The organism is Niveispirillum sp., from assembly GCF_017996735.1.
Lineage (GTDB): Bacteria > Pseudomonadota > Alphaproteobacteria > Azospirillales > Azospirillaceae > Niveispirillum.
Genome location: NZ_JAGOGJ010000039.1, coordinates 1 through 53,213, shown reverse-complemented (window position 1 = coordinate 53,213; position 53,213 = coordinate 1). Strand labels below are relative to the sequence as shown.

General features: G+C 65.4%; 38 protein-coding genes. 23 read left to right on the top strand and 15 right to left on the bottom strand.

Features of this window, described 5'->3' with window-relative positions:
• Positions 1–704 precede the first annotated feature (704 nt).
• The 4 genes from KBA48_RS14445 (at position 705) to KBA48_RS14430 (ending at position 5,535) form a co-directional block, all read left to right on the top strand.
• Entirely contained in the window at positions 705–2,021 is a 1,317-nt protein-coding gene (locus KBA48_RS14445) for an MFS transporter (RefSeq protein WP_292907508.1), read from the top strand.
• A 17-nt stretch (positions 2,022–2,038) separates the two neighbouring features.
• Positions 2,039–2,626: an ANTAR domain-containing response regulator gene (locus KBA48_RS14440; protein ID WP_292907506.1), complete on the top strand. Its 588-nt coding sequence runs from the start codon at positions 2,039–2,041 to the stop codon at positions 2,624–2,626.
• A gap of 2 nt (positions 2,627–2,628) precedes the next feature.
• Complete coding sequence (locus KBA48_RS14435; RefSeq protein WP_292907504.1) at positions 2,629–3,639, top strand: CmpA/NrtA family ABC transporter substrate-binding protein; 1,011 nt, start codon at positions 2,629–2,631, stop codon at positions 3,637–3,639.
• Positions 3,640–3,843: 204 nt separating this feature from the next.
• Positions 3,844–5,535, top strand: coding sequence for a CHASE3 domain-containing protein (locus KBA48_RS14430; protein WP_292907503.1), 1,692 nt, complete (start codon positions 3,844–3,846; stop codon positions 5,533–5,535).
• Between the two features lie 63 nt (positions 5,536–5,598).
• Here KBA48_RS14430 and KBA48_RS14425 read toward each other — a convergent pair whose 3' ends face one another.
• From KBA48_RS14425 to KBA48_RS14405, 5 genes are all read right to left on the bottom strand, one after another.
• Positions 5,599–6,396: an ABC transporter ATP-binding protein gene (locus KBA48_RS14425; protein WP_292907502.1), complete on the bottom strand. Its 798-nt coding sequence runs from the start codon at positions 6,394–6,396 to the stop codon at positions 5,599–5,601.
• A gap of 16 nt (positions 6,397–6,412) precedes the next feature.
• The gene (ntrB, locus tag KBA48_RS14420; RefSeq protein WP_292907500.1) at positions 6,413–7,285 is read right to left on the bottom strand and encodes a nitrate ABC transporter permease; all 873 of its coding nucleotides are present in this window, start codon (positions 7,283–7,285) and stop codon (positions 6,413–6,415) included.
• A gap of 20 nt (positions 7,286–7,305) precedes the next feature.
• A complete protein-coding gene (locus KBA48_RS14415; RefSeq protein WP_292907498.1) occupies positions 7,306–8,616 on the bottom strand; it encodes a CmpA/NrtA family ABC transporter substrate-binding protein in 1,311 nt (436 codons plus the stop codon).
• Positions 8,617–9,275: 659 nt separating this feature from the next.
• Positions 9,276–10,508, bottom strand: coding sequence for an alginate export family protein (locus KBA48_RS14410; protein WP_292907496.1), 1,233 nt, complete (start codon positions 10,506–10,508; stop codon positions 9,276–9,278).
• Between the two features lie 241 nt (positions 10,509–10,749).
• Entirely contained in the window at positions 10,750–11,757 is a 1,008-nt protein-coding gene (locus KBA48_RS14405) for a substrate-binding domain-containing protein (protein WP_292907494.1), read from the bottom strand.
• A 65-nt stretch (positions 11,758–11,822) separates the two neighbouring features.
• Here KBA48_RS14405 and KBA48_RS14400 point away from each other — a divergent pair, with 65 nt between their 5' ends.
• The 5 genes from KBA48_RS14400 (at position 11,823) to KBA48_RS14380 (ending at position 22,393) form a co-directional block, all read left to right on the top strand.
• Complete coding sequence (locus KBA48_RS14400; protein ID WP_292907492.1) at positions 11,823–13,337, top strand: MFS transporter; 1,515 nt, start codon at positions 11,823–11,825, stop codon at positions 13,335–13,337.
• 317 nt (positions 13,338–13,654) lie between these two features.
• Entirely contained in the window at positions 13,655–17,041 is a 3,387-nt protein-coding gene (locus KBA48_RS14395; protein ID WP_292907490.1) for a TonB-dependent receptor, read from the top strand.
• A gap of 260 nt (positions 17,042–17,301) precedes the next feature.
• A complete protein-coding gene (locus KBA48_RS14390) occupies positions 17,302–18,861 on the top strand; it encodes a tryptophan 7-halogenase (protein WP_292907488.1) in 1,560 nt (519 codons plus the stop codon).
• Entirely contained in the window at positions 18,858–20,321 is a 1,464-nt protein-coding gene (locus tag KBA48_RS14385; protein WP_292907486.1) for a tryptophan 7-halogenase, read from the top strand. Before KBA48_RS14390 ends, KBA48_RS14385 begins: the two co-directional genes overlap by 4 nt.
• Before the next feature lie 47 nt (positions 20,322–20,368).
• Positions 20,369–22,393, top strand: coding sequence for a glycoside hydrolase family 97 protein (locus KBA48_RS14380; protein ID WP_292907484.1), 2,025 nt, complete (start codon positions 20,369–20,371; stop codon positions 22,391–22,393).
• A gap of 47 nt (positions 22,394–22,440) precedes the next feature.
• On the opposite strand, the gene KBA48_RS14375 is transcribed toward KBA48_RS14380, so the two are convergent.
• Positions 22,441–23,097, bottom strand: coding sequence for a fumarylacetoacetate hydrolase family protein (locus tag KBA48_RS14375; RefSeq protein WP_292907482.1), 657 nt, complete (start codon positions 23,095–23,097; stop codon positions 22,441–22,443).
• 153 nt (positions 23,098–23,250) lie between these two features.
• Between KBA48_RS14375 and KBA48_RS14370 the strand changes: the two genes are divergently transcribed.
• Positions 23,251–24,189, top strand: coding sequence for a glyoxylate/hydroxypyruvate reductase A (locus KBA48_RS14370; RefSeq protein ID WP_292907480.1), 939 nt, complete (start codon positions 23,251–23,253; stop codon positions 24,187–24,189).
• On the opposite strand, the gene KBA48_RS14365 is transcribed toward KBA48_RS14370, so the two are convergent.
• Entirely contained in the window at positions 24,190–24,948 is a 759-nt protein-coding gene (locus KBA48_RS14365; RefSeq protein WP_292907478.1) for an IclR family transcriptional regulator, read from the bottom strand.
• 126 nt (positions 24,949–25,074) lie between these two features.
• Between KBA48_RS14365 and KBA48_RS14360 the strand changes: the two genes are divergently transcribed.
• Positions 25,075–26,016, top strand: a complete 942-nt coding sequence (locus KBA48_RS14360) for an acetaldehyde dehydrogenase (acetylating) (RefSeq protein WP_292907476.1) — start codon at positions 25,075–25,077, stop codon at positions 26,014–26,016.
• The gene (gene dmpG, locus KBA48_RS14355) at positions 26,013–27,032 is read left to right on the top strand and encodes a 4-hydroxy-2-oxovalerate aldolase (protein ID WP_292907474.1); all 1,020 of its coding nucleotides are present in this window, start codon (positions 26,013–26,015) and stop codon (positions 27,030–27,032) included. The genes KBA48_RS14360 and dmpG overlap by 4 nt, the downstream gene beginning before the upstream one ends.
• A 185-nt stretch (positions 27,033–27,217) precedes the next feature.
• On the opposite strand, the gene KBA48_RS14350 is transcribed toward dmpG, so the two are convergent.
• A complete protein-coding gene (locus KBA48_RS14350; RefSeq protein WP_292907472.1) occupies positions 27,218–28,318 on the bottom strand; it encodes a DNA alkylation repair protein in 1,101 nt (366 codons plus the stop codon).
• Positions 28,319–28,408: 90 nt separating this feature from the next.
• Between KBA48_RS14350 and KBA48_RS14345 the strand changes: the two genes are divergently transcribed.
• Positions 28,409–28,810 carry a DUF1398 family protein gene (locus KBA48_RS14345; protein ID WP_292907470.1) on the top strand — a complete coding sequence of 134 codons (402 nt, stop codon included), beginning with the start codon at positions 28,409–28,411 and terminating at the stop codon, positions 28,808–28,810.
• Between the two features lie 174 nt (positions 28,811–28,984).
• Here KBA48_RS14345 and KBA48_RS14340 read toward each other — a convergent pair whose 3' ends face one another.
• Positions 28,985–30,754, bottom strand: coding sequence for an acyl-CoA dehydrogenase C-terminal domain-containing protein (locus KBA48_RS14340; RefSeq protein ID WP_292907468.1), 1,770 nt, complete (start codon positions 30,752–30,754; stop codon positions 28,985–28,987).
• A gap of 166 nt (positions 30,755–30,920) precedes the next feature.
• On the opposite strand from KBA48_RS14340, the gene KBA48_RS14335 reads away from it, so the two are divergent.
• Positions 30,921–31,550, top strand: coding sequence for a TetR/AcrR family transcriptional regulator (locus tag KBA48_RS14335; RefSeq protein WP_292907466.1), 630 nt, complete (start codon positions 30,921–30,923; stop codon positions 31,548–31,550).
• Between the two features lie 78 nt (positions 31,551–31,628).
• Positions 31,629–32,639 (top strand): LacI family DNA-binding transcriptional regulator, encoded by a 1,011-nt coding sequence (locus KBA48_RS14330; RefSeq protein ID WP_292907464.1) that lies wholly within the window; start codon positions 31,629–31,631, stop codon positions 32,637–32,639.
• 201 nt (positions 32,640–32,840) lie between these two features.
• On the opposite strand, the gene KBA48_RS14325 is transcribed toward KBA48_RS14330, so the two are convergent.
• The 4 genes from KBA48_RS14325 to KBA48_RS14310 all read right to left on the bottom strand — a co-directional run bounded on the left by KBA48_RS14325 (position 32,841) and on the right by KBA48_RS14310 (position 38,617).
• On the bottom strand, positions 32,841–34,433 hold the full coding sequence (locus KBA48_RS14325) for a sodium:solute symporter (protein WP_292907462.1): 1,593 nt from the start codon (positions 34,431–34,433) through the stop codon (positions 32,841–32,843).
• A gap of 135 nt (positions 34,434–34,568) precedes the next feature.
• Positions 34,569–36,932 carry a TonB-dependent receptor gene (locus KBA48_RS14320; RefSeq protein WP_292907461.1) on the bottom strand — a complete coding sequence of 788 codons (2,364 nt, stop codon included), beginning with the start codon at positions 36,930–36,932 and terminating at the stop codon, positions 34,569–34,571.
• 11 nt (positions 36,933–36,943) lie between these two features.
• Positions 36,944–37,930, bottom strand: a complete 987-nt coding sequence (locus tag KBA48_RS14315; RefSeq protein WP_292907459.1) for a FecR domain-containing protein — start codon at positions 37,928–37,930, stop codon at positions 36,944–36,946.
• Positions 37,931–38,011: 81 nt separating this feature from the next.
• A complete protein-coding gene (locus KBA48_RS14310) occupies positions 38,012–38,617 on the bottom strand; it encodes an RNA polymerase sigma factor (protein WP_292907457.1) in 606 nt (201 codons plus the stop codon).
• Between the two features lie 123 nt (positions 38,618–38,740).
• On the opposite strand from KBA48_RS14310, the gene KBA48_RS14305 reads away from it, so the two are divergent.
• The 8 genes from KBA48_RS14305 to KBA48_RS14270 all read left to right on the top strand — a co-directional run bounded on the left by KBA48_RS14305 (position 38,741) and on the right by KBA48_RS14270 (position 46,873).
• Positions 38,741–39,457: a thermostable hemolysin gene (locus KBA48_RS14305; RefSeq protein ID WP_292907510.1), complete on the top strand. Its 717-nt coding sequence runs from the start codon at positions 38,741–38,743 to the stop codon at positions 39,455–39,457.
• Positions 39,454–41,580: an AMP-binding protein gene (locus KBA48_RS14300; RefSeq protein ID WP_292907455.1), complete on the top strand. Its 2,127-nt coding sequence runs from the start codon at positions 39,454–39,456 to the stop codon at positions 41,578–41,580. The genes KBA48_RS14305 and KBA48_RS14300 overlap by 4 nt, the downstream gene beginning before the upstream one ends.
• Positions 41,570–42,388, top strand: coding sequence for an SDR family NAD(P)-dependent oxidoreductase (locus tag KBA48_RS14295; RefSeq protein WP_292907453.1), 819 nt, complete (start codon positions 41,570–41,572; stop codon positions 42,386–42,388). Before KBA48_RS14300 ends, KBA48_RS14295 begins: the two co-directional genes overlap by 11 nt.
• Positions 42,378–43,043 (top strand): tetratricopeptide repeat protein, encoded by a 666-nt coding sequence (locus tag KBA48_RS14290; RefSeq protein ID WP_292907451.1) that lies wholly within the window; start codon positions 42,378–42,380, stop codon positions 43,041–43,043. The genes KBA48_RS14295 and KBA48_RS14290 overlap by 11 nt, the downstream gene beginning before the upstream one ends.
• Positions 43,044–43,170: 127 nt before the next feature.
• Positions 43,171–43,569, top strand: a complete 399-nt coding sequence (locus tag KBA48_RS14285) for a hypothetical protein (protein WP_292907449.1) — start codon at positions 43,171–43,173, stop codon at positions 43,567–43,569.
• 249 nt (positions 43,570–43,818) lie between these two features.
• Positions 43,819–44,391, top strand: a complete 573-nt coding sequence (locus KBA48_RS14280; protein ID WP_292907447.1) for a cupredoxin family protein — start codon at positions 43,819–43,821, stop codon at positions 44,389–44,391.
• An 11-nt stretch (positions 44,392–44,402) separates the two neighbouring features.
• A complete protein-coding gene (locus tag KBA48_RS14275) occupies positions 44,403–46,124 on the top strand; it encodes a copper resistance system multicopper oxidase (RefSeq protein WP_292907445.1) in 1,722 nt (573 codons plus the stop codon).
• 11 nt (positions 46,125–46,135) lie between these two features.
• Entirely contained in the window at positions 46,136–46,873 is a 738-nt protein-coding gene (locus KBA48_RS14270) for a copper resistance protein B (protein WP_292907443.1), read from the top strand.
• A gap of 40 nt (positions 46,874–46,913) precedes the next feature.
• On the opposite strand, the gene KBA48_RS14265 is transcribed toward KBA48_RS14270, so the two are convergent.
• Both KBA48_RS14265 and KBA48_RS14260 read right to left on the bottom strand, forming a co-directional pair.
• Positions 46,914–48,011, bottom strand: coding sequence for an alpha-hydroxy acid oxidase (locus KBA48_RS14265; protein WP_292907441.1), 1,098 nt, complete (start codon positions 48,009–48,011; stop codon positions 46,914–46,916).
• A gap of 70 nt (positions 48,012–48,081) precedes the next feature.
• Positions 48,082–53,166 carry a hypothetical protein gene (locus KBA48_RS14260; protein ID WP_292907439.1) on the bottom strand — a complete coding sequence of 1,695 codons (5,085 nt, stop codon included), beginning with the start codon at positions 53,164–53,166 and terminating at the stop codon, positions 48,082–48,084.
• Positions 53,167–53,213: the final 47 nt, after the last annotated feature.

Sequence of the window (53,213 nt, the reverse complement as noted above, 5' to 3'; positions counted from 1 at the left end):
GTTGTAGTTCACGCGCGGTTCGGCGCCGAACTCCGTGATGTCGTAAAGGTCGGGTGCCCGTTCCAGCAATTCTTCCACGGCGCGGATGCCGGCCATGCCATTGCCGATGACAACCAGCCGGGGGCGGCCCGATGGGACATTGTTGGCGGCCGGTGGGGCGGAGAAGGGGGTCATGTCTGGCTCCATCCATCTCTTGCGCAAAAAATGCGCAATAAAAAAGGCGCCCGACCGTGCATCGTCCCCCGCCTGGGGACAGTCACACGTTCGGACGCCATTATCCGGTGGGGCCCGGCCTTGGACCCCCTATATCTGCCCTCCCCGCCGGGAAGGGCCGTCGCAACGCTGCATCGCCTTGCGCCGCATCCCTATTTGCGAATGGCGTGCCAAGGTGGCAACCCCTTGGAATTGTTGGATTCAGGGGGTGGGCGAGGGGTGCCGGATGCGGTTCGTCTGCCGATATTTAAGGCAGCGTGAGGCATGTGATGCATTTTTATGCAGCCGTGGCACGGGATGGCGGGGCAAAGTCCCGGAATCCCGCGCCTGCCCCCGCTGGCACGGCCATTGCTGAATGAAGACTGTCCCGAGGCAGGGATATTCCATCGTCCAACGGCGGACGACCAGGCAGAGGCGGGGGTATCCCCCGTCGCAACGCATGGCCGCCGACCGGGAACCGGCAGGCGGCCCGGACGACAAAGGCAGCAACGATGGATATCCGCAACAAGGCCAGCCGCATCGATCTGTTCACGCTGAAAAGCGTGCAGATGCGGGCCTTTCACATGACATGGTTCGCCTTCTTCCTGTGTTTTTTCGGCTGGTTCGGCATCGCCCCGCTGATGGCCGTGGTGCGTGACGATCTGGGCCTGAGCAAGGGACAGATCGGCAATATCATGATCGCGTCGGTGGCCATCACCGTGGCCGTGCGCCTGATCATCGGGCCGATGTGCGACCGGTTCGGGCCACGCCGCACCTATACGGGCCTGCTGGCCCTGGGGTCGGTGCCGGTCATGTGTGTGGGCCTTGCCGACAGTTACGAGACCTTCCTGCTGGCGCGGCTGGCCATCGGCGCCATTGGCGCCGCCTTTGTCATCACGCAGTATCATACCTCGGTGATGTTCGCGCCCGGCGTCGTGGGCACGGCCAATGCCACCACGGCGGGCTGGGGCAATCTGGGCGGTGGCATCACGCAGATGGTGATGCCGCTGGTCCTGACCGGCATCCTGTTCCTGGGCGTGGACAAGACGCATGCCTGGCGGCTGGCCATGGTGGTGCCGGGTCTGGTGCTGCTGGTCGCGGCCCTGGCCTATTGGCGCTTCACCCAGGATTGCCCGGACGGTGATTTCAAGGATTTGCGCGCCGCCGGCCGTCTGCCGCCCGCCGGTGGGGGGAAGGGCAAGGGCGGGTTCCTGACGGCCCTGTCCGATATCCGCGTCTGGGCCCTGTTCATTGCCTATGGAGCCTGTTTCGGCGTTGAACTGACCCTGCACAATATCGCGGCCATCTATTTCTTCGACACGTTCAAGCTCGACCTGGCCACCGCCGGCATCATCGCGGGCCTGTTCGGATCGATGAGCCTGTTTGCCCGCACGCTGGGCGGCTTTCTGTCCGATCGCTGGGCCGGGCAGGCGGGGTTGCAGGCCCGCGTGCGGCTGCTGTTCCTGGTGCTGTTTGCCGAAGGTCTGGCGCTGATCCTGTTCTCGCAGATGACTGTGCTGTGGGTGGCGGTGACGGCGATGTTGTTCTTCTCCCTGTTTGTGCAGATGGGCTGCGGTGCCACTTTCGGCATCGTGCCGTTTGTGAACCGCAAGGCGCTGGGGTCCGTGTCGGGCATTGTCGGGGCCGGCGGCAATATGGGGGCGGTGGCGGCCGGCTTCCTGTTCAAGGCGGAGGGCATTACCTATCAGCAGGGGTTGCTGTATCTGGGCATTGCGGTGACGCTGGCCTCTTTGCCAACGCTGCTGATCCGGTTCACGGAGGGTGTGGTGGAAGAGGTGCGGGGCGTGGTCCCCGTGCCGGCGGAGTGAGGGTGGCAGACACAAGCATGGCCAACACCGAACCCAATATCCTGGTCATCGATGGCAATCCCGACCGCGCCGCCGTGGTGGAGCGTGGGCTGGTGGAGGCGGGGTGGGTCCGCGTCAGCACGATCGGCCCCTCGGTCAATCTGCTGGCCCGCATCCAGGCGCTGGCGCCCGATGTCATCATCATCGATCTGGAAAACCCGGACCGCGACACGCTGGAACAGATGTTCCAGGTCAGTCGCGTGGTCCAGCGGCCCATCGCCATGTTTGTGGATCAGAGCGACAGCCACATGATCCATGCCGCCATCGATGCGGGCGTCAGCGCCTATGTCGTGGATGGTTTGCGCCAGGACCGGATCAAGCCGATCGTGGAGACGGCCATCACCCGCTTCAACGCCTTCGACCGGCTGCGGCGGGAACGGGACGAGGCGCAGTCCAAATTGCAGGACCGCAAGCAGGTGGAAAAAGCCAAGGGCCTGCTGATGAAACATCGCGGCCTGTCGGAGGAGGACGCCTACAATCTGATGCGGCGTACCGCCATGAAACAGAACCGCAAACTGTCCGACATCGCGCAGAGCGTGATAACCGCCTTCGAGATGGAGATTTGAGAATGGCCGAGATCGTCAAGCTGGGCTTCGCGCCCCTGGTGGATTGCGCCATTCCCGTCGTGGCGGCGGAAAAGGGCTTCGCGGCCGCCCAGGGTATCGACCTTGTCGTGGAACGCGCGCCTTCCTGGGCGGCGTTGCGGGACAAGCTGGCCTTCGGGCTGGTGGATGGGGCGCATATCCTGGCACCGCTGGCCCTGGCCCTGCATCACGGCATCGCGGGGGTGCCGGCCACACCCGTGCTGGTGCCGGTGTCGCTGGGCCTGGGCAATAATGCGATCACCGTGTCGCTGGATCTGTATGAACGTATGGTGGCCGTGGCACCGGATGTGATGGCGGGACCGGCCGCCCTGCGTGCCCGTGCGCTACGCCCCATCATCGATGCCGACCGGGCGGCGGGCAAGCCGTTGCTGTCCTTCGTCACCGTGTTCCATTTCTCGTGCCATCATTACGAGTTGCTGAAATGGCTGGCCGACGGCGGGATCGACGGGGGCCGCGAGGTGAATATCGGCGTCATCACGCCGCCCCGCATGGTGGAAAGCCTTACCGCCGGCTGGATCGACGGTTTCTGCACTGGGGAGCCCTGGAACCAGCGGGCCGTGCAGCGGGGCGTGGGCAAGGTGGTGGTGACCAAGGCTGATATCCGGCCCGACGGTCTGGAAAAGGTGCTGGGCCTGCGTACCGATTGGGCGGAGGAGCATCCGGCCAGGGTTGCTGCCCTGGTCCGCGCCATCGTGAATGCCGCTGAGTGGAGCCGCGACCCCGGCAACCGCGCGGAACTGGCCCGGCTGCTGGCAGAGGCGCAATATGTTGGCCTTTCCGCCGACCTGATCGAGCTGACCTTGCGGGGCGCCATCCCCGCCCCCAACCGCAACCGTCCCGACGTGGCCGATGCTTATCGCCTGCTGCTGGAAATGACGGCGGCCGGGCAGATCGACCTGTCAGCCGACGACCGCACTGCACTGGCCGAGGCGGTATGGCGGCCGGATCTGTATGACGAGGCGATGGGCATCTGAGCAGGCGCGCGGTGCGAATGGGAAATTGCGGTTCAGATTGCTTCCAATCTGGAAACGTATCTGTCTGGATATATTGAGGGATAGCTGCATTCAATCGTATTTTCACCCCTGTTAGGGCGGATTAATAGCCATAAATCGGGTGTGTATCATCTTTGATTTATCGCAATTCTGGCCTGATTTCATATCCGGGCAAGGGGGCGCAGAGTGCTTAAAGTCATTATCAATTTGTCGATAAAAATAAAATTAGCTCTGTCTTTTACTGCTATCCTTATAATTATAGCATTAATGGGAATATTTGTAAATTATGAGCTTTCGGTTGTGCGCAAGACCACCGAATGGAGCACACATACTTACAAAGTTCTCGATAGTATTGACGCTGTCGTGATGGGAATGGTGAACCAGGAAACCGGTTTGCGTGGCTATCTTCTTTCTGGCAAGAAGGAATTTCTGGAACCCTATGCGGCCGGCGGGAAGCTTGCGGCGGACAGTTGGCGGCAGGCGAAGGAACTGACCAAGGACAATCCGGCCCAGCAGAAGCGGCTGGACGATTTGAAACTGGCCATGGAGAAATGGCAGACGGGCGTTGCTGATCGGGAGATCGCGTTGATGGCCAATCCTGCCACGGTGCAGGCCGCCCGTGACATGGAAGCAGGTGGTGCGGGGAAAGCTTCGTTCGACAACCTGCGTCGCATCGCCGAAGACATCCGGGAGGTGGAGCGTCAGCTGCTGGAAGTCCGGGCGGGGAACCAAAGCAATGCGCTTGATGCTTCCGGAACGGCGACGTGGGCAGGTATGGCGGCGGCGTGCCTCCTGTCCATCCTGTTCGGTTTCCTGCTGTCCCGCGGCGTGAGCACCCCGGTCGTCGCCATTTCCGGCGTGATGCGCCGGTTGGCCGCGAATGACAAGGCGGTGGACGTGCCGTATCGCCAGCGCCGCGATGAGATCGGGGAAATGGCGGCGGCGGTCCAGGTCTTCAAAGAGAATGCCATCGAGATGGAGCGCCTGCAGGCCGCCCAGGAGGCGCAGAAGGCCACGGCCGAGGCCGAACGCCGCGCCGGCATGCTGAAGCTGGCGGATGCGTTCGAGGCACGGGTGAAGGGTGTCGTGGAGACGGTAGCGTCGGCCGCGACGGAGATGCAGGCTACCGCATCTGCCATGTCCGGCACGGCGGAGGAGACGAGCCGTCAGGCGATGGTTGTCGCGTCGGCGTCCGAACAGGCGTCCGCCAATGTCCAGACCGTCGCCAGCGCCACGGAGGAATTGTCATCTTCCATACAGGAAATCGGACGTCAGGTATCGACCTCCAGCCAGATCGCCGGTCAGGCGGCGGTGGAGACCAAGCGCACCTCCGACACCATGGTGGCTCTGGTCACGGCGGCCCAGCAGATCGGTGATATTATCAAACTGATCAATGAAATCGCTGGGCAGACCAACCTTCTGGCGCTGAATGCCACGATCGAGGCGGCACGCGCCGGTGATGCGGGCAAGGGCTTCGCCGTCGTCGCGTCGGAGGTGAAGGCACTTGCCAACCAGACCGCCCGCGCGACCGATGAAATTCAGGCGAAGGTCACCGAAATCCAGTCGGCAACCGGCGGCGCCAAACTGGCGGTCGAAGGTGTCGAAAGGACCATTGACCGGTTGAACGAAATCTCCGGCAACATTGCCGCCGCCATTGAACAGCAGAGTGCCGCCACGCGGGAGATTTCCTCCAATGTTCAGCAGGCAGCGCATGGCACGCAGGAGGTCAATACCAACATCTCCGGCGTAAGCCAGGCGGCGTCGGAGGCCGGTGCGGCGGCGACCCAGGTTCTGGGTTCGGCGAATGGTCTTTCGCGGGAGGCTGAGATTCTACGCCGCGAGGTGGAGAGCTTTATCGCCACCGTTCGCGCTGCGTAAAACGCAGTTGAGTAAAGCCATCGGTGGGCGCAGGAGAGCCGCCGCCCACCGATGGCATTGGGGTTACGCCGCTTCGGGTTTCGCATGCCGTTCATAGAGAAACCGCAGCACCGACGCCCGGTAGCCGATGTAACGGGCATCGTCGGACAGGTCCAGCCGGCGGCGGGGGCGGGGCAGGTCGACCGTCAGCACCTCGCCGATGGTGGCGGACGGGCCGTTGGTCATCATCACGATCCGGTCGGACAGCAGCACAGCCTCGTCCACATCATGGGTGATCATGATGACGGTGCTGTTCAGGCGGGTCTGGATTTCCATCACCGTGTCCTGAAGATGGGCGCGGGTCAGGGCGTCCAGCGCACCGAACGGTTCATCCATCAGCAGAACCTTGGGTTCCATGGCAAGCGCGCGGGCGATGCCCACGCGCTGCTTCATGCCGCCCGACAATTCGTCGGGACGCTTGTCCACCGCATGATCCATATGGACCAGCCGCAGATTGTGCAGCGTCCAGTCATGGCGTTCGGCCGCCGACTTGGATGACCCGAACACCTTGTCCACGGCCAGCCGCACATTCTGGTACGCGGTCAGCCAGGGCAGCAGGGAATGGTTCTGGAACACTACGGCGCGATCGGGGCCGGGGCTGTTCACCTCCTGCCCGTCCAGGATGACGCCGCCGGCGGTGCAGCGGGTCAGGCCCGCCACGATGTTCAGCAAGGTGGACTTGCCACAGCCGGAATGGCCGATGATGGAGACGAACTGCCCCCGATCGATGCTCAGGTTCACGTCGGTGACAGCGTGGAAGACACGGCCGCCGACGCGGAAATCCATGCCGACATTCTCAAGGGAAAGGTAGGGATGGGTCATGCTCGTCTCCTCGTCCTTACCCGACCTTGCGGCCGGCGATACGGTTGCCGATCAGGGTGATCACGCGGTCCAGCAGGAAGCCGACAAGGCCGACATAGACCAGCGCCAGGATGATTTCGCTCATCAGGGAACTGTTCCAGGCGTCCCAGATGAAGAAGCCGATGCCGACGCCGCCGATCAGCATCTCCGCCGCCACGATGGCCAGCCAGGACAGGCCGATGCCGATCTTCAGCCCGGTGAAGATAAAGGGAACCGAAGAGGGCAGCATGATGCGGAAGAAGAATTCCAGCGGCGACAGGCGCAGCACGCGGGCCACATTGCGGTAATCCTGCGGGATCTGCCGCACGCCCACGGCCGTGTTCAGAATGATCGGCCAGATAGAGGTGATGAAGATCACGAAGATGGCCGACGGGTCGGCCTGGCGGAAGGCTGCCAGCGAAATGGGCAGCCAGGCCAGCGGCGGGACCGTCCGCAGCACCTGGAAGATCGGGTCCAGCCCCCGGAAGGCCAGGCTGGATTGTCCGATCAGCACGCCCAGTGCGATGCCGGTGATGGCCGACAGGGTGAAACCGACGGCGACCCGCTTCAAACTGGCGGCCAGATGCCAGAACAGGCCCTTGTCCACGCCGCCATTGTCAAAGAAGGGATCGATGATCAGTTCCCAGGTGTCGGTGACCACCCGCGACGGCGGCGGCAGGGAGGAACCGGCCCCCCGGCAGGCCAGTTCCCAGATGCCCAGCAATGTGACCAGGGCCACGATGAGGGGAAGCAGATCGAAAAGCTTGGCCCGTGCCTGCAGCAGGGCCGATTGCAGGGTGGCGGCCAGGGCGGAAAGCCCGCCGCCACCCTGCACCCGTGCCACGACACTATTCTCGCTGATCGTCGACATGTTTATTTCCTCCCCAGAACTCAGGCGATACGCTTGATGCCGAGCGATGCGAGATAGGCCGCCGGGTTGGCGGGATCGAAGGTGCGGCCGTCGAAGAATTTCTCCACGCCGCGCGAGGGGCCGGCCGGAACGTCGGCGGCCCCGACGATTTTCGCGGCGTCACGCCACAAATCCTGGCGGTTGACCTTGGCGATCAGAGCCTTGGTGTCCAGATCGGCGGGCAGATAGCCCCAGCGCTGATCCTCGGTCAGGAACCAGAGGTCATGGCTCTGATACGGATAGGAGGCGTGGTCGCGCCAATATTTCATGATTTCGGGGCTGTCCTTGACCACACGCCCGTCGCCATAATCGATGGTGCCCGTGGCGCGGCCCAGAATGTCCTCCACCGGCGCCTTGAACCATTCACGGCCCGAGACGATCTGGCACATCTCCTCCTTGTTCTCCGGCTTGTCGCACCAGATCTGCGCCTCGATCACGGCGGCCAGCAGGGCCTTGGCGGCGTTGGGGTTCTTTTCCACCCAGTCGGCGCGCATGGCGAAGCTCTTTTCCGGATGGTCGTGCCACAGCTCGCCCGTGGTCAGCGCCGTGAAGCCGATGCCCTGGTTCACCAGCTGGGCGTTCCAGGGTTCGCCCACACAGAACGCCTCCATCGTATCGACCTTCATGTTGGCCACCATCTGCGGCGGCGGCACCACGATGGTGGAGACATCCTTGTCCGGGTCGATGCCGTTGGACGCCAGCCAGTAGCGCATCCACAGGTCATGCGTGCCGCCGGGGAAGGTGACGGCACACTTCACCTCCTTGCCCTCCGCCTTGGCCTTGGCAAAGGCTTCCTTCAGGCCGGTGGCCTTGGTGGTGATGCCCATGCCCTTGTACCGGTTAGCAACGGAGATGCACTGGCCGTTGGTGTTCAGCCGCGCCAGGATGGCCATGGGCAGCGGCTGGTTGTTCTTCGTCACCTTGCCCGTGGAGATCAGGTAGGGCATGGGGGTCAGGATATGCGCGCCGTCGATACCGCCGGCCGCCGATCCCAGTTCCAGATTGTCGCGGGTCGTGCCCCAGCTTGCCTGTTTCACGACATTCACGTCGGGCATGCCGTATTTGGCGTACAGGCCCTTCACCTTGGCCACGATCAGCGGTGCGCTGTCGGTCAGGGCGATGAAGCCCAGCGTGGCGCCCGTGACCTCCGGCGCGGCGGCGGCCCAGGCGGCCCCACCCGGCAGGGCGGTGCGCGCGGCGGTCAGGATGGCGGCGGCGCCGGCGGCCTTTGCCGTATTGGTCAGCAGCGAACGGCGGGTCAGGCCGGCGGGGGATTTGTCGGTCTGGCTCATGATGCGCGGGCTCCCTGTTTCCGGCTGGTGGCCGGGCTGAAAATGAAAACGGCGCTCCGACGACATCCAGGGGCGATAAAAGCCCGTGCAGGTCATCGGAGCGCCGTTGCTCCAGGCGATCCCAGCGTCGGAATCGCAATTTCGGCACCGCGGCCCCGGACCGTTACCAGCCCGGAGAAAAGGCATCGTCACCTTCATGCCGCGAGTGCGAGACGATATTAGCGAGAAGTGTGCCAAGTGCCGGGGATGGCGAAAGGCAAATGGTTAATTGTTGTTTATCAAGAGTGTGGCTGCCGGTTTTCGCAGGAAGGGCCGCTCATGCGCCGAAAAGCGGCAGCGGGAACGCTCAAGTTGCAGGCGGTGATGGCGCGGATTTGTGCAGATGCGCCGCGTGGTGATTTTTTGGGCGGTGGCTGTTGCGCTTTGGCGCTCTCATACCAGCGTCACGAAATCATGACCGATGGTCAAGATTTCGTGTATCTCAGTCGCCGGCGGGCGCATCCGCGCCCTTGGCTACGCGGCATGGGCCGCGCGGCGGCAGTCCCGCCGTACCATCGGTCAAGAATTTTGACCGATGGTATCACAACCCTTCGAGGCACCGGCGGAGGTGGATGGACAGGGGGCCACCCCTCCCGCCGGGGGCGGGCGGCCCCGGCGGATCAGTAGCTGTATTCCAGCGACAGCCAGAATTTCTTCCGATCGGCAAAGGCGCCGTCGCCGTCATAATCGGCATATTTGGTGCTGATGGTGACCTTCGGTCCCAGCTTCACCGCCGCCTCCAGATTGACCTCGCTGCCATAGGACAGATCAATCCTTTCGGCTTCGAAATCATGGCACCAGAGGGCCGCTGAAAACCCCGTGACGCGGCCCCAGTCCAGCTTTGTTTCGTAACCGATACGGCCATAGGCATCGGTAACGCCGTTGGCCGGGGTGGTCAGGAACACGTCGGCATAACCCTGGAACTTGTGCAGTGTGGCCAGTGGCGTGGCAAAGCCGCGCACCCCGTCGCCTTCCAGGCTTTCATAGCCGCCGCCCACGGAAATGCCGGCATAGCTGGCGGTCAGTTCCAGCCCGACATAATCCAGCGAGATGTCGCGCGGGTTGCCTTCGTAGTCGCTCTGGTGCGCATAGTCGGCGGCATAGGTCAGGGCAACCTTGTCCAGCGTGACCTTGCCGGCCACGCGTCCGCCATAGGTGGCGGTGGACAGCAGCGGCTGTTCCTCCAGGTCCAGCAGATAGCCATAGCCCGTGACTTTGGCGATGGGGGCCAGGGTCAGACCGGCATTGAACAGGTGGCTGTCGCCCTCGAACGCGCCCTGCGGGCTTTTATGGCTGAAGACACGGTTGACCTGGGCCACATAGGCGTAGGTCAGGTCCAGCTTGTCGATGGCCTGACTGTTGATCTTGACTGCATCCAAGGTCTGTTCGTTCTGGCGGAAACCGACGGCACCGATGAAACGCTGATTGTCCAGGTTCAGGCGCTGGCGGCCGACCGTGATGCTGGTTTTGGGCAGGCCGGTATAATCCACCTGCAACCGGTTCAGTTCCATGCCGTCCGGATCGGCGATCACCGGCCGGCGGGTCTTGCCGTTCAGGCTGTCATTGAAGGACTGGTTCATATGGGCCACGGTTTCCGCCTCCGCCAGAAGGGAGAATCCGTTGATCTTGCCCGTCTGGAAACCGGTGCGGGCGCGCACCGTGTGGGCCGTGGCCTCCTGCGGCAGGCCGGCCTGATCGACAGTTTCCAGGCGGTAGCGGAAATCCAGCAGGAACTTGCCATCCTTGATCAGGGCGGCAACGTCCGATGCGGCCGCCGGCAGGGCGGTCAGCGACAGGACGGGAACAAGGATCAACAGGGACAGGCTGCGCGCGTTTTGTTTCCGCGTCGTCATCTGAGGCTCCAATAAAAAAAGGCGCCTAAACATCCCAGGTTCTTCCCAGGTGTTCAGACGCCATTGTCCGGGGGGCCGGATGCACCGGCCTATGAAGGGGGAGACCGCCGTTGGCCTCATGCCCGCTTGATAAAAAGCAATTCTTGTGCCGCAAATGCGAAGCGCATATTTCTTAAAAAATCAATAACGCGCAACCATTCAACGCCCAATTTGGGGGCAGTGCAGCGTGGCAATTGCGCGATCAGGCGCCACAACTTTCCCGGACGATCAGTTCGGTGGGCAGAAGTTCGGCGCGGTGATCGGTCAGCGGGTCCAGGATCTGCGACACCAGTTTGCGGCCCGCCTCCGCCGTGTCCTGGCGGATGGTGGTCAGCGCCGGGGTGCTGAGCCGTGCCAGCAGCATGTCGTCATAGCCGACGACCGATACGTCGCGCGGCACCGACAGGTCGGCCCGGCGCAACGCCCGCATGGCGCCCAGCGCGATCAGGTCCGACGCGGCCACGATGCCGTCGAAGGCGGCGCCCCGGCGCAGCAGCCTGCCAACGGCGGCCTCCGCCGATTCCAGTTCGAATTCGGCGGCGATGTCCAGCTTGGGGTCGGCCTCCAGCCCGCTTTCGGAAAGGGCCTCCCAATATCCCTTGCGGCGCTGCTGCGCCTCCGGGTCATTGCCGCCCAGGAACATGATGCGCTTGCGGCCCAGCCGCGCCAGATGCAGCGTGGACCGCCGCCCGCCCTGGAAATTGTCCGACCCGATGGTGCAGTAATCCTGCCCGGGCAATTGCGCTCCCCAGACGGCGAAGCGGGCATTGGTGGCGGCCAGCCGGTTGAACGCCTCATGCAGCGTGCCCTGGCCCAGGAAGATGACGCCGCTGGCCCGGCTGGTGGTGACGGTGGCGACCAGATCGTCGTAACCGGCCGGTGCCACATGGCTGACCGTGAAGTCGCAGTCCCGCGCCCGCGCCGCCTCCCCGATATTGGCCAGCAGTTCCAGGAAGAACGGATGCGACAGGGGCAGGGCGCGGCCATGCACAAAGGGGGTGACGATGACGATCGTTCCCTCCGCCCCGATCGGGCTGGCCGGCATGTAGTGGCGGAACGGATAGTCATGTTCGCGTGCCAGGGCCCAGATGCGCTGCTTGGTACGCGTGCTGATGGTGGGATGGTCGTTCAGTGCGCGCGACACCGTCGCCACCGACACATCGGCCAGCTTCGCCAGATCCTCAAGCGTGGTTTTGGAGTTGCTGGACACGGCCTTCAGGGTCAAAGCTGGCAGAAAGGGAAAGCGCCGCAGCATAGCGCATGGGAGGGGGGAAATTGCAAGTCAGTGACGAGAACACCGGGAACGCACCCGGTGACCGGGTGTGCGTGCGCCGGCCGCTGCTATCCAACCGCCAGATCTGGAACATGTGCTGCGGCCTGTTCGGGGTACAGATCGTCTGGGGCCTGCACAATGTGAATACCAGCCGCATTTTCCAGGCGCTGGGCGTCGATATCGCCGATCTGCCCATCCTGTGGATCGCGGCCCCCATCACCGGTCTGCTGGTCCAGCCCATCGTGGGCTGGCTGTCGGACCGGACCCGCTCCCCCCTGGGGCGGCGGCGGCCCTATCTGCTGGCGGGTGCGGTGCTGTCGGCCCTGGCCCTGGTGGTCATGCCCAACGCGTCCACGCTCTGGGCCTGTTCGCTGACGCTGTGGCTGCTGACGGCGTCCGTCAATATCGCCATGGAGCCTTTCCGCGCCCTGGTGGCCGACACCCTGCCCGACGAACAGCGCACGCAGGGCTTCGCCACGCAGGTGTTCTTTATCGGGGCCGGCGCCGTCTTCGCCTCGCTTCTGCCCTGGATCATGTCGCATCTGTTCGGGTTGAGCGTGCGCAGTGATGGGGAGGCGCTGCCGCCATCGGTGCGCGCCGCCTTCTATGTTGGCGCCCTGTGCCTGCTGGCCGTCGTGTCCTGGACCGTCTTCACCACGCCGGAACAGGCGCCGCCGCCCGCACCGGCGCGGACGCCGGGGCCTTCCCCGATCGCACCTCCCGGCAGGGCGTTGCGCGGTGGCGCCTTGTGGATGACCGGTGGCGGCGCGCTTGCCGGTTTCGCGTTCGTCACGGGGCAGGAACGGGAAATCCACTTCATCGCGGCCCTTGCCGCCGCCTTCGGTCTGGCCCAGATCGCCGTCACCTGGCTGCGCGGTCGGGGGGCCGCATCGCTGGGCATGCTGGAGATCGTGGAGGATATCCTGCTGATGCCGCTGATGCTGAAGCGGCTGGCGCTGGTGCAGTTCTTCACCTGGTTCGGCCTGTTCGCCATGTGGATCTATACCGTGCCGGCCGTCGCCGCCCGGCATTACGGCACCATGGATGCCGCGTCGGCCGCCTATAACGAGGGCGCGGACTGGGTCGGGGTGCTGTTCGCGGGATATAATGGCGTGGCGGCGCTGGCCGCGCTCGCCCTGCCGGCCCTGGCCGCCCGCACGGGACGCCGGGCCTGCCACGCCGCCTGCCTGTTGCTGGGGGCGGCGGGACTGGCCGGTTTCCGGGTCGTCGATGATCCGGCATGGCTCTGGCTGCCATCGGTCGCCATCGGCATTGCCTGGGCCGCGATCCTGTCCATCCCCTATGCCCTGCTGGCCGGGGCCGTGCCGGCGCGCAAGGCCGGGGTTTATATGGGCATCCACAACATCTTCCTGGTGCTGCCGCAACTGGTGGCCGCCACGATCCTGGGCCCCCTGGTGGGAACCCTGCTGGGGGGCCAGGCCATCCATGCCCTGACCCTGGCGGCCGTTTCCCTGTCCATCGCAGCTTTCTGCATGCTGTTCGTTCCCCGGGAATAGCGGCGGGTCCTGTCATCATGGCCGGCATTGCTGCATCTGCTTACGCAAAATTTGCATAATCGTGTGCCATAACGGACCAGAATCCGAACCGGAAACGGGGCCAAAATTCGCAGGAAATGCGCAGCGCGGGAAAATTTTTATCAATATAAACAATGAAATATAAGGAATCTGTCCTGCCTCAAAAATTTGCACTTGCGCCTTACGCAAGTTTGCGCAAAATTACGCAAACAAGATGATTGCTGCCCGGAAGGAACGTGGTCGGTGCTGTGGGTGCCGGGCACGGGGGGCAGAAAATCCGAAAGGGGAGGAGACAGGAAGTGAAGGGTCAGAAGATCAACCGCGGCCGCGGTCTGTGGCTGCGCGGCGGCGTTTCGCTGCTCGCGCTGGGCCTTGTCGGGGCGAATGGGGCGATGGCGCAGACCGCCGCCGAACCGAAGGCCGAAGCGGCCCCCGTGCTGGAAGAGATCGTTGTCGTCGGTGTGCGCGCCGCGCTGGAAAGCGCGCTCGACATCAAGCGCAATGCCGGCACCGTGGTGGACAGTATCACCGCCACCGATATAGGCGCCTTCCCGGACAAGTCCGTGTCGGAGGCGCTGCAGCGCGTGCCCGGCATCACCGTGTCGCGCCTGCAATCATCCGATGACAGCACGCACCCGTCGGGGGAGGGCACGTCCGTCCTGATCCGCGGCCTGACCCAGGTCCGCACCGAATTCAACGGCCGTGACAGTTTCTCCGCCGACAGCTATCGCGGCCTGAACTTCAACGACGTCTCGCCCGAACTGATGGCCGGCGTCGACAGCTACAAGAACCAGACGGCGGACATGATCGAAGGCGGCATTGCCGGTACGGTCAATCTGCGCACGCGTCTGCCGTTCGACAGTGACGGGCTGGCCATCGCCGGCAACGTCAAGGGCTCCTACGGCGACCGGTCCAAGAAATGGACCGGGGAATATTCCGGCATGATCAGCAATGTCTGGGAGACCAATGCCGGCAAGTTCGGGCTGCTGGCCAATCTGGCGCGGTCCCATGTCGTGACGCGGACCGAAAGCGTCATCATGGACAAGATCGACACCTATTGCTCGGCCGGTGCCACCGATGCCTCGGGCAAGGCCATCATCAATTCCGACGGCTCCGTCGCCTGTACGGCCAACCCGTTCGGCGGCACGGGCTGGGCCTATATGCCGGACGGCATCCGCTATTCGCTGGTTGATTATGACCGCACGCGGCGCGGCACGTCGCTGGCCGGGCAGTATGAGAATGACGATGGCAGCTTCCAGGCCACCGTGCAGTACACCCATTCCAAGTATCACAATGCCTGGCTGGAAAATGCCAGCCATGTGATCCTGGACGGCAATGCCTATGGCTCGTCGGCCTTCCGGGTGCGCAACAGCTCCGTCATCGGCCCGGCCACGGGATCGCCAGCCTTGAAATTCGGGGCCGACGGCATGCTGGAAAGCGGGCTGCTGACCCAGGGTCATGGAAGCTGGCGCGGCTCGTGGGACAGTTTGCAGGATGCGATTAACACTGGCTCGGCGGTGCCCGGCAAGCCGTTCGTGAACTATTGCGGCAATGGCGCCTGCAGCAGCACCACCCTTCAGGACGGCCTCTATTTCCAGAACGAGGCGCGGAATTTCGACCATCGTGAGGGCACCAAGGACCTGTCCTTTAATGTGAAATGGGACGTGAACGACCGTCTGCACACCAGCTTCGACGTGCAGCGCATTACGGCCTCGGCCACCAATGACGATATCCTGGTCGCCACCGGCTCCATGGCCGACATGCAATATTCGGTCGGCAAGGACGGGGTGCCCAATGTCGTGATGAAGCCGGGGTCCAACGTCAATTATGCGCCGGGTGGCCTGACCAACCCGCATAATTACTGGATCCCCTTCATCCAGGCGCATCTGGAGGATAATAGCGCCAAGGAGACGGCTTTCCGGGGCGACGCCACCTATGACCTGGATGCCGGCGATGGCTGGCTGAGTTCGCTGAAGGTCGGTGTCCGCCATGCCGACCGCAAGCAGACGGTCCGCTATTCCACCTTCAACTGGAGCCCCGTCGCCGCCAGTTGGAACTGCAACGGTCCCGGTTTCAATGCCGACAGCACGGGTGGGGCCTATCCCGCCGGCTGCGGCAACGGCCAGCCCTTCAAGGGCTATGGCGCCGGTATCTGGGACACGGTCAGCCTGGGGGACGATTTCTACAATGGCGATGTCTATCCCAATGGCGAACTGGTCTATCTGTCGCGCGACGTGCTGAAGGATCGTGACCGGCTGGTGAAGTCGCTGTCGGGTCCTAACACCAACAACCCCGTCTCGCCGGGCTGGGTGCCGATCTGTGATCGTCCGGGCCTGCCGTCGGGCAGTTGTTTCCTGCCGTCCGAGGTGATGCATGTGCAGGAAAAGACCAATGCCGGCTATGCCATGCTGCGCTTTGGCGGCGGCGACATGACGATCTTCAACGGCATCACGGTCGACGGCAATGTCGGCGTCCGTATCGTGCAGACCAAGATCAACAGCGAGGGCAGCGTCGGCTTCCCCACCAATACGGCGCTGTTGCAGTTGCAGGGCACGCCCTGCGGATCGACCCTGCCGCCCGGTGCCGTCGTGAACCCCGCCTGTTCCCTGACCCCGGCCATCCTGGCCTTTGCCAACGGGTCGGGCACGCCGGACAATTTCAAGACCGACTACACCAATGTCCTGCCCAGCTTCAATGTGCGCTTCGGGCTGGATGATGATCAGTATGTGCGCTTCGCCGCTTCCCGCGCCATGGCGCGCCCGGATTTCGGCCTGCTGCGCAACTTCGTCTCCATCCAGTCACCGGTGATCGATACGACGGCCAGTTCGCCCTATCTGATCAAGAATGCCAGCGGGCAGGTGACGGGCTATGACTTCGTGTTCCGGGCGGAATCCGGCTATGCCGGCCTGAAGCCGCTGAAGGCCGATCAGTTCGACCTTGGGTACGAATATTATATCGGCAAGAGCGGCCTGTTCTCGGTCGGTGGCTTCTACAAGAAGCTGCGCAACTCCATCTCCTATGGCGAGTTCGTGCGCGAATTCACCAATGACAGCTCGACCCAGACCGTGATCATGCGCGGTCCGCGCAATCAGAAGGGCGGGGGGGAGCTGTACGGCTTCGAAACCTCCTACCAGACCTTCTTCGACTTCCTGCCCGGCATCTGGAACGGGCTGGGCATGCAGGTCAACTACACCTATGTCGACCAGTCTGGGATCAACAATTCCAATCTGGTGACGCAGGGTGCGCTGGATGCCGGCGGTACGGGCGGCTTTGGTGCCGGCCTGGACGTGTCGGGTGGCCGGGGTGCCGTGATCGACAGCCACAAGCTGGCCGGCATCTCCGCGCACACCTACAATATCGTCGGCCTGTATGAGCAGGGGCCGATCGGTCTGCGCCTTGCCTATAACTGGCGGTCGCGCTTCCTGACCAACAATCTGGATTGCTGCATCGGCCTGCCGGTGTTCCAGAAGGCGGCGGGCTTCCTGGACGGTTCCATCCGCTACTCGATCTCCGAGAATCTGGAGGTCGCGCTGGAAGGCACCAACCTGCTGGACACCAAGATCGTTTATCAACAGCAGATCTTTGGTGACAGTGCCGTCACGCCGGGCGCCAAGCCTGTCTTCAAGGATGCCAACTGGGGCAAGGCCGATCGCCGGTTCCAGGTCGGTGCCCGCGTGAAGTTCTGATCCTCCCCAGGGGCGCCGCACCTCACTCCCTCCGCGGCGCCTCTCTTTTTCTCAACTGCACCTTTGCGAAAGTTTGGGCTGGCGGGGTTCAATCAGCACGACCGTCACCCCGGCGAAGGCCGGGGCCCAGGCGTATAGCGGCTTCTGCCGCGACAAGGCTCATATCGGCGCTGATCGTGCCTTACACTGGACCCCGGCCTTCGCCGGGGTGACGGTGGAAGGGGTGGCAACGAAGGCGCTCAGGGGATGGGGTTGGCCAGATGCGGTCGGATGAAGGACAAACGGCACAGCGCCTCCGGGTGGTGATCCTGGGCGGTGGGACGGCGGGCTGGATGGTGGCGTCCGGCCTGTCGCGGCTGTTGCCGGCCGGCGAATACGACCTGACCCTGGTGGAGAGCGAGGAGATCGGGACTGTCGGGGTGGGGGAGGCGACGCTGCCCCATATCAAGCAGTTCAACGACCGTCTGGGTATCGACGAAGCCGAATTCATGCGCGCCACCGGCGCCACCATCAAGCTGGGCATCGAATTTGTCGGCTGGAACCAGCCCGATGACCGTTACATCCACCCGTTCGGCGCCTTCGGTGAACCCTGGGCGGGGGTGGATTTCCAGCATCACTGGGCGCGCGCCCGGCTGGCCGGGATCGATGCCGGGTCGTTGCAGGATTATTCCTTCGCCGTGGCCCTGTGCCGGGCCGGGGGTTTCGACCACCCGGTGACGGACGCGGGGTCGATCCGGTCCAGCTATTCCTATGCCTACCATTTCGATGCCGGGCTTTATGCGGAATTCCTGCGCGGCTGGGCCGTCGCGCGGGGCGTGAAGCGGGTGGAGGGGCGGATCATCGATGTCACCCGCGATGGCGAAAGCGGGCATGTCACCCGCCTGACCCTGGCCGCCGGCAATGGCATCGACGGTGATTTCTTCATCGATTGCAGCGGTTTTCGCTCACTGCTGGTCGGGGGCGCGATGCAGGTTCCCTGGTGCGACTGGTCGCATTGGCTCCCCTGCGACCGGGCGCTGGCGGTGCCGTCGGGACGGGTGGAACCGCTGACACCCTATACACGTGCCACCGCCCGCAAGGCCGGCTGGACCTGGCGCATTCCGTTGCAGCACCGCACGGGCAATGGCTACGTCTTTTCCAGCCGCTGGTGCGGGGAGGATGAAGCGCGGGACACGCTGCTTGGTGCCCTGGACGGGCCGGTTCTGGGCGAACCGCGCCTGCTGCGCTTCGCCGCCGGGCGGCGGGCGCGGGCCTGGGAGGGCAATTGTCTGGCCGTGGGGCTTTCCAGCGGCTTCCTGGAACCCCTGGAAAGCACCTCGATCTTCCTGATCCAGGCGGCATTGTTCGATCTGGCGGGGCTGATGCCGCGCGCAGGCGGTGGCATCGATCCGCGTCTGGCGGCGGAGTTCAACCGCCTGTTCGAAATCCATTACGACCGGGTGCGTGATTTCCTGGTCCTGCATTACAGGGCCAACAGCCGGCAGGGCCAACCCCTATGGGATCATGTGCGGACCATGGCCCTGCCGGACAGCCTGCTGCACAAGCTGGCCTTGTTCCGGGAGGGGGCGGCGGCGCCCGATTACAAGCTGGGCCTGTTCTCCCGCGACAGTTGGCTGTCCGTGTTCGAAGGGCAGGGGGTGATGCCGGAGGGTTACGCCAGACTGGCCGACCGGCTGCCGCTGCCGGACCTGCAGGCGCGGCTGTCGGCCCTGCGCGGGCGCATCCGTGACGGGCTGACCGCCATGCCCGCCCATGCCGATTTCATCGCCCGTCATTGTATGGCGCCGGACCATGCCGGATCACGGGGGAATGCTGCATGAACCAGCCGATCAACCATCTGGTCATTGCCGGGCGCGACGCGCCCCTGTGGCTGGCCGCCGCCACCCTGGCCCGCGCCCTGTCGCCATCGGGCCTGCGCGTGACCGTCGTGGAACTGCCCGCCAAGGCGGGGACGGGCGACCTTCATGCCAGCCTGCCGGCGCTGGAGGCGCTGCATAACCAGTTGCGGCTGGATGAACGCGGGCTGCTGTCGCGGGTGGGCGGGGCCTATACGCTGGGCTGGAACTTCGCCGATGCGGCGGGGGCGGTACCGGCTTTCCTGCATCCGTTCGGCGCCTTCGGGTCGCCCATCGCGGGGCAGGATTTTTTCCCCTACTGGCTGCGCGCCCGCCGCCATGGGATGTCGGTGCCGCTGGAAGATTTCAGTCTGACCGCCGCCGCCGCGCGGCAGGGCCGCCTGTTCATCCCCGATGGGGAGAGCGAACAATATGGACGCAGCGATTACGGCTATCACCTGCCGGCCCTGCCCTATGCGGCGGTGCTGAAGGAACTGGCCATCCGCGCCGGTGTCGGCGTTGTTGCGACGCGCGACCTGTCGGTGATGCGTCAGGCCGGCCTGATCACGGCCCTGCGGCTGGAGGATGGCCGGCTGGTGGAGGGTGACTTTTTCCTGGACCTGACGGGGACGGATGCGCTGCTGATCGCCGGGCCGGACAATGGCGTGGAGACTTGGGATTTTCCGGCCGACCGTGTCCTGACGGCGCGGGGACCGCGATTGACCCACCTTCCCCCCTATGCCGAGGTCCGGGGCTTCGACCAAGGGTGGATCGCGCTGCGGCCAGCGCAGTCGGGCACCTATCTGACGGCCGTGTGGCGGTCGGGACCGGGGGAGCAGGATGTGCTGCGCCGCCTGCCGTCGCTGTGCGGCTTTGTGCCGGGTGACGCCGTGGGTCGCAGCAGCGTTCCTGGCCTGCGCGCACGGGCCTGGGACGGGAACTGCGTGGCGCTGGGCGCCGCCGCCGTGCGGCTGGACCCGCTGCACGACCTTGACCTGCTGGCCCTGCAACAGGGGCTGGTGCATCTGCTGGCGCATTTTCCCCGGCACAGGGGATTTGCCGCCGCGCGGGTCGAATATAACCGGCTGACACGGGCGCATTTCACGCATCTGCGGGATTTCCAGACCCTGCATTACCATCTGGCCCGCCATGCCGGCCCCTTCTGGGACAGCGCGCGGGAACTGCCCTTGTCGGCCGATCTGTTTCACCGTCTCTGCCTGTTCCGGGCGCGGGGTGATCTGGCGCCCTGGGATGAGGATGACCTGCCCCCCGACAGTTGGCGTGCCTTCCTGGCCGGCCACGGGTTGATGCCCGACAGCGTGTCACCCGTCACGGACCTTGTCCCGGCGGAGGAATTGAAGGCCCGGCTGCGCGCCATGCTGGGCTTTGTCAAGGATCGGGTCTTGCAACAGCCCGATCACGACGCCTATCTGCGGGGCGACTGATGCCGACCCCGATCCACCGGTTTCATTTCAGCAAAGAGGCCCCCCTGATGAGATTCCGTTCCCTGACGCTGCTCACTTCGCTGGCCGCCCTGGGGGCCGCCAATCCGGCGCTGGCTGCCGACCGCGAATGCGCGCAGTCGCCGGACAAGCTGATCGAGCTGTGCGTCTTCGTGAAGGAGGGGCAGGCCTTTTACGAGGTGAACCGCAAGGGGGCCGCCGTGCTGGCCCCTGGCGCCCTGGGCCTGGAATTCAAGGGGGAGGCCCCCGTCCGCTATACCGCCATCAAGGGTGCCCGGCGGGCGGCGTCGGACACAAGTTGGGAACAGCCCTGGGGCGAACAGCGCCTGATCCGCGACAACCACACCGAACTGACCGTGACCCTGGCCGGCGATACCCCGCTGAATGCCAATGTCGATGTCACCTTCCGCCTGTTCAACGACGGTATCGGTTTCCGCTATGCCTACAGCGCCGTCCCGGCGGGGCGGGAGGTGGCCGTGGTGGCGGAGCGCACGCAGTTCCGGCCCGTCGGCCCGCAGGTCGCCTGGTGGTATCAGGCGCAAGGCGAGGAACGGGACGAGTATCTTTATACCAAGACCGACGCGCGCCGCATCACCACCGCCGAAACGCCGCTGACGCTCAAGGGCGAAAACGGTCTGCACCTGTCCATCCACGAGGCGGCTTTGGTGGATTTCCCCTCCATGCTGCTGTCGGGCGACGGGGCGGGGACGCTGACGGCGAAGCTGATGCCCTGGCCGGACGGGGTTCTGGCCCGCAAGATGGGACCCTTCACCACGCCCTGGCGCACCGTTTTGATTGGGGAGAGCGCGGCGGCCCTGGCCGACAGCCGCATCACCCTGAACCTCAACGAACCCAACAAGCTGGGGGATGTGTCCTGGTTCAGGCCCGGCAAATATGTCGGCATCTGGTGGGAGATGCACCTGAACAAATCCACCTGGGGCAGCGGGCCGATCCATGGCGCCAACAACGCCAATGTGAAGCGCTACATGGATTTCGCGGCCAGGTACGGGTTTACCGGCGTGCTGGTGGAGGGGTGGAACAAGGGCTGGGACGGTGACTGGATCGCCAATGGCGACCAGTTCAGCTTCACCGAAAGCTATCCCGATTTCGACCTGCCCGCCCTGGCTGCCTATGGCAAGGAAAAGGGCGCCGGTCTGATCGGCCATCACGAAACGGCGGGCGCCGTCGTGAATTATGAAAAGCAGTTGGAAGATGCCATGGCGCTGTACCGCAAGGTCGGTGTGGACCGGGTGAAGACCGGCTATGTGAAACATAGCGGCACCATCCTGGACGAAACGGGCGGCCAGCAATGGTTCGCCGGTCAGTATATGGTGCGCCACCATCTGAAGGTCGTGGAAACGGCGGCCCGCAACAGGATCGCGGTCAATACACACGAGCCGGTGAAGGATACGGGCCTGCGCCGCACCTGGCCGAACTGGGTCAGCCGGGAGGGGGCGCGGGGCCAGGAATTCAACGCCTGGGGCAAGCCCACCAACCCGCCCGAACATGTGACCATCCTGCCCTTCACCCGCCTGCTGGCCGGGCCGATGGATTACACGCCCGGCATCTTCGACATCGTGCATGGCAAGGACAAGATCGAGGCACGGGTGCAATCGACGCTGGCCACGCAACTGGCGCTTTATGTGGTGCTGTACAGCCCCGTGCAGATGGCCGCCGACCTGCCGGAGAATTATGAGGCGCGGCCCGACGCGTTCCAGTTCATCCGCGACGTGGCGGCGGATTGGGAAACGTCCCGGACCCTGCAGGCCGAGGTTGGTGACTATGTCGTGGTGGCCCGCCAGCCGCGCGGCGGCAAGGATTGGTTCCTGGGCGCCGTGACGGACGAGGAGGCGCGCAAGCTGACCCAGACGCTGGATTTCCTGACGCCGGGCAAGCGTTATGAGGCCCAGATCTATGCCGATGGGGCTGGGGCCGATTACCGCACCAACCCCACGGCGTTGAAGGTGGAAAAGCGCGTGGTGACGTCGAAGGACAGCCTGGCGCTGGACATGGCGTCGGGCGGTGGCGTGGCGGTGCGCTTCAGGGCGCTGTGAGGGTAGCGGCAGGTCGGCGTCGCCTGTGGCCCCGGCCTGCCCTAGCTCTATGCCACCAGTACGGACAGTTCGCCGATACCTTCCACGCTTCCGACCAGATGGTCACCGCGCTGTGTTGCCCCCACGCCGGCCGGCGTGCCCGTGAAGATAAGGTCGCCGGGCAGCAGGCTGATGAACTGCCGCAGTTCGGCAATGATTTCCGGGACGGTCCAGATCATCTCTGAAAGGTCGCCATCCTGGCGGATTTCACCATTCACGGACAGGCAGATGCGGCCCCGGCGAATGTCGGGCACCAAGGCGGCCGGCACCAGGGCGGAGACAGGGGCTGCATGGTCGAAGACCTTGCCCATGTCCCACGGCTTGCCGGCTTTCTTGGCCTCCCCCTGCAGATCGCGGCGTGTCATGTCCAGCCCGACGCCATAGCCGAAGATCGTGCCCTCCGGCCCAAGAGCCACCACCAGTTCGACCTCGTGATGCAGGTCCCCCGTCCGGGGCGGATAGGCCAGGGTGCCGCCCCCTGGCAGAACGGTGTTGGCAGGCTTCATGAAGAAGAAGGGGGGTTCCCGGTCGTTCGCCCCCATTTCGCGGGCATGGGCGGCATAGTTGCGGCCGACGCAGAACAGGCGTCCCACGGGATACCGGGCATCGATCCCCGCGACGGGCAGGGTGACGGGGTCTGGTGGATTGATGATGAACGCGGACATGATTGATCCATGGGGGGCGGAGGGGCGCAAGCGGTTGCGGCCACGTTCGGCCGTGCGTCTTCTCCCGTCAAGCAGCCTTCCATGGGCATTCCTGTTTCATCAAGATAATGCCTGACATATGGTCGCCCGCCCCTGGCCAGAAAGGATGTTGTCATGAAACCGCCCGTGCTGCTCTATGCCTGCCCCACCGTTGATCAGGAAGACTGGGTGGCGGCGCTGACGGCGGCCTGGCCGGGCATCGACCTGCGCCTGTGGCCGGCAACGGGGGACAAGGCGGAGATTGAGTACGCTTTTGTCTGGAAACAGCCGGCGGGCATCCTGTCCGACCTGCCCAACCTGAAGGTCATCTTCTCGCTGGGCGCCGGGGTCGACCATGTGCTGACCGACACGACCCTGCCCGACCATATCCCGCTGGTGCGCATGGTCGATCCCACGCTGGTCACCGGCATGGTGGAGTTCGTGGTGATGCGGGTGCTGCATTATCACCGGTGCATGCCCGATTATGAGGCGCAGCAAAGGGCGGGGATGTGGAAGCAACTGCCGCAGCTTCTGCCGTCCGAACGGCGGGTCGGCATCCTGGGGCTGGGTGAATTGGGGGCGGCCTGTGCCCGGGCGCTGGCCGGGTTCGGGTTCGATGTGGCGGGGTGGAGCCGGACGGCCAAGGACCTGCCCGGTGTGCGCGGCTTTGCCGGGGCAGAACAACTGGACGCGTTCCTGGCCCAGGCCGATATCCTGGTCTGTCTGCTGCCCCTGACGGACCAGACGCGCGGCATCCTGAACCGCCGCACCCTGTCCGCCCTGCCGAAGGGCGCCTATCTGATCAATGCCGCACGGGGCGGGCATCTGGTGGAGGATGACCTTGTCCCGCTGCTGGATGCCGGCCATCTGGCGGGGGCCACGCTCGATGTGTTCGCGGTGGAGCCGCTGCCGGCGGCGCATCCGTTCTGGACCCATCCGAAGATCACGGTTGTCCCGCATGCGGCGGCCCTGACCCATCCGGGAACGGCGTCCCGCATCGTGGCCGCCAATATCGACCGGCACCGGCGTGGCGAACCGCTGCACAATGTCGTGGACCGCGCCCGCGGTTATTGATCAGCCGAAGGCCCGCTGTTCGATCTGCCGCGCGGTTTCCAGCATCAGCGGCAGCAACTGTTCGTCGGGCAGGCGATGGCGGTCCGTGGCGATTTGTGACGCGGATATCGCGGCCGGTGCCGTGCCATCGCGCCGGCGGATCGGCACGGCCAGACACCGTATGTCCAGCGCCACCTCCCCATCGTCGAACGCATAACCGCGTGTGCGAACCAGTGCCAGTTCGTCGCGCAGGGCGGCCGGGTCGGTTATGGTGTTCTGTGTCAGCGGGACGAAGGGGCCAGCAGCCAGATAGGCCTCCCGCTCCTCATCATGCAGATGGGCCAGCAGCACCTTGCCGATGCCGGAGCAATAGGCCTCCAACTGCATGCCGACGCGGGTGAACAGGCTTTTTGATCCGCGCCCCGCCTTGATCCGGTAGGTCACCATCTCATTCTCATACGTGCCGAGCTGGACAGTGCAGCGGACCTGCACGGCCAGCCGGTGGATGAAGGAAGCCGCGATGTTCACGATGGCCTGCTTCTCGTCCAGCCGGTGGGCCATGGTCAGCAGCCGTCCGCCCGCGACGTGGCGTCCCCGTCCGGACGGCGCCAGAAACCCTGTCTCCACCAGGGTCAGCACCTGGCGGTGGGCCGTCGCCACCGGCATGTCGATCTGCCGCGCGATGTCGGAAACGGACGACCGCCCGCCATCGGCGATCACCGCCTCCAGCATGTTCAGTGTCCGGACCAGAGATGTGATCTGGGGCGTGCCTTTTCTCATGATGTGAGAATGTAGCAGACCCCCCGGCTGGTGCCAACTGGTTCCATCCATTATGGATTCTTCACCGCCCGCCGCCGCTTCCCGGCCGGCCGGCGGCCCTGTTCCTTCGCGTGGGAAGGCTTTGGCATGAACAAGACAAAAGTGGCGATCATCGGGTCGGGCAATATCGGCACCGACCTGATGATCAAGGTGATGCGCCTGTCCAAGGTGCTGGAAATGGGCGCCTTTGTCGGCATCGATCCGGAATCGGACGGGTTGAAGCGGGCGCAGCGCCTGGGTGTGCCCATCACGGCCGGCGGGATCGACGGTCTGGTGGCGATGCCGGAATTCAAGCAGATCGACATCGTGTTCGACGCCACCTCCGCCGGGGCGCACAAGCGGCACGATGCGGTACTGCGCGCCCATGGCAAACGGGTGATCGACCTGACGCCGGCGGCCATCGGTCCCTATGTCATTCCGCCCGTCAACGGCATGGCGCATCTGGATGCGCCCAATGTCAACATGGTGACCTGTGGCGGGCAGGCGACGATCCCCATGGTGCATGCCGTCAACCGGGTGGCGAAGGTGCATTACGGGGAGATCGTGGCCTCCATCTCCTCCAAGAGCGCCGGTCCCGGCACGCGCGCCAATATCGACGAGTTCACGGAGACGACCAGCCAGGCCATCGTCGATGTCGGCGGGGCCACGCGCGGCAAGGCCATCATCATCCTGAACCCCGCCGAACCGCCCCTGATCATGCGCGACACGGTCTATTGCCTGGCCGAGGAGGGCGACCGTCAGGCCATTGCCGACAGCGTGGCGGCCATGGTGGAGGAGGTGCGGACCTATGTGCCCGGCTATCGCCTGAAACAGGCGGTGCAGTTCGAGCATATCGGGTCGAACCGGCCCCTGCATATCCCCGAAATGGGTGGCGATTTCACCGGCCTGAAGGTCACCGTGTTCCTGGAGGTGGAAGGGGCGGCGCATTACCTGCCGGCCTATGCCGGTAACCTGGACATCATGACCTCGGCAGCGTTGCGCACGGCCGAACGGATCGCGGCGCGCATGAAGGAAGGAGTGGCGGCATGAGCCTCGACCCCACCAAGACCAAGCTTTACATCCAGGACGTGACCCTGCGTGACGGCATGCATGCCATCCGCCACCAGTACGGCCTGGACCATGTGCGCGCCATCGCCAAGGCCCTGGACCGGGCCAAGGTCGATGCCATCGAGGTGGCGCATGGCGATGGCTTGAACGGTTCCAGCTTCAATTACGGCTTCGGCGCCCATACCGATTGGGAATGGATCGCGGCGGTGGCGGAGGTGCTGGAGCATTCGGTACTGACCACCCTGCTGCTGCCGGGCATCGGTACCGTGCATGACCTGAAACATGCCTATGATCTGGGTGTGCGGTCGGTGCGCATCGCCACCCATTGCACCGAGGCCGACGTCTCCAAACAGCATATCGAGGCGGCGCGGTCGCTGGGCATGGATGTGTCCGGCTTCCTGATGATGAGCCACATGTCGGAACCGGATGCCCTGGCGAAGCAGGCCAAGCTGATGGAGGATTATGGCGCGCACTGCGTCTATGTCACCGACAGCGGCGGGGCCATGAACATGGACGAATATGCCGCCCGCCTGCGCGCCTATGACCGGGTGCTGAAGCCGGAGACGCAGCGCGGCGTGCATGCGCACCACAACCTGTCGCTGGGCGTGGCCAACTCCATCGTGGCTGTCCAGAACGGCGCTGTCCGTGTGGATGCCAGTCTGGCCGGCATGGGTGCCGGGGCCGGCAACGCGCCGCTGGAAGTGTTCATCGCGGCGGCGGATCGCATGGGCTGGAACCATGGCTGCGACCTCTACGCCCTGATGGACGCGGCTGAGGAACTGGTGCGGCCGCTGCAGGACCGGCCCGTGCGCGTGGACCGGGAGACGCTGTCGCTGGGCTATGCCGGGATCTATTCCAGCTTCCTGCGCCATGCGGAAAAGGCGGCGGCCGAACACGGGCTGGACACACGCTCCATCCTGGTGGAACTGGGCCGGCGCAAGATGGTGGGTGGTCAGGAGGACATGATCGTCGATGTGGCGCTGGATATGGTGAAATAATACCATCGGTCAAAATTCTTGACCGATGGTACGGCGGCGACTGCCGCCGCGCGGCCCATGCCGCGAAGCCAAGGGCGCGGATGCGCCCGCCGGCGATTGAGGGGTACGAAAACTTGACCACCGGTCATGATTTCGTGCAGCTGGTATAAGGCTTAGCTGGCCTGGGGGTGGGGTTCGGCCCCCTTTCAGGCCAGCAGGTCGAAAACACCTTCCCCCCGAACGGTGCCATTGATGATCAGGTCCACCCGGTGGGCGCCGGGATGGTGCTTGCGGGTGGAGAAGTCGCGGATCACCTGGCTGATCTCCAGCCGCGTGCGGCCGGCGGGGGGAAGGTCCACGGTCTTCAGCTTGAACACCTTGCCCGACGCCTTGCCGCCGGGGCGGGCATAATGGACGCGGTAATCGACGACCAGCCGCTGTGCCTGTGTGCCGGTGGAGACGATATCCGCCGCAATCTGCAGCCGGTCCCCCAGCCGCAGGGCGGATGGCGTCACTGTGAACGATGCCACCTCCACCGCCACCGTTCCGGCCGCGCCGACCAGGGTCAGGGCCCTGGGATGCCCGGCCTTGATCAGGCTGCGCAGGGCGTGGCGGATGATCCAGCCGGTATGCGCGTCCTTTCCGGCCCAGCCTTCCATCATCGCCAGCGCCCAGTCGGGATGCCGGTAGGTGATGTCGTTCAGGTGGTTCGCCACGGATTTGCGGACATAGGGGCTGGGATCGGCCTTCAGCCTTTCCAGGATGGGGGCCGCCAGTTCCGGATCGGCCGTCAGCGCCGGGATGCGGGTGGCCCAGGGCAGGCGGGGACGCGTGCCCTCGCTGGACAGCCGCCGCACATGCTCATCCCCGCTGCCGGCCCAGCCGCGCATGGTGGCCAGGGCGGTGTCCGGATAGCGGATCAGGAAGGGCCGCACGGCGAATTCCGAGCTGCCGAACCCTGTCAGGTCGGCCAGGGCCGCCATCGATCCCTCGACATCGTCCAGCCCATGGCGCGCCACATATTCGGACAGGGCGACGGCCTGGAACCCCCGTTCCACCAGCGGCCCCATGGTCCGCACGATGCCGACAGCATCGGGGAAGGGCAGGGGCAGGGCGGCATGCAGCGCGTCGCCGATACGGCGCACCCGTTCCATGATCGACAGGTCCGGGAAATCATCGCCCAGCGCGCGCTGGAACCGGCCGGGATCGAAGCGGGGGGAGGCCTGTTCGCCCGCCATGGCGATCCTTGCCAAGGCCGCGGTGCCAAGCAGGTCTTTCAACAGGGGGTTCTGGGCCGTGTCCGTCATGGGCGGCATCATAATTGACAAGGAAACATTTTCAATATAGTTTCCTAGTCAACTATATTCATGTTCGCGACTATGCGAGGAAGACCCGTCATGGATGCGCACCGTATCGCCATCGCCCGTACCTGCCTGGACGCCGCGCATGATGGCAGCCGCGGCTTTCCCGCCATCGTCGGCATGCTGATCGAGGCGGGGTTCGAGGGGTACATGGTGGATTACCGGCGCAACAGCCAAACCTATTACCTGCCCGACGGGGACAGTGTGATGCTGGACATGCCGCAGGCGCCCCCCCCTGTCGCGGCGGCGTTCGATGCCGCGACCGTCGCCACCCTGGTGCGCTGGGCGCAGTCGGGCGACGCGGATTACAGCTATTCCGCCTTCTCCGAACAGGCGGCCTGTGCCGGCTGCGCCGGTTACCTCGTCTCCTTTCCCGGCCGCCGGGTGGTCTATTTCGGCCGCACGGGCGAAACCCATGTCGAACATATGCCGCAATAGACCGGGCCGGCGAAGGCTCATACTGTTTTGCGGTGATCAGAACCTGTCGGTTCTGATCACCGCCCTCACTCGCCGGTGCCAACATGCCAACGGCTTGGCTACGCCGCGCGAGCGGCGCGGCGGCAGTCGCCGCCGTACCAAATTGCGATAAGTGCCACTCATCGCAATTTGGTCTCAGAACAGGTCCCCGACCAGGGCCATCAGCGTGGCCGGACCAGCCTTGATGGACTGTTCCAGGCCCAGCGTCTGGGGCAGCAGCTTGGCCATGAAGAACCGCGCCAGATCGACCTTGGCGCGGTGGAACGGTGTGGTCTCCGTCCCCTTGGACAGGCTGGCCGCTGCCATGCGCACCCACATCCAGCCCAGCGCGACCAGCGCGAAGAAGCGCAGATAGTCGGTCGCCGCTGCACCGGTGCGGACCACATCCTCCCCGTGGCGCTGCAGGTCGGCGGTCAGGGTGCGCAACCGGTCCAGCGCATCCGCAACCGGCCCCGCGATCTCCGCCGCGCCGGGCACAAGGCGGGCGGCCGCCAGATCGGCGGCGATCTGGGCAAAGAACGCCTCCGGCAGGCGGCCGCCTTCCATCAGAAGCTTGCGGCCCGCCAGATCGGCCGCCTGCACGCCGTTGGTGCCTTCATAGATCTGGGTGATACGGGCATCGCGGACCAACTGTTCGACCCCGGTCTCCCGGATATAACCATGGCCGCCGAACACCTGCTGCGCCAGCACCGTTGATTCCAGGGCAAAATCGGTGAAGGCCGCCTTGATCACCGGGGTCAGCAGGGCGACCAGCCCGTCGGCCTGACGTCGCGTGTCGGCATCGGGATGGTGACCGGCCCGGTCCATCTGGGTAGCGGTCCACAGGGCCAGGGCGCGCGCCGGCTCCACAAAGGCCCGGATGGTCAGCAGCATGCGGCGCACATCGGCATGGACGATGATGGGGGCCGGGGCGGTGGTGCCGTCGGGGGAGCGGCCCTGCAGCCGTTCCTTTGCATAGGAAGCCGCCGTCTGATAGGCGGCATGGGCCACGCCCAGCCCCTGGATGCCCACGAACAGCCGTTCGGCATTCATCATGGTGAACATGGCGGCAAGGCCCCGGTTGGCCTCGCCCACCAGCCAGCCGGTCGCGCCTTCGTAATTCATCACGCAGGTCGGCTGGGCATGGATGCCCATCTTATGTTCCAGTGACCCGACATGGACCGGGTTGCGGGCGCCCAGGCTGCCATCCGGATTGACCAGGAATTTCGGCACCACGAACAGGCTGATCCCCTTCACGCCCTTGGGCGCGTCGGGCAGGCGGGCCAGCACCAGATGCACGATATTGCCGCCGAAATCATGGTCGCCCGACGAAATGAAGATCTTGGTGCCGGTGACGGCGTAGCTGCCATCGCCATTGGGCACGGCGCGGGTGGACAGAAGGCCCAGGTCGGTGCCGGCCGACGCCTCCGTCAGGGCCATGACGCCGGTCCATTCGCCGCTGATCATCTTCGACAGGTAGGTTGCCTTGATCGTGTCATCGGCATGGTGGGCCAGCGCCTCCGTCGCGCCGCGCGTCAGGCCGGGGAACAGGCCGAAGGACATGTTGGTGGCCGACACCATCTCGTCCAGCGCCAGTTGCAGCGTGCGGGGCAGGCCCTGTCCGCCATAGGCGGGATCGCCCGACAGGCCGGCCCATCCCGCCGCCACGAAGCCGGCATAGGCCTCGCGGAAGCCCGTGGCCGTGACGACCTGTCCGGCTTCCAGGCGGCAGCCTTCCTCGTCCCCCGACCGGTTCAGCGGGTGCAGCACATCGGCGCAGAAATGCCCTGCCTCCTCCAGCGCCGACATGGCGAGCGCCGTGTCGATGCCCAGATCGGGGAACAGCGCCGCCATTCCATTATCGAAATCCAACACCTCTTCGAACAGGAAACGCAGATCTTCAAGGGGGGCGGCATAGGCGGACATGACAGGGACTCCCTGCTCGACGGTGGTTGAGGTGGTGTGTACCTAACACTTGTTACAGACTACAGCAAGCGTTAGGTACTGTCTATCCGACGCGCTTGGCCCCCATAGTTTCGGCTTGCTGTTCACCGCGCCGGGAAGGAAGAATGCCGCCAACGTCGGGTCGAGGATGAAGATGAGTGCAGAGGCGGAACGCGCCCGGCAGGTGCAGGCGCGCCTGTTGGGTGACAGGGCGGCGGATAGCGGGCTGAGCGAACGGTATCGCGACATCCTGAACGCGGCGGCGGCCTTGTTCGCCGAACGCGGCTATCGGGCCACCTCCATCCGCGATATCGGCGACCGAGTGGGGCTGCAGGGCGGTTCGCTGTACCACCATATCAAGTCCAAGGAAGCGCTGTTCATCACGATCCACGATCTGGCGCTGGACAATGCCGCCGACCGCATCCGGGAACGGGTGGCGCCGCATGGTGACCCGTGGGCCCGGCTGGAAGCGGCCTGTATCGCCCTGCTGGAAATCCAACTGGACCCGGCATCGATCACCATGCCGCTGATGAACAATTTCCAGGCCGTCCCGGCAGAGGTGCGCAGCCAGCTTGTGGCGCGGCGCGACGCGTTCGAGGCGATCTTCACCGATCTGGTGGCGGCGCTGCCGCTGTCACCCGCCATTGATCCCCGGCTTTACCGCGTGCTGCTGCTGACCCTGCTGAACAATGTTTCCACCTGGTACCGGGAAGGCCGGTACAGCCCGGCGGAGATCGGGCGGCAGATCATGGGTATTTTCCGTCACGAGGCGCGCTGACCGCCGCTGCCGCCCCTGTGGCAGGGGCGGGACCGATCTGTTAGTCTGCGGCCGAATAACCGACAAGAATGTTCAGGTATGGCGCCCATCATCAAGATGTCCGACATCGCCCGTATGGCCGGCGTGTCGGTTTCCACCGTTTCGCGGGCGCTGGCCGGCAGTTCCCTGGTGCCGGAGGCAAAAAGGGAAGAGATCCTGGCCCTGGCGCGTGACCATGGCTATGTCATCAATGAACAGGCCCGGAATCTCCGGCTAAAGAAGACACGCACCATCGGGGTTGTGATCCCGCTGGGGCATGAGGTGGGGCAGCTCATCTCCGACCCGTTCTTTATTGAGCTATTCGGGCGGCTGGCCGACGAGATCACGGCGCGGGATTACAATGTCCTGCTGACCAAGGTCGCCAAGCCGGAGCCGGGATGGCTGGACAGGCTGATCCAGTCGCGCAAGGCCGATGGCCTGATCGTGATCGGCCAGTCGGACCAGCATGAGGCGTTGAACGCCGTGGCGCGCGATTATCTGCCCCTGGTGGTCTGGGGCGCGCATCTGCCCAGCCAGCTTTACTGTTCCGTGGGATCGGACAATATCGGGGGCGCCCGCGTTGCCGTCGAACATCTGATCCGGCTGGGGCGGCGGCGCATCGCCTTCCTGGGCGTGCCCAACCTGCCGGAAGTGGGGTTGCGCTTCGAGGGCTATCGGCGGGCGCTGTCCGCCGCCGGCATCGCCGAGGATGCGGCCCTGACCGCGCCCGCGCATTTCACCGTCGACACCGCCTATGACACGGTGCGCGGCCTGATCGAGGCGGGGACAATGTTCGATGCGATCTTCGCCGTGTCCGACGTCATCGCCATCGCCGCCATCAAGGCCCTGACGGCCGCCGGTCTGCGCGTGCCCGACGATGTGGCGGTGGTGGGGTTCGACGACATCAATATCGCCGCCTATGTCAATCCGCCGCTGACCAGTGTGCGCCAGGATCTGGCGCGCGGGGCCAGGGTGATGATCGACCTGCTGTTCCGCCGGATGGAGGAGGAGGACACGCCGTCCGCGACCATGCCGGCCGAACTGGTCATCCGCAAATCCTGCGGGGCGTGATATCGGCCGATGGCCTGGGGGTTTCCCTCACCCTCCCAAACGCTGACGCGTTCGGGCCCCTCCCTCTCCCGCCAAGCGGGCGAGGGGCGAGTACAGGTGGATTTCCAGGTTCCACCCCTCGCCCACGAAGTGGGAGAGGGAGGGGCCCAAGCCCGTCAGGGCTTGGGAGGGTGAGGGCGGGCGATCAGGACATGATTGCCCTCACCGGAACAGCCAGACGATGACCGCCGTCAGGGCCAGCAGGGCGGCACCCTGCACGCGGTAGTTCTGCCAGAGCGGCTGGCCGCGCAGCGACCGGGTTTCCGCGTCGAAATCGGCGCGGGTCCACATCAGGGTTTCGGTCTTGGCACGGTCCGGCGGAGCGGTCATCAGGCTGGCGATGATCACGGCGGCCAGCGACAGGGCGAACAGCAGGGTAGCCGCCAGCAGGAAATGCAGATGGATGCTGCCCGCGACCTGCACCCCGTGGAACAGATAGCCGCCGGCCAGCAGCCCGACAATGACGCCGGCCCGCGCACCGGCCACATTGGCCCGGCGCCAGAAGATGCCGGCCAGGAACAGGGCCACCACCGGTGGCACCGCATAGGCCAGGACCGCCTGCAGATACTGCCACAGCGTGTCGGTCATGGTCTCCACCACCGGCACCCAGGCCACCGACAGGACCATGAAGCACAAGGTGGTGATGCGCCCGATCCGGACCAGGGAGGTCTGGGAGACGTCCGGATTGAACCGGCGCACAAAGTCCATGGTGACCAGGGTGGAGGCGGAATTGAAGGTACTGGCGATCGACGACATGATGGCCGCCAGGAAACCCGCCACCACGATGCCGATGATACCCACGGGCAGCAGGTCGAAGATCAAGGTGGGATAGACCAGATCCGGGCGTTCCAGATTGGGATACATCAGGATGGCGGCAGAGCCCGGCAGCACCATCAGGAACAGCACCGGCAGCTTCAGCAGGCCCGCGAACAGGCTGCCCCAGCGGCCATGGTTCAGATCCTTGGCCGACAGAACACGCTGCACCATGAACTGGTTGGTACACCAGAAATACAGCCCGATCAGCGGCACGCCTGAAATCAGGCCCGTCCAGGGCAGCGTCTCATCGCTGGCGGGGCGGATCAGGCTCATCTTCTGCGCGTCCACACCGGCCATCACGGCGTCCCAGCCGCCGGCCTTGTCAAAGGCGAAGACAGCCACGAACACCGACGCGCCGCACAGGATCACCGCCTGCACCACTTCCGTCACCAGCACGGCCTTCAACCCGCCTGCCGCCGTATAGGCACCGGCGGCCAGGGCCAGCAGGCCCGCAATCTGCCACAGCGGCACATCGGGGAAGATCAGCTTGAACATCAACGCCCCGCCGAACAGGGTGCCGGCCGTGTCCACCACGATGTTCAGGAAGATGGTCAGGCCGGAGAAATAGAGCCGGATGGACCCGTCAAAGCGGCGTTCCAGGAATTCCGGCATTGTATAGACCTGGGATCGCAGGATCACTGGCAGCAGGAACAGGCAGAAGAAGACCAGCACGACACTGGCCATCCATTCATAATTATAGACGGCGATGCCCGACGCGTAAGCCGCCCCCGCCAGACCGATCAGGGTGGTAGAGGAGATGTTGGAGGCCAGCAGGGCCAGGCCGATGGTCGGCCAGGTGGAACTGCGCGCGGCCAGGAAATAATCCGTGGCCGTGGTCGACTGGCGCGAAGCGTACAGGCCCAGCGCAACGATGGCGATCAGATAAAGCGCGATAATGACGGCATCCAGCCCCGAAAGCTGGCCTAACCCTTGCGGCATGACACCTGTCCTCCCCGGATGGACTTATGGGGCGGTGGTTCCCGCCCAATTGTTGGAAGGGATCATACGCTGGCTTTTTGGCTTTTGCAAACGATTGCAGAGTGGATATACGAAGGAAAATCCACCTGGTCGCGCCTATTGGGACCACGCGATATGCAACCCGACGGTGCGGGGGCGGGGCGGGGTGGTCTGGGGGCCGGCGGACAGGGTGAAGGGGTTGCCGAACGCGAACTGGTTCGCCCGTGTGTCCAGCATGTTCTCCATGGACAGTCCGACCGTCCAGCCGCCCGCCAGATCGAACCCCACCCGGCCGTTCAGCAACGTAACCGGTCCCTGGCGGATGGCATCGGTGAAGGTCAGGCGTGTGCGGCCGGTGCGGGAAAGGTCCAGGGCCGCGACCATGGCGATATCGTCGGCGATGCTTCCGCGCCAGGAGAGGGCCAGGGCGCCGGACAGGCGCGCCGCCCCCGGCAGCCCGCCTTCCGGGCTGGCCGCGAAGCCGGGCGCGACCTGCGTCAACTCCGGGTCGTTCAGCGTCATGGTCGCTTCCAGCCGCCATCCCCCCAGATGCAGCCGTGATCCGATCTCCAGCCCGGTATTGGTGCCGTCGCCGGCATTGGTGGTGTAGATCAGGCCCGTGGCGCGAAGCTGGTCGGTCTGGATATTGCGCCAGCGCGCGTGGAACAGGGCGGCATCGACAAACAGCCGATCCTCCCAGAAGGCCAGCTTGGCCCCCAGTTCGTAATTCCACAATTCGTCCGTGCGGAACCGGGCGGTCCGGTAATCATCGCCGCTGCCCGTCGCCCCTTCCTCGATATTAAGGCCGCCGGGGCGATAGCCTTCGGCCATCTGGGCGTAGAGGCTGGCCCCCTCCCAGGCTTTCCAGGTCAGGGCCAGTTTCGGCGTATAATCGGTTTCCCGCGCATAGCCCTCGGCGTCGGCCGCGACCGGTGCGACAGCGGTGGCGGTCACCTCCTGCTTCACGTGGAACAGTCGGCCTCCGGCGGTCAGGGTCCAGTCCGGCAGGAAGCGCCATGCGACCTCCCCGAACAGGGCGGCCTCCTTCACGGAATCCGTCCGGTCCCGCCGCCATAGGGGAACCTGGGGGGCGGTCACGGCCGACAGGGTCCGGTCGCCCTGCGCCTGCTGCCGGGACAGGTACAGCCCGGCGATCCAGTCCAGAACGGGTGGTTCCCCCCCTTCGATGCTGCTCAGCCGGGTTTCGTGGGTCCAAAGCCTGGACAATTGTCGTTCCTGGAACCGCGCGGGCTGGACCGGCCCCCCTGCCAGACCGGGGACGGCGCGGCTGGCATCGTATACGGTGCCGATCTCATGCCGGACAAAGGCGGTGGTGCTGTGCAGGCTGGCAAAGGGCAAGCTGCCGGTCAGGGTGGCGTGCGCCTCGTCGAAATCATTGTCATGCGGCTCGGCCAACTGTTCGGCACGGGTACAGCAGCCGCGCCGGCCCTGGAGATAATGGCTGTCATCGGTATCGATCAACTGATAGGTGCCGCCCAGTTCCAGCCGCCAATCGTCTGCCGGCACAAACGCCAGCAGAGCCCGCCCGCCCTGCATGTCGGTCCGGTCTATGTTGCGCCGGCCGGCGTCGGTGTCGATCACGCCCCCTTCGCGGTCGGCATAAAGCGACAGCCGCAGGCCCAGCCGGTCGGTCAGCAGGGGCTGGTTCAACACCGCCTCCACCCCGCCACCGGGGGCGCCGCCACGCGTCAGGCTGCCGGACACACGGGCCTGGACGGTGCGTTCCGACAGGTCGGGCGCGGCCGGCACGATGCGCAGAATGCCGCCGATGGACCCGCCGCCATAGAGCGTGCCCTGCGGTCCGCGCAGCACCTCCACCCGGTCCAGATCGATCAGGCGCAGATGCGGGTCGGGCGCGTTGTAATTGACCTTGGCATTGTCGAGATACAGCCCCACCGTGGCCTGTGTCTGGCCCGTGAAGGCGCTGTCCGACAGGCCCCGGATCGACAGCTTGTTACGCCCCGGCCCCAGATGTGTGCTGCTGACCGCGCCCAGCAGGGGGACGGTGGCATCCATGCTGACCGCCCCGAAACGCGACAAGTCGGTGCCGGTCAGAACCCCGACCGACACCGGAAGATCGGCGGGATAGGCCCCCCGCTTGGTGGCGGTAACGATGATCGGGTCGATCATCTCCGCCCCGGCCCGGTCATTGACGGGGTGCGGGCGCGGGACGGCCAAAGCCTCCAACCGATAGGCGCCGGGACCGACCCGTTGGAAGCCCAGGCCCGTGCCCGCCAGCAGATTGGACAAGGCCTGTTCGGGCGACAAGGTGCCGGCCGTCCCGGGGCTGTGGCGCCCGGCCAGGGGCAGGTCGCCACCGATGCTGATCCCCGCCAGCCGCGACAGTTCGGACAAGGCCCCGGGCAAGGGACCGGCGGGAATGGCGATCACCGTCTCCGCCGCCAGTACGGGCGGGGCTGAAAGCAGCAGGGCCAGGGCGCAAGCCGGGAAGAACCGCAAGGTGGGGACCGTCAGGGATGCTTCGACAGCACGAAGCTATCACCCTGGCGCGCCACGGCAATGGGAAGCAGCGCCTGCAACGCGGCCAGGACATGGGCCTGGTCGCCGTCCAGGCGCAGAACACCGGAAAAATGCAGCGAAGCCGCCGCACCCTCGGCCCGCATGGGCGCGGGATAATGGTGCGACAGTTCGGCCAGCACCTGCGGCAGGGGCGCATTGTCGAACGACAACCGCCCGTCGATCCAGGCGGTGGCCGCCTGGGCATCCACGGACGTGACCGGGCCGGGGGGCTGGCCCTGTCGCGCGCTGATTTGCTGACCGGGGGTCAGGCGCACCTTGCCGCCCCCATCCTTGCCACCGACATCGACCAGCCCGCGTGTGACCGTCACGGTTACCGCCTGGTCCAGATGGCGCACATTGAAGGCCGTGCCGACCACCGTCACCAGCCGTTCCCCGGCCGCCACGGTGAAGGGCCGCGCCGGGTCCTTGGCCACGTCGAACAGCGCCTCCCCCCGTTCCAGCACAACCGCGCGCCGGTCATCGGCCAACGCCACGGTCAGGCGGGTGCCGCTGTTCAAGGTGACGCTGGACCCATCGGCCAGTTGCACGGTGCGGCGCTGACCTTTTGGTGTCTCGAAAATCTCCGGGGCCGGCGCCATCGCATAGCGGCCGGTGAGGGTGACGGCCAGGGCGGCGGCCGCTGCGGCGGCCCCGCCCAGGAACCAGCGGCGGGAAAGATTGGCGGGTGCGGCGGCCGGTTTGCGCCGGCTGGCCAGATCGATGACCGCGCCCGGTACAGCCGGCGCCGGCATCCGGTCGATCTGCCGCCATGTCCGTTCCACCATGTCATAGGCGTCGCGGTGGCGCGGATCGGCCTCCAGCCATTCGGTGAAGGCCAGCCACACCGCCTGATCGGCATCGCCCTGCAACCGGGCGTGCCAGTCCGCCGCCTGTTCCAGGCGGGGATCAAGGGGCGTATCGGGCGGGCGGTTCACCATGGGGTTTTGCTTCTGGTTCGGGCTTTGTCCTGTTGACGTCGCGGGACGGCGGTGACCACACCCCTTCCCATGAAATATTTTTCATTCAAGACGTCGGCCCAGCCGTTTCAACAGGTTCTTCATTGCCGCCGCCATGTGCTTTTCCACGGCGCTGCGTGAAATGCCCAGGCTGGCGGCCACTTCCGCATGCGGGCGGCCCTGCAGCTTGTGCATTTCGAAGACCCGCTTGCCCTGCGGCGGCAGGGCGTCGATGGCGTCGCGCAGCAGGCGCAGTTCCTGGCGGCCCGCCACCACATCCTCTGCCGTGGGGGCCTCGGCGATCGGTTCCTCCCCCTCGACCAGGGCGTTGGCGGACAGCCATTCCCCATCGCGGGCGGCGGCGCGGCTGCCGCTGCGCTGCCGGTCGAAGGCCAGATTCAGGGCCATGCGGTTCAGGAAGGCCGGCGCATTCTCCACCGCCCCGCCGCTGTCGGGCAGCGTGGCCAGCCGTTCATACATTTCCTGCACGATGTCTTCCGCCTCTGCCGCGTTGCCCGTGCGCGCCGTCAGAAGCCGCAGCAGAAAGGCGCGGTGTTCCAGATAGGCGGCAACCAGGGGCGGGGGCGGAGCGATGGCGGGACCCGGCGGCAACGGAAAGACCTGTCCGATATAGTCCGGGGCCGCCCCGCGATCAATGCGGGAGGTCATGCCGGACACAGGCGGAAAAATTTTTCGCTTCGCACCTGCGGTCCGCTGCAGGCGGCGCCGTCATCGCATTGAAGGCCGTTTGATCCGGCCGATCCAACCGGCGGAGTGACGCCTGTGATTGAAATGCTGATGCGCGACGAGGATGGGGTTCGGGGCCGGTTGCGGTTCGATGCCGAACGGCTGGGCGGGCTGACACGCTGCCGCCCGGCCGTGGTGGCCATCACCCACCATTTCGCCCCCGAACGGCGGCGGGTGGAGGCGATGATCCGCGACACCTATGCCCGCACCTATGGCGGCGATATCGCCATCACCCACCCGATGCTGATGAGCCTGCGGGATGCCGATGACCGCATCCTGGCGGGTGTCGGCTTCCGCCCGGCCGGTACCGCGCCCCTGTTCCTGGAAACCTATCTGGACCAGCCGATCGAAACGCTGATCCCCGGCACGCATGGCCGTGCCGGCATTGTGGAGATCGGCAATCTGGCCGCGGCGGAGGCCGGCGCCTCCTACCTGCTGTTCATAGCGCTGGCCGCCTATCTCCACGGTCGCGGCTTTGAAAAGGCCGTGGTCACCGCCACCCGCCCCCTGCGGCGCCTGTTCCGCCATATCGGGTTCGATGCGGTGGAACTGGGCCGGGCCACGGCCGACCGGGTAGGGCCGGCGGCGGCGGCCTGGGGCAGCTATTACGCCAACGACCCGCGCGTCATCTGCGGCAATGTCGCCTTCGGCGCCGATTGCCTGGACCGGTTCCTGGCCGGCGATGCGCGCGAGGTGTTGCCCGCCCACCCCACCTTTTCCCGCCTGCATCCCGCCGTTATGGCGGCAGAGGTGACAGCATGAGCCGCGTTCTTTGCGCCATCCGCATGCAGGACCCGGCGCGGCCGGCCCTGAACGACCTGACCTATGGCGCCCTGGCCGGCGCCGTTGACCGGCTGGCCGCCGATCTTTGCGAATGGATCGGCACCGACCCAAGGCCCGTCGCGGTGGAGGCGGCCAATTCCGCCGCCTGGGCCGTGCTGGATCTGGCGCTGTTGTCGCTGCACCTGACCAGCCTGCCGCTACCCGGTTTCTTCACACAGGATCAACGCCGCCACGCCCTGGCCGATGCCGGTGCCGGCTGGTTGATCACCGACCGGGCGGAAACGGGCGGGGAGGAGCTGCGCGTGGGCGGGGAACAATTGTATCTTGTCCGCCTGGACCACGGGGCCGTTGCCCTGCCCGCCGGCACGGCCAAAATCACCTATACGTCCGGCACCACCGGCACGCCGAAGGGCGTGTGCCTGTCGGCGGACGGTCTGGAACAGGTGGCGCATTCGCTGGTGCAGGTGATCGGCGCCGATTATGCCGGCCGCCATGTCGCCATCCTGCCATTGCCGGTCCTGCTGGAAAATGTCGCCGGGCTTTATTGCACCCTGCTGGCTGGTGGCCATTATCTGGCCGAGGCGCCGTCCGATCTGGGCCTGGACCAGCCGTTCCAGCCGGATTTCGGCCGGTTGCTGGCGGTATTGGCCCTGCGACGCGCCAACAGCGTCATCCTGGTGCCGGAACTGCTGCGCGGTCTGATGGCGGCGCTGGTCCAGGCGGGCCGGACCCTGCCCGATCTGCGGCTGGTGGCGGTGGGTGGCGCGCGGGTGGCGCCGGCCCTGCTGGCCCAGGCCGCGATGCTGGGTCTTCCCGTCTATCAGGGTTATGGCCTGTCGGAATGCGGATCGGTGGTGGCGCTGAACACGCCCGCCGCCAACCGGGTGGGCAGCGTGGGCCGTGTCCTGCCGCACCTGACCCTGGGGGTGGATGACAAAACCGGGGAAGTCAGCCTCAACAACCATGCGTTCCTGGGCTATGTCGGCGGCGGCCCCGCCCCGGCGCGCATCGCCACCGCCGATCTGGGCAGCGTGGATGGCGACGGGTTCCTGTCGATCCAGGGCCGATCACGCAATGTCATCATCAACGCCTTCGGCCGCAACATCGCGCCCGAATGGGTAGAAGCCGAACTGACCGCCCAGCCGGAAGTGCTGCAGGCCGTACTGTTCGGTGACGGGCAGGCCGACCTGACCGCCCTGGTGGTGCCCAGCCGTTTCGGACAGAACCCGGCGTCGCTGTCGCTGGCCATTGCCCGGGCCAATGGCGCCCTTCCCCCCTATGCCCGTATCGCCCGCTGGCATGCGGTTCCCGCCTTCACGCCGATGAACGGCCAACTGACCCCCAATGGGCGGCCCCGCCGCGATGCCATCGCCGCCGCCCATGCCCCCCTTTTATCCCGCCAAGAGGATGAGCAACCCATGCCCCAGAGTTTTTTTGACCGGCTGGTGACGGAGACCGAGCCGTCGCGCCTGGCCCTGTTGTCGGTTCCGCAGATCCAGGACGGACTGACCGGCCGCATCAGCCTGGACACCTATATCGCCTATCTGACCGAGGCGTATCACCATGTGAAGCACACGGTGCCCCTGATGCGCACTGCCCTCGCGCATCTGCGGCCCGATCAGGAATGGCTGGTTCCTGCCCTTGATGAATATATCGAGGAAGAGGAAGGCCATGAGGAATGGATCCTGAACGATATCCGCCATGCCGGCGGTGATGCCGAGGGGGCGCGTCACGGCACCCCGCGCCCGGCGACGCAGGCCATGGTGGATGAGGCCTACCGCTTCATCCGGGAGGAAAACGCCGCCGGCTTCTTCGGCATGGTCTATGTGCTGGAAGGCACCAGCACGGCCATCGCCACCCATGGGGCCGACGCGGTGCGCAAATCGCTGAACCTGCCGAAAAGCTGCTTCAGCTATCTGACCAGCCACGGGTCGCTGGATATTCAGCATATGGAGTTCTTTCGCGACCTGATGAACCGCGTGACCGACGGCCGCGATCAGCAGGCCATCATCACCATGGCGAACAGCGTCTTCCGCCTGTTCGCCGACCTGTTCCGCGCCATCCCCCATGCAACGCCGTCGGAGGTGCGCCATGTCGCCTGAAGAAAGTCTGGAAGGACGCAGCGTCCTGGTCGTCGGCGGGGCCGGCGGCATCGGTGCGCCGCTGGTCAGCATCCTGCGCAGCCGGGGAGCACAGGTGACCACGCTGGGGCGTGGCGACCTGCCGGGCCGGCATATCCGCGCCGACCTGTCGACCCAGGCCGGCATCAACATGGCCGCCGAACAGGCCCGGCTGCTGGCGCCGCAGATGCTGTTCAACGTGGCGGGTCGCCAGTATTTCGGCCCGGTGGAGGGCCAGCGACCGGCCGATCTGGCCGCCGACTACATGGTCAATCTGGTGGCCCCGGTCGCGCTGGCGCAGGCGGTTCTGCCCATGATGAAGCAGCGCGGGCGCGGGCATATCGTCAATGTCGGGTCCGTGTTCGGGTCGATCAACTTCGCCCATTTCGCGGGATATTCCAGCGCCAAGGCGGGGTTGAAAGGCTTCACCCAGGCCCTGCGGCGCGAGGTGCGGGGCACGGGCGTCACCGTCTGCCATGTCGCGCCGCGCGGGGTGAATACCGGCTTCAACGGTCCCATGGTGCAGCGTCTGGCTGACCTGACGGGCATGAAGCTGGATGACCCCATCCATGTGGCCAACCGCATCCTGCGTGCCGCCATGACGGGCAGCGCGGATACCGTCATCGGCTGGCCCGAAGCCTTCTTCACGCGGCTGAACGCCCTGTTCCCCGGTCTGGTCGACCGGGCGCTGGCCGGCAACAACACCAGGGCCGCGAGCCTGTTCACCACCAGCACGGCCAGCAGTGCCGCCATCCATACCCATATTCAGGAGGAAACCCATGCGCGTTGACAAGAAGCTGTTGCTCGGTGCCCTTTCGCTGCTGCTGGCCGGCAGCGCCCTGGCATCGGCCGACCCGGCGATGGATGCCAGGATCGGTGAATTGCAGGCCGGCTGGGCCCATGTGAAGTACGAGATCAAGGGCACCGACGCGCAACTGCCCGCCATGGAAGCGCTGGCGACGGAGGCCAAGTCCGTCACCGCCGCCTATCCCGGCAAGGCCGAACCCCTGATCTGGGAAGCCATCATCCTGTCGTCGGAAGCCGGCATCAAGGGCGGCATAGGGGCGCTGTCGCTGGTGAAGGAAGCCAAGGCCAAGCTGGAAACGGCAGAGAAGATCGACCCCACGGCCCTGGACGGGTCGGTTAATACCTCCCTGGGCAGCCTGTATTATCAGGTGCCCGGCTGGCCCGTCGGCTTTGGCAGCGACAAGCAGGCCAAGGTCTATCTGGAAAAGGCCCTGGCGCTGAACCCCGATGGCATCGATCCCAACTATTTCTACGGCGATTTCCTGTTCCGGCAGGGCGATTATGCCAAGGCGCGCGACGTGCTGAACCACGCCCTGGCCGCCACACCGCGTCCGGGCCGCGAAGTGGCCGATGCGGGCCGGCGGGAGGAAATCAACAGCGTGCTGGCCCAGCTTGAAACAAAGCTGGCAAAGCGGTGAGCGGCGGACCTTCTCCCGGCCGGTCTTCCGCCGGTCGGGAGAAGATTGTGCAGGCGGCCTTGCGATTGACGCCGCCCCTATTCTATAATGGCCTTTCAAGGTCAATTGCGCGGCTCTTCGAACCGACATGTCCATCGCACGCCACATCGCGGCATTGCTGATCGGCTTCCTCATCAGTTGGGGCGGCATCGGGGGGCATGGTGCGCATATGGCCATGGCGGGGCAGCCGGGAACCGCTTCCCTGTCGGGCATGCTGTCCGATGGTGCCGATACCGGCATGCATGCCGACCATCATCATGATGATCATGGTGCCGCGCATGACGGGCACGGTAACAAGGCAGGGGCCAAGTCGTTGGCCCCCAATTGCTGCTTGTTTGCCTGTGGTCTGCTGACGGTCCTGCCCGGGCCCGGCTTTGAATTCAGCGATGCCGGCTGGCAGGCCCTGCGCCTGCTTGTGCCCACCGATGACATGATGGCCGGCCGCTCCGTTTCGCCCCTGCGGCGGCCCCCCAAACAGATCGTCTGAGGCCGGCCCGCGCCCTGTCGCGGGGCCGGCTTTGCGCGTCCGCATGATTTGGGACGCGCCAACACGGTATTGCCCATCCCCGCCCTGAAACCTTGTGCACCAGATCGGCGCCGTTCGGCCGCCGATACCCTGGTCGCCATCGTCATCGCCTGCGGGGGTGTGGACGATCACCATTCCCAGATTCCGGGCCGACCCGCGACCACGCCGTCGCGCCCGCCGGGCGACAGCCCGATCCACAGGATAAAGATCATGAATGCCACGATCCGCAACGTCTTCGCCGCCGCCCTTGTCGCCGGTTTCAGTCTCACCCTTTCCCAAGGGGCAGCCTGGGCACAGGCGGCCCATGACCATCACGGCCATAGCCACGACACTCCCGCCGCGACGGGAAAGCCGGGCAAGGCCTCCGCTGCCACGCGTACCGTCCAGATCGAACTGGGCGATAATTTCTTCAGTCAGGAAAATCTGACCGTGAAGGCCGGGGAGACCGTCCGCTTCGTCATCGTGAACAAGGGAGAGTTCCTGCACGAGTTCAATATCGGCACCGCCGCCAGCCACGCCGAGCATCAGAAGATGATGGCGATGATGGTCGATCACGGCATGCTGACCCCCACGGGTCTCAACAAGGACATGGCCAACATGGATCATTCCGCGATGGGGATGGGCCATATGGATCATGATGACGCCAACAGCGTCCTGGTGGAGCCGGGCAAGACGGGCGAACTGGTCTGGACCTTCGGCCAGGATATGTCTTTGGAATTCGCCTGCAACGTTCCCGGCCATTACGAGGCCGGCATGGTCGGCAAGATCAGCGTCACCAAGTGACGGGGGCGGAGATGAAAAACAATCAGGCAGGCGGCCTTTCCCGCCGCGATGCCCTGCGCCTGGCCGCTACGGCCGGGCTGGCGGGTGTCGTCACGGTCTTTCCCGGCCGCCGCGGCTTTGCCGCCGCCGGCCAGACGCTGGAACTGTCGGTGGAAAGGACGCGCATCACGGTCGATGGCGTCACCACCCGTGCCACCACCATCGGCGGTACCGTGCCGGCACCCACCTTGCGCTGGCGCGAGGGGGAGGAGGTGGTGATCCATGTCACCAACCGCCTTGACGAGCCGACATCCATCCATTGGCACGGGTTGCTGCTGCAAGGTGTCATGGACGGGTCCCCCGGCTTCAACGGCTTCGAACCGATCCGGCCGGGCCAGACCTATACCTACCGTTTCCAACTGCGGCAGGCGGGGACCTACTGGTACCACAGCCATTCCGCCGCCCAGGAACAGGAGGGCATGTATGGCGCCATCATCATCGACCCGGCGGGCCGGGAACCGGTGCGTGCCGATCGGGATTATGTGGTCTTCCTGTCCGACCACACAGCGGAGCGGCCCCAGGATGTGTTGCGGAATCTGAAGGTCAGCGAAGGTTATTACAACAAGGGCAAGCGGACCCTGTCCGACTTTTTCAAGGACGCAGAACGCGACGGTTTGGGGGCGACCGTCCGCGACCGGCTGGATTGGGGCGACATGCGCATGGATGCCACGGATCTGGCGGATGTCACGGGGTACCAGTTCCTGGTCAACGGCAAGGGGCCGAAGGACAACTGGACCGCCCTGTACAAGCCGGGGGAACGGGTGCGGTTGCGCATCATCAACGGTTCCGCCATGTCGATCTTCGACGTGCGCATCCCCGGACTGGCCATGACGGTGGTCGCCGCCGACGGGCAGAATGTCATGCCCGTGAAGGTGGATGAATTCCGCTTTGGCGTGGGGGAGACCTATGACGTCATCGTCATGCCGGAAGGCGAAAAGCCTTTCACCTTCCTGGCCGAGCCGGTCGATCGCAGCTTCTATGCCCGCGCCACCCTGGCCGTGGCGGAGGGCATGGAGGGTGAAATCCCCCCCTTGCGTCCGCGCACCATCCTGACCATGGCGGATATGGGCATGGCCCATGCCGGCATGGATCACGCGGCGATGGGTCATGGTGCCGGCGGTGGCATGGATCATGCGGCGATGGGTCATGGCACGATGGCCGGCATGGACCATGGTGCCATGGATCACGGTGCCATGAACCATGGAACCGCCGACAGCCAGGGCCGGCCGCTGGGCTGGGCCGACGCGTCCACGCCACCGGGGATGAAGGCACTGTCCTACGACGACCTGAAATCCCTGACCAAGGCCAAGGACCTGCGCCCCCCGACGCAGGAGATCGAGGTGCAACTGACCGGCATGATGTCGCGGTACATCTGGACCCTGAACGGGCAGAAGTTTGACCAGGGCGAACCTATCCGGGTCAATCACGGCGACCGGGTGCGTATCACCTTCCAGAACACGACCATGATGGCGCATCCGATGCACCTGCACGGCATGTTCATGGAACTGGAAAATGGCCAGACCGACCGCATGCCCCGCAAGCATGTGGTGCTGGTGCCGCCCGGCCAGTCACGGTCGGTGCAACTGACGGCCGACGAACCGGGTGAATGGCCGTTTCATTGTCACCTGCTCTACCACATGGCTTCCGGCATGATGACGCGGTTCATCGTGACGCCGCGAACCGCCAGTCTTTGAGGGGGCGACCGATGAAAGCGACATGCAAGCGGGCGGCTGTGCTGGCCGCCATCCTGCTGCTGGGTGGCCCCGGCGCTGGGGCACAGGAACATGATCACGGCCCGTCCCACGACCATCTTCCCCTGATCGGCACCTTCAAGGTCGATCAGTTGGAAAACCGCTGGCAGGACGGGCGCAACAGCCTGAAATGGGAGGCGCAGGGCTGGTACGGCGGCGACACGGAGAGGGTATGGTTCAACAGCGAGGGTGAAAAGCCGGCCGGTGAAGGGGTGGAGGAAGCGGAGTTCCAGCTTCTCTACAGCCGCCTATGGTCGGAATTCTGGGATGTGCAGGCCGGTATCCGTCACGATATCCGCCCGCAACCCCGGACCACCTATGGCGTGGTCGGCGTGAAGGGCGTGGCCCCCTATTTCTTCGAGGTGACCGCCCAGGCGTTCGTCAGTGAAGAGGGGGGCCTGTCGGCCCGGCTGAAGGTGGAATATGACCTGCTGATCACCCAGAAGCTGATCCTGCAACCCAGTCTGGAAACCAACGCCGCGGTCCAGAGGGTGCGGGAACTGGGGGTGGGGAGCGGCCTTAACGATGTCGCGCTGGGCCTGCGCCTGCGCTACGAGATCGTGAAGGAATTCGCGCCCTATGTCGGCATCAACTGGGAGCGCAAGCTGGGCGGTACCGCCAGCCTGGCCCGCACCCATGGCGAGGACCCCGACGTCCTGTCCGTGCTGACCGGCATCCGGTTCTGGTTCTGATCCGGGCGGGCCGGCCCCGGTGACGACGGGGGCCGGCCCGTCAGGGCATCAGGATGGAGCGATCGATGGCGGCAATGTCGCGGCAACCGGTCAGCGCCATGGCCAGTTCCAGTTCTGCCCGCAGGATGCGCAGGACATGGGCCACGCCGGGGGCGCCGGCTGCCGCCAGGGCATAGATATAGGGGCGTCCGATCAGGACGGCCCTGGCCCCCAGCGCCAGGGCGCGCACCACGTCCGCCCCCCGGCGGATGCCCCCATCCATCAGGACGGGAATGACCCCGCCGACCGCGTCCGCGATGGGGGGCAGCAGGTCGATGCCGGCGGGCACCCCGTCCAGTGTGCGTCCGCCATGATTGGAAACAATCAGCCCGTCCATCCCGGCCGCCACGCACCGGCCCGCGTCGGCGGGGTCGGTGATGCCCTTCAGGATGATGGGCAGGCGGGTCAGGCCGCGCAGCCATTCCAGGTCCGCCCAGGTGGGGGCCAGATCCAGCAAGGGCGTGCCGAACAGCAGCGATCCGCGCGGGGATGGCGGTGGCGGGCGCATGCCGGCCAGATTGACGGGCCCGATACCCGGCGGCAGGGCGAACCCCGCCCGCTGTTCCCGGTTGCGGGCGCCATTGACGGGCGCATCCACCGTTACCACCAGCGCCTTGTATCCTGCTGCTTCCGCCCGGCGCACCAGATCGGCCGTGAAGTCGCGGTCGGGCTGTATGTAAAGCTGGAACCATAGCGGCGCCTGGGCATGGGCGGCGATATCCTCCAGCCGCACGCTGGCCTGGGTGCTGACCACCATGGCCGTATCCATCGCACCCGCCGCCACGACCGTGGCCAGTTCGCCATCCGGGTTCAGCAGCTTCTGGAAGGCGACGGGCGCCAGCAGGATGGGGGCCGCCAATCTTGTCCCAAAGAGGCTGATCGCTGTGCCGCCGCCGCCCAGGTCACGCAGCACGCGTGGCCGAAGGGGGTAACGGGTGAAGGCGGCCACATTCTCCCGCAGGGTCCATTCATCGCCGGCCCCGCCCGCGAAATAAGCCCAGCAGGCGGGCGACATCCTGTCCCGCGCCACCGGTTCGTAATCCGTGAGGCAGGCGATATCAGGCGGTATGACCGCCAGCGGGGGCAGGGGGGTAACCATCAATACCGGGTTTAACCGGCGCCCCGTCCTTTATCAAGGTGTCGTCATGTCGCTCCCCAAAGGGGCTGGGTCAGGCCAGCGCGGACGCGATCGCGTCCTGCTGTTCGGTGGTCATGCCTGCCAGTTGCGGCCCCGTGAAGGAACGAAGCTGCACTTCCGTCATGGAATGGAACTGGTAGGGGGTGATGGCGGCGATCTGACCGGCGCTAAGGACGCCGATCTGCTCGACCTTCATGCCCGTGAGCTGTACCGCGCTCAACTGCCCGACCTGGGTCGGGGTGAGGTTGGCGAACTGCGTGGTGCTGAGCGCGCCGATCTGGGTGGCCGACAATTGCGCGAACTGCGTGCTGGTCAGCGACTGGAGCTGCGACCCCGCCAGATTGGCGATCTGGGTCGTCGACATGCCGCTCACCTGGGACGGCGACAGGGCCGCGACCTGCTGGCTGCTGAGCGCCCGCAACTGCACCCGCAGCAGGGCTGAAAGCTGGGTGCCGGTCATGCCCGCAATGGCCGTGGTCGTCAGATCCTGGATCTGGGTGGTGGTCAGGGACTGTATCTGCGCGGTGCCCAGACCGTTCACCTGTTGTGCCGAAAGGGCGTTCATATGTCCGGTGCCCAGCCCCGACAGCGCCGTGGCCGGCGCGCCGGCCAGCGCCTCGGGCGTGATCACCTGCAATTGCGAGGGCAGCAGGGCGCTTAACTGGGTCGCGTTCAGGTGGCTCATGAACCCGGCATCCAGGCCCGCCAACTGGGTGGTCGACAGGCTGGCGAACTGCGTCGCCGACAAGGCCGCCTCCTGCGTGGCGCTCAGGCCGTTGAGGCGGCTGGGGCTCAGGGCGCTCAGTTGGGTGGTTGTCAGGGCCGCGATCTGGGTGGTTGTCATGGCCGCGAACTGGGTCGTGGACAGGGCCGACAGTTGCGTGCCGTTCAGGCCATTGACCTGGAGGCTCGACAGCCCCCCGATGAAGCCGGCCGACAGGCCCTGGATCTGGGTGGTGGAAATCGCGCCCAGCATGCCCGCCGTCAGATAGCCGGCCTGCGTGGCGGTCAGGCCCGCAAGCTGCGTGCTGGTCAATCCGGCGATGTCGGTGGTGGTCAGCGCCTGAAGCTGTGCCGCCGACAGGGTGCCGATCTGGCTGGCGCTCAGTGACGCGACGCTGCCGCTGACGATGGCTTCGAACTTGGATGCGTCCAGCGATCCCATCTGGGTGGGGGTCAGCGCCGCGATCTGGGCCGTGGTCAACGCCCGGATCTGCTGGTCGCTGAACATGTTCAGCAGACCGGAAGAAAGGCCGGCGACGACGCTCGGCTGAATGGCTGCGATCTGGCTGCTTGTCAGGTTGCCGATATGCTCGTTGCTGAACGCGTTCAGGTGCGCCGCCGTCAGGCCCGTCATCTGTGTGGTGGTCAGATAGTCGACATGGTTGGCATGCAGGGCCGCGAGCTGCGATGGCCCGATGGCGCGCAACTGTGCTGCGGACAATGACTGGAACTGTGACTGCGTCATCATGGCCAGTTGCCCGGACCGCAGGCCGGCAGCGCCGGTGGTGCTGATCGCGGCGATCTGCGCCGGGGTCAGGGCTTCGGCATGATAATCGGACAGAACGCCGATCTGTGCCGCCGACAGGGCCGCGATCTGGGCCGTGGAGACGATATTGAGCTGTTCCAGCCGCAGCATGGGGATGCTGACCGGGTCGATGGCGGCGAACTGGGCCGGGGTCAGCGCCTGTATCTGGGCATTGGTCAGGGCCGCGACATGCTCGGGGCGCAACGCCGCCATCTGGGCGGTGCTGAAGCTGGACAATTGCGCCACCGTCAGGTGGGCCACCTGATCGTCGGTCAGGGCGCTGACCTGGCTTTCCGACAGACCGGACAGGGACGTGGTCGGGATGGTCGCGATCTGCGCGCCGGACAGGGCGTTAAGCTGCTGCGGGCTCAGCACCTGCACCTGGGCCTTGGTCAGGCCGGCGATCTGGGTGGGGGTGAAGCTGGCCAGACGATCCGGCGTCAGCAGGTTCAACTGATCGGCCGTCAGGCTTCCGATCTGCCCGGCCGTCATGCCGGTCAGCAACTCGTCCGGCAGATGGGAGATCTGGTCGGTCGTCAGTCCGGCGATGATGGCGGGCGACAGTTCGGTGAACTGCCGGACGCTGAGTTGATTGAGGCTGCCGCTGGGAAGGGCGGCCACCTGTTCCGGTTTCAGACCCCGGAGCTGGGCCACGGACAGGCTGCCGAACTGATCCCCGCCAAGCATGGCGACGCGGCTGAGGCTGAGACCGCCGACCTGGGTGGCGGTCAGCCCCGAAAGCTGATCCGGCGTGATTTCCTTGAAACGCTCGTCGCTCAGCGAATTCAACTGGTCCGACGTAAGGCCGCCGATCTGGGCCGGGGAGAGGCTGGCGAACTGTTCCCCGGACATTTCGGCGAAGAACAGGGTGCCGGCCCCCGTGAGCTGGGTCGGGGTCAGGACGGCAAGCTGCTCCGGCGTCAACGCCCGCACCTGCTGTTCCTCCAGGCTGTTCAACTGTGCCACGGTCAGGGTCTTCACCTGGGCGGGCGACAGGGTGGCGATCTGTTGGGCCGTCAACTGGGTGATCCGCTCACTGGACAGGCTGCCGACCTGCGTGCCGGACAGCGCCGCCAGTTGTTCGACGGACAAGGCGGCCAGTTGCTCGCCATTCAGGGCGTTCAACTGCGTGGCCGACAGGGCGGCCAGTTGGTTGCCGGTCAGTTGCGAGATCTGGTTGCCGGTCAGCAGGGATATCTGATCGGTCGACAGGCCTTTCACCTGGGTGGGTGCAAGCTGGGCAATCTGTTCCGGGCTGAGGGCGGAAATTTCTTCCGCCTGCAGGACGCCGATCTGGGTGGCGGTCAGGCCCTTGATCTGGCTGGCCGACAGGCTGGCGATCTGTTCGCCCGTCAAGGCATTGATCTGGGTGACCGACAGGGCGCCGATATTACCCGGCGTCAGGCCCGCCACCTGCGCCACCGACAGCATGCCGATCTGATCGTCCGACAGGCCCTTCACCTGCGTGGCACTCATAATAGCGACCTGATCGGCCGTCAGGGAGGCCAACTGATCCGGCGTCAGGGCGGCCAGTGCCGTTGCCGACAAGCTCCGGATCTGGTCGTTGGTCAGTTGCGAGATATGTTCGGGCGCTAGGCCTGAAATCTGCCCGTCATTGAGGGACGCCATCTGCTGGGAAGTCAGGCCGACCAACTGATCCCCCGTCAGCCAGGACAGTTGCGCGTTGGTCAGCCCCCCCAGCGCCGTGGGCGACAGGCCGGCCAACTGTGTACGGCTCAGGGCTGCGATCTGCGTTTGATTGAGGGTGGAGGTCTGTGTGGCCGTGATGCCCTTCATCTGGGCCGCCGACAGGTTCTCGAACAGGCCCGTGCCCATGGAGGACAATTGTTCGGGCGTGATCGCGCCGACCTGGGCCGCGGTGAGATTGCGCAACTGTGTTGCGGTCAGGCTTTCAAGCTGTTCGGGGCGCAATGCGCCGATCTGTCCGGCCCCCAGGGTCGCCAACTGTGCCACCGTCAGCGCCTCCAGTTGCGTGGCGGCAAGGTCGTTGAGCCGCTCGGCCGACAGGCCCTTGACCTGCGCCGGGCTGAACGCGGCGACCTGCTTCGCGGACAGGGCGGCGACCTGCTCGTTGAGCAGGCTGTTGACCTGCGTGGCGGACAGGGCGCGCAGTTGTTCCGGGCTGAGCGTGGCGATCAACGACGTGTCCAGGCCGGAGATCTGGTCGGGGGTCAAGGCGCCCACCTGCCCGGCGGTCAGGGCCGTCATCTGTGTCACGGTCAGGCCGGCCAGATGGCCATCGGGCAGCGCCTTGATCTGCGTGGCGGTCAGGGCGGTCAGTTGCGCCTTGCCCAGGCCGGCGAACTGCTCATCCGACAATTGCGCCATCTGGGTGACGGTGAAGGCCCGGATCTGGTTGGCGGTCAGACCGTTGAGCTGTGTCGTGGTCAGCGCGGCCAGTTTCTCATCCGTTAGGGTGGCGACCTTGCCCGCCGACAGGTTGGCGAGCTGCGCCGGGGTCAGCGCCGCGATCTGATCCCCGTTCAGGCCGGCGAACTGCTCATTGCTCAGCGCTGAGATCTGGGTGGCGTTGAAACCCTTCACCTGGTCCGGCGTCAGGCTCGACAATTTGCTGGTGGAGAACCACTTTACCTGCGTTGCCGTGAAGCCGGAAAGCTGGGCGGGCGACAGCGACGCCAACTGGCCGTCCGTCATGCCGGCGACCTGTGCCTGGGTCATGCCCTTGATCTGGGTGACGGAAAAGTCGCCCACCTGCTCACCCGACAGCCGGTTGAACTGGTCCGAGGTCAGGGAGGCGATCTGCGACGTCGTCAATCCCTTTAACTGGGTGGACAGCATGTCACCGATGATCGAGGGGTTGATCCCCTTGATCTGCGCCGGTGTCAGGCTGCCGATCTGCGACGCGCTGAGGCCGGACCATTGTGCCGACGGCAGGGCGTTCAATTGGGTGGTGGTCAGGCTCTTGACCTGTGTCGGGCTCAGGGCGGCGATCTGTGCCGTGGAGAACTTGGCCAGGAATTCATTGCTGACCGATTTGATCTGCGTGACCGTCAGGCTCTTCAGCTTGCTGGGGGCAATGGCGGCCACCTGATCCGCGCTGAGGCTGTTGAGCTGCGAGGGGGAGAGGGCGGCCAATTGCGCGGCCGTCATGCCGCCGATCTGGCTGTCGCTGAACCATGTCATCTGGTTGTTGGAAAGGGCCTTCAACTGCGGTGCCGTGAAGGCGGCGACCTGTTCCGTCGACAGGGCTGCAATTTTTTCCGAGGTCAGAAGCGACACTTCCCGGGGCGTCATCCCGCGGATCTGGCTGAGCGACATGGCGGAGAAATCCTCCGCTTCCAGCGCGTTGAACTGGTTGTCGCTGAGGGCCGCCAATTGTGCGGCGGTGAAGCCGATCTGGGTAGACGACAGGGCGCCGATCTGTGTGGCGGTCAGGCCATGGATCTGCTTCACCGATATGGCACCGACCTGCGCCTTGGACAGTTCGCCGATCTGGTCCAGCGAGAAAGAGCGGATCTGTTCGGCTGTCAGCGAGGCCATCGTCCGCGGGGGGATTTCGCTGATGGAGCTGTAGGAACCGATCGCAACCATGTCTGGCTCTTTCATTCTTGGAATTTCCAACCAGGAACCTTTAAGCAAGAGCCGGGCCAAGT

What these genes read in the sequence shown, in the direction of transcription:
- KBA48_RS14365 (WP_292907478.1), bottom strand. Translation starts at nt 24,948, where the DNA reads ATGAGAAAAGGCACGCCCCAGATCACATCTCTGGTCCGGACACTGAAC.
- KBA48_RS14435 (WP_292907504.1), top strand. Translation starts at nt 2,629, where the DNA reads ATGGCCGAGATCGTCAAGCTGGGCTTCGCGCCCCTGGTGGATTGCGCC.
- KBA48_RS14340 (WP_292907468.1), bottom strand. Translation starts at nt 30,754, where the DNA reads ATGTCCGCCTATGCCGCCCCCCTTGAAGATCTGCGTTTCCTGTTCGAA.
- KBA48_RS14280 (WP_292907447.1), top strand. Translation starts at nt 43,819, where the DNA reads ATGAATGCCACGATCCGCAACGTCTTCGCCGCCGCCCTTGTCGCCGGT.
- KBA48_RS14440 (WP_292907506.1), top strand. Translation starts at nt 2,039, where the DNA reads ATGGCCAACACCGAACCCAATATCCTGGTCATCGATGGCAATCCCGAC.
- KBA48_RS14375 (WP_292907482.1), bottom strand. Translation starts at nt 23,097, where the DNA reads ATGTCCGCGTTCATCATCAATCCACCAGACCCCGTCACCCTGCCCGTC.
- KBA48_RS14360 (WP_292907476.1), top strand. Translation starts at nt 25,075, where the DNA reads ATGAACAAGACAAAAGTGGCGATCATCGGGTCGGGCAATATCGGCACC.
- KBA48_RS14370 (WP_292907480.1), top strand. Translation starts at nt 23,251, where the DNA reads ATGAAACCGCCCGTGCTGCTCTATGCCTGCCCCACCGTTGATCAGGAA.
- KBA48_RS14305 (WP_292907510.1), top strand. Translation starts at nt 38,741, where the DNA reads ATGCTGATGCGCGACGAGGATGGGGTTCGGGGCCGGTTGCGGTTCGAT.
- KBA48_RS14345 (WP_292907470.1), top strand. Translation starts at nt 28,409, where the DNA reads ATGGATGCGCACCGTATCGCCATCGCCCGTACCTGCCTGGACGCCGCG.
- KBA48_RS14300 (WP_292907455.1), top strand. Translation starts at nt 39,454, where the DNA reads ATGAGCCGCGTTCTTTGCGCCATCCGCATGCAGGACCCGGCGCGGCCG.
- KBA48_RS14265 (WP_292907441.1), bottom strand. Translation starts at nt 48,011, where the DNA reads ATGGTTACCCCCCTGCCCCCGCTGGCGGTCATACCGCCTGATATCGCC.
- KBA48_RS14350 (WP_292907472.1), bottom strand. Translation starts at nt 28,318, where the DNA reads ATGACGGACACGGCCCAGAACCCCCTGTTGAAAGACCTGCTTGGCACC.
- KBA48_RS14290 (WP_292907451.1), top strand. Translation starts at nt 42,378, where the DNA reads ATGCGCGTTGACAAGAAGCTGTTGCTCGGTGCCCTTTCGCTGCTGCTG.
- KBA48_RS14275 (WP_292907445.1), top strand. Translation starts at nt 44,403, where the DNA reads ATGAAAAACAATCAGGCAGGCGGCCTTTCCCGCCGCGATGCCCTGCGC.
- KBA48_RS14260 (WP_292907439.1), bottom strand. Translation starts at nt 53,166, where the DNA reads ATGAAAGAGCCAGACATGGTTGCGATCGGTTCCTACAGCTCCATCAGC.
- KBA48_RS14415 (WP_292907498.1), bottom strand. Translation starts at nt 8,616, where the DNA reads ATGAGCCAGACCGACAAATCCCCCGCCGGCCTGACCCGCCGTTCGCTG.
- KBA48_RS14445 (WP_292907508.1), top strand. Translation starts at nt 705, where the DNA reads ATGGATATCCGCAACAAGGCCAGCCGCATCGATCTGTTCACGCTGAAA.
- KBA48_RS14335 (WP_292907466.1), top strand. Translation starts at nt 30,921, where the DNA reads ATGAAGATGAGTGCAGAGGCGGAACGCGCCCGGCAGGTGCAGGCGCGC.
- KBA48_RS14270 (WP_292907443.1), top strand. Translation starts at nt 46,136, where the DNA reads ATGAAAGCGACATGCAAGCGGGCGGCTGTGCTGGCCGCCATCCTGCTG.
- dmpG (WP_292907474.1), top strand. Translation starts at nt 26,013, where the DNA reads ATGAGCCTCGACCCCACCAAGACCAAGCTTTACATCCAGGACGTGACC.
- KBA48_RS14385 (WP_292907486.1), top strand. Translation starts at nt 18,858, where the DNA reads ATGAACCAGCCGATCAACCATCTGGTCATTGCCGGGCGCGACGCGCCC.
- KBA48_RS14330 (WP_292907464.1), top strand. Translation starts at nt 31,629, where the DNA reads ATGGCGCCCATCATCAAGATGTCCGACATCGCCCGTATGGCCGGCGTG.
- KBA48_RS14325 (WP_292907462.1), bottom strand. Translation starts at nt 34,433, where the DNA reads ATGCCGCAAGGGTTAGGCCAGCTTTCGGGGCTGGATGCCGTCATTATC.
- KBA48_RS14295 (WP_292907453.1), top strand. Translation starts at nt 41,570, where the DNA reads ATGTCGCCTGAAGAAAGTCTGGAAGGACGCAGCGTCCTGGTCGTCGGC.
- KBA48_RS14315 (WP_292907459.1), bottom strand. Translation starts at nt 37,930, where the DNA reads ATGGTGAACCGCCCGCCCGATACGCCCCTTGATCCCCGCCTGGAACAG.
- KBA48_RS14285 (WP_292907449.1), top strand. Translation starts at nt 43,171, where the DNA reads ATGTCCATCGCACGCCACATCGCGGCATTGCTGATCGGCTTCCTCATC.
- KBA48_RS14390 (WP_292907488.1), top strand. Translation starts at nt 17,302, where the DNA reads ATGCGGTCGGATGAAGGACAAACGGCACAGCGCCTCCGGGTGGTGATC.
- KBA48_RS14410 (WP_292907496.1), bottom strand. Translation starts at nt 10,508, where the DNA reads ATGACGACGCGGAAACAAAACGCGCGCAGCCTGTCCCTGTTGATCCTT.
- ntrB (WP_292907500.1), bottom strand. Translation starts at nt 7,285, where the DNA reads ATGTCGACGATCAGCGAGAATAGTGTCGTGGCACGGGTGCAGGGTGGC.
- KBA48_RS14380 (WP_292907484.1), top strand. Translation starts at nt 20,369, where the DNA reads ATGAGATTCCGTTCCCTGACGCTGCTCACTTCGCTGGCCGCCCTGGGG.
- KBA48_RS14310 (WP_292907457.1), bottom strand. Translation starts at nt 38,617, where the DNA reads ATGACCTCCCGCATTGATCGCGGGGCGGCCCCGGACTATATCGGACAG.
- KBA48_RS14425 (WP_292907502.1), bottom strand. Translation starts at nt 6,396, where the DNA reads ATGACCCATCCCTACCTTTCCCTTGAGAATGTCGGCATGGATTTCCGC.